The sequence below is a fragment of the Nocardia wallacei genome (assembly GCF_029868745.1).
Lineage (GTDB): Bacteria > Actinomycetota > Actinomycetes > Mycobacteriales > Mycobacteriaceae > Nocardia > Nocardia wallacei_B.
Genome location: NZ_JARWOP010000049.1, coordinates 1 through 51653, shown reverse-complemented (window position 1 = coordinate 51653; position 51653 = coordinate 1). Strand labels below are relative to the sequence as shown.

54 protein-coding genes are annotated in these 51653 nt (G+C 69.3%); 30 read left to right on the top strand and 24 right to left on the bottom strand.

What is annotated here, in order from left to right; genetic code table 11:
• The first annotated feature begins 104 nt into the window (after positions 1-104).
• From QH470_RS02740 to purH, 3 genes are all read left to right on the top strand, one after another.
• Complete coding sequence (locus tag QH470_RS02740; protein ID WP_280270640.1) at positions 105-1601, top strand: cell division protein PerM; 1497 nt, start codon at positions 105-107, stop codon at positions 1599-1601.
• Positions 1602-1692: 91 nt separating this feature from the next.
• Positions 1693-2325: a phosphoribosylglycinamide formyltransferase gene (gene purN, locus QH470_RS02735; RefSeq protein WP_280270639.1), complete on the top strand. Its 633-nt coding sequence runs from the start codon at positions 1693-1695 to the stop codon at positions 2323-2325.
• On the top strand, positions 2322-3884 hold the full coding sequence (purH, locus tag QH470_RS02730; protein WP_280270638.1) for a bifunctional phosphoribosylaminoimidazolecarboxamide formyltransferase/IMP cyclohydrolase: 1563 nt from the start codon (positions 2322-2324) through the stop codon (positions 3882-3884). The genes purN and purH overlap by 4 nt, the downstream gene beginning before the upstream one ends.
• 295 nt (positions 3885-4179) lie before the next feature.
• Here the strand turns inward: purH and QH470_RS02725 are convergent, their stop codons facing one another.
• The 5 genes from QH470_RS02725 to rpmB form a co-directional block, all read right to left on the bottom strand.
• Complete coding sequence (locus QH470_RS02725; protein WP_280270637.1) at positions 4180-4641, bottom strand: hypothetical protein; 462 nt, start codon at positions 4639-4641, stop codon at positions 4180-4182.
• Between the two features lie 84 nt (positions 4642-4725).
• On the bottom strand, positions 4726-4980 hold the full coding sequence (gene rpsR / locus QH470_RS02720; protein WP_040750662.1) for a 30S ribosomal protein S18: 255 nt from the start codon (positions 4978-4980) through the stop codon (positions 4726-4728).
• Positions 4981-5051: 71 nt separating this feature from the next.
• On the bottom strand, positions 5052-5357 hold the full coding sequence (rpsN, locus tag QH470_RS02715; protein WP_280270636.1) for a 30S ribosomal protein S14: 306 nt from the start codon (positions 5355-5357) through the stop codon (positions 5052-5054).
• A 164-nt stretch (positions 5358-5521) separates the two neighbouring features.
• Positions 5522-5686, bottom strand: coding sequence for a 50S ribosomal protein L33 (gene rpmG, locus QH470_RS02710; RefSeq protein ID WP_195100367.1), 165 nt, complete (start codon positions 5684-5686; stop codon positions 5522-5524).
• Positions 5686-5922 (bottom strand): 50S ribosomal protein L28, encoded by a 237-nt coding sequence (gene rpmB, locus QH470_RS02705; RefSeq protein WP_280270635.1) that lies wholly within the window; start codon positions 5920-5922, stop codon positions 5686-5688. Before rpmB ends, rpmG begins: the two co-directional genes overlap by 1 nt.
• A 145-nt stretch (positions 5923-6067) precedes the next feature.
• Between rpmB and mrf the strand changes: the two genes are divergently transcribed.
• Genes mrf through rpmF form a run of 3 tightly spaced genes read left to right on the top strand, consistent with a single transcriptional unit; the run spans position 6068 to position 7877 of the window.
• Complete coding sequence (mrf, locus tag QH470_RS02700; RefSeq protein WP_280270634.1) at positions 6068-7405, top strand: ribosome hibernation factor-recruiting GTPase MRF; 1338 nt, start codon at positions 6068-6070, stop codon at positions 7403-7405.
• 4 nt (positions 7406-7409) lie between these two features.
• Complete coding sequence (locus QH470_RS02695; RefSeq protein ID WP_280270633.1) at positions 7410-7700, top strand: type B 50S ribosomal protein L31; 291 nt, start codon at positions 7410-7412, stop codon at positions 7698-7700.
• 3 nt (positions 7701-7703) lie between these two features.
• Positions 7704-7877 carry a 50S ribosomal protein L32 gene (gene rpmF, locus QH470_RS02690; RefSeq protein ID WP_280270632.1) on the top strand — a complete coding sequence of 58 codons (174 nt, stop codon included), beginning with the start codon at positions 7704-7706 and terminating at the stop codon, positions 7875-7877.
• Between the two features lie 12 nt (positions 7878-7889).
• On the opposite strand, the gene QH470_RS02685 is transcribed toward rpmF, so the two are convergent.
• The gene (locus QH470_RS02685) at positions 7890-8114 is read right to left on the bottom strand and encodes a hypothetical protein (RefSeq protein ID WP_280270631.1); all 225 of its coding nucleotides are present in this window, start codon (positions 8112-8114) and stop codon (positions 7890-7892) included.
• A 386-nt stretch (positions 8115-8500) separates the two neighbouring features.
• The gene (locus tag QH470_RS02680; RefSeq protein WP_280270630.1) at positions 8501-9490 is read right to left on the bottom strand and encodes a DUF1906 domain-containing protein; all 990 of its coding nucleotides are present in this window, start codon (positions 9488-9490) and stop codon (positions 8501-8503) included.
• 344 nt (positions 9491-9834) lie between these two features.
• Here QH470_RS02680 and QH470_RS02675 point away from each other — a divergent pair, with 344 nt between their 5' ends.
• The gene (locus QH470_RS02675) at positions 9835-10488 is read left to right on the top strand and encodes a DUF8020 domain-containing protein (RefSeq protein WP_280270629.1); all 654 of its coding nucleotides are present in this window, start codon (positions 9835-9837) and stop codon (positions 10486-10488) included.
• A gap of 80 nt (positions 10489-10568) precedes the next feature.
• On the opposite strand, the gene QH470_RS02670 is transcribed toward QH470_RS02675, so the two are convergent.
• The 5 genes from QH470_RS02670 to QH470_RS02650 are packed head-to-tail and all read right to left on the bottom strand — an operon-like array spanning position 10569 to position 16190.
• Positions 10569-11372: an MHYT domain-containing protein gene (locus tag QH470_RS02670; RefSeq protein WP_280270628.1), complete on the bottom strand. Its 804-nt coding sequence runs from the start codon at positions 11370-11372 to the stop codon at positions 10569-10571.
• Positions 11373-11379: 7 nt separating this feature from the next.
• Positions 11380-11988 (bottom strand): GTP-binding protein, encoded by a 609-nt coding sequence (locus QH470_RS02665; RefSeq protein ID WP_400181231.1) that lies wholly within the window; start codon positions 11986-11988, stop codon positions 11380-11382.
• Positions 11969-12343 (bottom strand): DUF742 domain-containing protein, encoded by a 375-nt coding sequence (locus QH470_RS02660; protein WP_187685299.1) that lies wholly within the window; start codon positions 12341-12343, stop codon positions 11969-11971. Before QH470_RS02660 ends, QH470_RS02665 begins: the two co-directional genes overlap by 20 nt.
• 8 nt (positions 12344-12351) lie before the next feature.
• Positions 12352-12756 carry a roadblock/LC7 domain-containing protein gene (locus QH470_RS02655; RefSeq protein ID WP_280270627.1) on the bottom strand — a complete coding sequence of 135 codons (405 nt, stop codon included), beginning with the start codon at positions 12754-12756 and terminating at the stop codon, positions 12352-12354.
• Complete coding sequence (locus QH470_RS02650; protein WP_280270626.1) at positions 12753-16190, bottom strand: ATP-binding protein; 3438 nt, start codon at positions 16188-16190, stop codon at positions 12753-12755. Before QH470_RS02650 ends, QH470_RS02655 begins: the two co-directional genes overlap by 4 nt.
• A gap of 383 nt (positions 16191-16573) precedes the next feature.
• Here QH470_RS02650 and QH470_RS02645 point away from each other — a divergent pair, with 383 nt between their 5' ends.
• From QH470_RS02645 to QH470_RS02620, 6 genes are all read left to right on the top strand, one after another.
• Positions 16574-17263, top strand: coding sequence for a response regulator transcription factor (locus QH470_RS02645; protein ID WP_187685297.1), 690 nt, complete (start codon positions 16574-16576; stop codon positions 17261-17263).
• A 91-nt stretch (positions 17264-17354) separates the two neighbouring features.
• Positions 17355-18737: a sensor histidine kinase gene (locus QH470_RS02640; protein WP_280270644.1), complete on the top strand. Its 1383-nt coding sequence runs from the start codon at positions 17355-17357 to the stop codon at positions 18735-18737.
• Positions 18738-18880: 143 nt separating this feature from the next.
• The gene (locus QH470_RS02635; RefSeq protein WP_280270625.1) at positions 18881-20401 is read left to right on the top strand and encodes a S1C family serine protease; all 1521 of its coding nucleotides are present in this window, start codon (positions 18881-18883) and stop codon (positions 20399-20401) included.
• A 65-nt stretch (positions 20402-20466) separates the two neighbouring features.
• Positions 20467-20991 (top strand): MogA/MoaB family molybdenum cofactor biosynthesis protein, encoded by a 525-nt coding sequence (locus QH470_RS02630; RefSeq protein WP_400181234.1) that lies wholly within the window; start codon positions 20467-20469, stop codon positions 20989-20991.
• Between the two features lie 624 nt (positions 20992-21615).
• The gene (locus QH470_RS02625; RefSeq protein ID WP_280270624.1) at positions 21616-22293 is read left to right on the top strand and encodes an MspA family porin; all 678 of its coding nucleotides are present in this window, start codon (positions 21616-21618) and stop codon (positions 22291-22293) included.
• Between the two features lie 58 nt (positions 22294-22351).
• On the top strand, positions 22352-23032 hold the full coding sequence (locus QH470_RS02620; protein ID WP_280270623.1) for an MspA family porin: 681 nt from the start codon (positions 22352-22354) through the stop codon (positions 23030-23032).
• 61 nt (positions 23033-23093) lie between these two features.
• On the opposite strand, the gene mscL is transcribed toward QH470_RS02620, so the two are convergent.
• From mscL to QH470_RS02600, 4 genes are all read right to left on the bottom strand, one after another.
• Positions 23094-23501, bottom strand: a complete 408-nt coding sequence (gene mscL / locus QH470_RS02615; RefSeq protein ID WP_280270622.1) for a large conductance mechanosensitive channel protein MscL — start codon at positions 23499-23501, stop codon at positions 23094-23096.
• Positions 23502-23656: 155 nt separating this feature from the next.
• A complete protein-coding gene (locus QH470_RS02610; protein ID WP_280270621.1) occupies positions 23657-24343 on the bottom strand; it encodes an SAF domain-containing protein in 687 nt (228 codons plus the stop codon).
• A 110-nt stretch (positions 24344-24453) separates the two neighbouring features.
• Positions 24454-24792, bottom strand: coding sequence for an FmdB family zinc ribbon protein (locus QH470_RS02605; RefSeq protein ID WP_280270620.1), 339 nt, complete (start codon positions 24790-24792; stop codon positions 24454-24456).
• 66 nt (positions 24793-24858) lie between these two features.
• Complete coding sequence (locus tag QH470_RS02600; protein WP_280270619.1) at positions 24859-25467, bottom strand: 5-formyltetrahydrofolate cyclo-ligase; 609 nt, start codon at positions 25465-25467, stop codon at positions 24859-24861.
• A 283-nt stretch (positions 25468-25750) separates the two neighbouring features.
• On the opposite strand from QH470_RS02600, the gene QH470_RS02595 reads away from it, so the two are divergent.
• The 8 genes from QH470_RS02595 (at position 25751) to QH470_RS02560 (ending at position 32512) form a co-directional block, all read left to right on the top strand.
• Positions 25751-26698, top strand: coding sequence for a UTP--glucose-1-phosphate uridylyltransferase (locus QH470_RS02595; RefSeq protein WP_280270618.1), 948 nt, complete (start codon positions 25751-25753; stop codon positions 26696-26698).
• 64 nt (positions 26699-26762) lie between these two features.
• Positions 26763-28016, top strand: a complete 1254-nt coding sequence (glp, locus tag QH470_RS02590) for a molybdotransferase-like divisome protein Glp (RefSeq protein WP_280270617.1) — start codon at positions 26763-26765, stop codon at positions 28014-28016.
• 9 nt (positions 28017-28025) lie between these two features.
• Entirely contained in the window at positions 28026-28676 is a 651-nt protein-coding gene (locus tag QH470_RS02585; protein ID WP_280270616.1) for a GNAT family N-acetyltransferase, read from the top strand.
• Between the two features lie 235 nt (positions 28677-28911).
• Entirely contained in the window at positions 28912-30012 is a 1101-nt protein-coding gene (gene sepX, locus QH470_RS02580; RefSeq protein ID WP_280270615.1) for a divisome protein SepX/GlpR, read from the top strand.
• 215 nt (positions 30013-30227) lie between these two features.
• Complete coding sequence (locus QH470_RS02575; RefSeq protein WP_280270614.1) at positions 30228-30533, top strand: hypothetical protein; 306 nt, start codon at positions 30228-30230, stop codon at positions 30531-30533.
• Positions 30533-30958: a hypothetical protein gene (locus QH470_RS02570; protein ID WP_280270613.1), complete on the top strand. Its 426-nt coding sequence runs from the start codon at positions 30533-30535 to the stop codon at positions 30956-30958. Before QH470_RS02575 ends, QH470_RS02570 begins: the two co-directional genes overlap by 1 nt.
• A complete protein-coding gene (locus QH470_RS02565; RefSeq protein WP_280270612.1) occupies positions 30948-31541 on the top strand; it encodes a TetR/AcrR family transcriptional regulator in 594 nt (197 codons plus the stop codon). The genes QH470_RS02570 and QH470_RS02565 overlap by 11 nt, the downstream gene beginning before the upstream one ends.
• Positions 31542-31717: 176 nt before the next feature.
• Positions 31718-32512, top strand: a complete 795-nt coding sequence (locus QH470_RS02560) for an aldose epimerase family protein (protein WP_280270611.1) — start codon at positions 31718-31720, stop codon at positions 32510-32512.
• On the opposite strand, the gene QH470_RS02555 is transcribed toward QH470_RS02560, so the two are convergent.
• Entirely contained in the window at positions 32513-32698 is a 186-nt protein-coding gene (locus QH470_RS02555) for a hypothetical protein (protein WP_425302582.1), read from the bottom strand.
• A gap of 140 nt (positions 32699-32838) precedes the next feature.
• Between QH470_RS02555 and QH470_RS02550 the strand changes: the two genes are divergently transcribed.
• Entirely contained in the window at positions 32839-33876 is a 1038-nt protein-coding gene (locus QH470_RS02550; RefSeq protein ID WP_280270610.1) for an AraC family transcriptional regulator, read from the top strand.
• A 269-nt stretch (positions 33877-34145) separates the two neighbouring features.
• On the opposite strand, the gene QH470_RS02545 is transcribed toward QH470_RS02550, so the two are convergent.
• The 7 genes from QH470_RS02545 to QH470_RS02515 all read right to left on the bottom strand — a co-directional run bounded on the left by QH470_RS02545 (position 34146) and on the right by QH470_RS02515 (position 40761).
• Complete coding sequence (locus QH470_RS02545) at positions 34146-35312, bottom strand: glycosyltransferase family 4 protein (RefSeq protein ID WP_400182981.1); 1167 nt, start codon at positions 35310-35312, stop codon at positions 34146-34148.
• Between the two features lie 450 nt (positions 35313-35762).
• Complete coding sequence (locus QH470_RS02540) at positions 35763-35978, bottom strand: hypothetical protein (RefSeq protein ID WP_280270609.1); 216 nt, start codon at positions 35976-35978, stop codon at positions 35763-35765.
• A 116-nt stretch (positions 35979-36094) separates the two neighbouring features.
• Positions 36095-37057, bottom strand: a complete 963-nt coding sequence (locus QH470_RS02535; RefSeq protein ID WP_280270608.1) for a DNA polymerase domain-containing protein — start codon at positions 37055-37057, stop codon at positions 36095-36097.
• A 54-nt stretch (positions 37058-37111) separates the two neighbouring features.
• On the bottom strand, positions 37112-38587 hold the full coding sequence (locus QH470_RS02530; RefSeq protein ID WP_280270607.1) for a sodium:solute symporter family protein: 1476 nt from the start codon (positions 38585-38587) through the stop codon (positions 37112-37114).
• Positions 38584-38871 (bottom strand): DUF3311 domain-containing protein, encoded by a 288-nt coding sequence (locus QH470_RS02525; RefSeq protein ID WP_280270606.1) that lies wholly within the window; start codon positions 38869-38871, stop codon positions 38584-38586. Before QH470_RS02525 ends, QH470_RS02530 begins: the two co-directional genes overlap by 4 nt.
• A 123-nt stretch (positions 38872-38994) precedes the next feature.
• A complete protein-coding gene (locus QH470_RS02520; RefSeq protein WP_280270605.1) occupies positions 38995-39207 on the bottom strand; it encodes a hypothetical protein in 213 nt (70 codons plus the stop codon).
• A 108-nt stretch (positions 39208-39315) separates the two neighbouring features.
• Complete coding sequence (locus QH470_RS02515; RefSeq protein ID WP_400181248.1) at positions 39316-40761, bottom strand: neutral zinc metallopeptidase; 1446 nt, start codon at positions 40759-40761, stop codon at positions 39316-39318.
• A 113-nt stretch (positions 40762-40874) separates the two neighbouring features.
• On the opposite strand from QH470_RS02515, the gene QH470_RS02510 reads away from it, so the two are divergent.
• The 8 genes from QH470_RS02510 (at position 40875) to QH470_RS02475 (ending at position 51325) form a co-directional block, all read left to right on the top strand.
• Positions 40875-43499, top strand: coding sequence for an FHA domain-containing protein (locus QH470_RS02510; RefSeq protein WP_280270604.1), 2625 nt, complete (start codon positions 40875-40877; stop codon positions 43497-43499).
• Between the two features lie 79 nt (positions 43500-43578).
• A complete protein-coding gene (locus tag QH470_RS02505; protein WP_280270603.1) occupies positions 43579-45666 on the top strand; it encodes a hypothetical protein in 2088 nt (695 codons plus the stop codon).
• 371 nt (positions 45667-46037) lie between these two features.
• Complete coding sequence (gene rplM / locus QH470_RS02500; protein ID WP_280270602.1) at positions 46038-46481, top strand: 50S ribosomal protein L13; 444 nt, start codon at positions 46038-46040, stop codon at positions 46479-46481.
• Entirely contained in the window at positions 46478-46981 is a 504-nt protein-coding gene (gene rpsI / locus QH470_RS02495) for a 30S ribosomal protein S9 (protein ID WP_280270601.1), read from the top strand. Before rplM ends, rpsI begins: the two co-directional genes overlap by 4 nt.
• A 187-nt stretch (positions 46982-47168) precedes the next feature.
• Positions 47169-48536: a phosphoglucosamine mutase gene (gene glmM / locus QH470_RS02490; RefSeq protein WP_280270600.1), complete on the top strand. Its 1368-nt coding sequence runs from the start codon at positions 47169-47171 to the stop codon at positions 48534-48536.
• A gap of 164 nt (positions 48537-48700) precedes the next feature.
• Positions 48701-49024: a hypothetical protein gene (locus QH470_RS02485; protein ID WP_280270599.1), complete on the top strand. Its 324-nt coding sequence runs from the start codon at positions 48701-48703 to the stop codon at positions 49022-49024.
• Positions 49021-50358, top strand: a complete 1338-nt coding sequence (locus QH470_RS02480) for a hypothetical protein (protein WP_280270598.1) — start codon at positions 49021-49023, stop codon at positions 50356-50358. The genes QH470_RS02485 and QH470_RS02480 overlap by 4 nt, the downstream gene beginning before the upstream one ends.
• Positions 50345-51325 carry a DUF8176 domain-containing protein gene (locus QH470_RS02475; RefSeq protein ID WP_280270597.1) on the top strand — a complete coding sequence of 327 codons (981 nt, stop codon included), beginning with the start codon at positions 50345-50347 and terminating at the stop codon, positions 51323-51325. Before QH470_RS02480 ends, QH470_RS02475 begins: the two co-directional genes overlap by 14 nt.
• The last annotated feature ends 328 nt before the right edge of the window (positions 51326-51653 follow it).

The following is a 51653-nucleotide window of genomic DNA, read 5'->3' as shown; positions in this document are numbered from 1 at the left end:
GTGCCCGGCGCCCGTCGTGCGGGGTCGTGCGGGGGCTCCCGTGGTGGTGTGTCCGCCACGGGGGTTTAATGTTTTCGTTTCGGGCCCGGGGGGACGGTCACGGGGTGCGGGGGGGTGCGCTGCCCGGCCGGCGCGGCGGATCCGGCCGGACGCCACCGGGGGACAACGTCTTTCTCTCGCTGAGCCCGGAGCGGGCCAAGATCCTGCTGTTCATCGCCGCCCGCACGGCCAGCTTCACGATGGTCACCGTGGTGGCGCTGGTATTGATCACGCTGTGGGCGGCCGGTAGCGGCATGACCGGTGCGTCCGGCGCGATCGCCGCGGGCTGGCTCGGCGTGCATCAGGTTCCGCTGGTGATCGGCAAGACCTCGCTGGGACTGCTGCCGTTGCTGCCGACCGCGCTGATGCTGTGGTCGGTCGCGCGCGACTGCGCGCGGGCGGTGGAGCCCGACGCCTCGCGCGCCGATCTCGGCTGGATCGTCGGCGCGGCACTGGCCGGGCCGCTGCTGATCACGGCGGTCTGCCTGGCGGTCGCCGAGGACGCGTCGGCCGTCGTGGCGCTGCAGCCGCCGGCGACCCTCGCGGCGTTCGGCTGGGTGCTCGGCCTGCATCTGGTCGCCGCGGTGGCCGGTATCGCGAGCCGACCGAATCCCTTGCGCGAGTTGGCCGTTGCCTACCTGCCCGAGTGGGTCGCGCCGGGCGCGCGGGCGGCGCTGCGGGCGACCGGGCGGCTGCTGGTGGTGGCGACCGCGCTCACGCTGATCTCGTTCCTCGCGCATTGGTCGCGCATCGGCGACACCTATGACGCCGCGGGCAATGTGGTCGGTGTGCTGGGCCTGACGGTGCTGTCCCTGGCATATCTGCCGAATGTGGTGATCGGCTCGGCGGCCGTGCTGCTCGGCGCCGAGGTGCACATCGGTACCGGCGGGCTGAGCGTGTTCGAGGTCTCCGGTGCGCCGGTGCCGGGCCTGCCGATCCTGTCCGCGGTCCCGGCCGGGCCCGCCGCCGGATGGTGGCCGGTGCTGCTGCTCGTCCCGGCGGCGATCGGCGTACTGAATGGAATCGACTGTGCCCGAACCTCGTACGACGAGGTGCGCGCGCCGTGGGCGACGTTGGCGTCGGCCGGTTTCGCGGCCCTGCTGACCGTCGTTTTCGGCGGACCGGCCGGTGGCGCGGTGGGGTCGTTCGGCTATCTCGGCCCCGCCCTGCCACTCGCGACCGTGCTGGTTTTCGCGTGGCTGGCGATTCCCGGGTATGCCGCCCTGGTCTACGCGCGGCGGTTCCTGCCGAATCTCGCACCGTCGGCGGCGTTCGGATACGACGAGTACGCGGATGACGACGAGGACGACTACGCCGGGGATTACGCCGAAAGCTACGACTACGACGAGCGCGAGGCCGACTACGCCGACGACCGGTACGCCGACTACACCGACTACCGCCGCGATACCGAGGTGGTCGAGGGCGAACTGGTCGAGGAGCAGCGCGCGCTCGGCGGCCGGATCGGTCCCGGCGCCGGCTTTGCCGACGAAACGGCCGACATTCTCGACGCCGAGGTGGTAGAGGCGGACCTGCCCGAAAGTCGCCGAACCGACGGTCGTTAGGCTCTACCGCGGTGGTTCTTTCGTGGCCGCCCCCTCCGGTAGACCCCGACACGCTGGGAGTAGAGCGCTGACGACCCCGCCCGCCCGCCTGGTGCCTCCGACGGCGCCCGCGACCGTCGTCGTGCTCGCCTCGGGCACCGGATCGCTGCTGCGGTCGCTCGTCGAGGCCACCGGACAGCCGGACTACCCCGCGCGTGTGGCCGCCGTCGGCGTCGACCGTGCCTGTGCCGCAACAGAACACGCCGAAGCCGCCGGCATCCCGCATTTCCGGGTCGCCGTGGCCGACCATCCCGATCGCGCGGCCTGGGACGTCGCGCTGACCGCGGCGGTCGCGGAGCACGAACCCGACCTCGTGGTGTCGGCCGGTTTCATGAAGATCTTCGGCCCGGCGTTCCTGGAGCGATTCGGCGGCCGGACTCTCAACACCCATCCCGCGCTGCTGCCGTCCTTTCCCGGCGCGCACGGGGTGCGTGACGCGCTCGCCTACGGGGTGCGGGTGACGGGATCCACCGTGCATCTCGTCGATGCCGGTGTCGACACGGGACCGATCCTGGCGCAGGAGGCGGTGCCGGTGCTACCGGACGACGACGAGGCGACCCTGCACGAGCGGATCAAGGTGGTGGAGCGACGGTTGCTGGCCGAGGTGGTGGCCGCCGTCGCGACCCGAGGCATTGTCTCCGATGGACGAAAGGCAGTTATCCCAGATGAGCGAGTTCTCCGGTGAGTGAGCGCAAGCCGATCAACAGGGCGCTGGTCAGCGTCTACGACAAGACGGGACTGATCGAACTCGCCACCGGGTTGCACGCCGCCGGCGTGGAACTGGTGTCGACGGGGTCGACCGCGGCGCGCATCGCCGGCGCCGGTATCCCGGTGACCAAGGTGGAGGACCTGACCGGTTTTCCGGAAACCCTGGACGGCCGGGTGAAGACGCTGCATCCGCGGGTGCACGCCGGCATCCTGGCCGACCTGCGCAAGCAGGAGCACGCCGACCAGCTGGCCGAACTCGGCGTCGAGGCGTTCGAACTGGTGGTGGTGAACCTCTACCCGTTCACCGAGACGGTGGCCAGCGGCGCCACTCCCGACGAATGCGTCGAGCAGATCGATATCGGCGGCCCGTCCATGGTGCGCGCGGCGGCCAAGAACCATCCGTCGGTGGCCGTGGTCGTCGACACCGGTGACTACGACGACGTGCTGGCCGCGGTGAAGTCCGGCGGCTTCGATCTCGCCAAGCGAACTACGTTGGCGGCCAAGGCATTCCAGCATACCGCGAGCTACGACGTGGCCGTGGCGAGCTGGATGACGAGCGTGCTGACGGCCGATCCCGCTGCCGCGCAGCAGTTTCCGGGCTGGGTGGGCGGCACCTGGACCCGCGAGGCGGTGCTGCGCTACGGCGAGAACCCGCACCAGTCCGCCGCGCTGTACGCGAACAACGACGGGCGCACCGGTCTGGCCCAGGCGACGCAGTTGCACGGCAAGGAGATGTCGTACAACAACTACACCGACGCCGACGCCGCCTGGCGCGCCGCGTGGGACCACAGCGCCGCCGCGGTCGCGATCGTCAAGCACGCCAACCCCTGTGGCATCGCGGTCGGCGCCGACATCGCCGAGGCGCACCGCAAGGCGCACGCCTGCGATCCGGTGAGCGCGTTCGGCGGCGTCATCGCGGCCAACCGCGAGGTGACCGTGGCGATGGCCGAGCAGGTCGCGGAGATCTTCACCGAGGTGATCGTGGCCCCGGCCTACGCCGACGGCGCGGTAGAAGTGTTGCAGCGCAAGAAGAATGTGCGCATCCTGGTCGCGAGCGAACCGCGGCGCGGCGGCGTCGAGCTGCGCCCGATCAGCGGCGGTGCGCTGCTGCAGCAGTCCGACATCATCGACGCCGAGGGCGACGATCCGGCCAACTGGACCCTGGTCGCGGGTGAAGCCGCCGACGCGGCAACCCGCACCGACCTCGAATTCGCTTGGCGCGCATGCCGAGCCGTGAAGTCCAACGCGATCCTGCTGGCGCACGACGGCGCCTCGGTGGGTGTGGGCATGGGGCAGGTGAACCGGGTGGACGCGGTGCATCTGGCCGTGCTGCGCGCCGGCGAGCGTGCCAAGGGTTCGGTCGCGGCGTCGGACGCCTACTTCCCGTTCCCGGACGGACCGCAGCAGCTCATCGCCGCGGGCGTGAAAGCCATTGTGCAGCCGGGTGGTTCGGTGCGCGACCAGTTGACCATCGACGCCTGCCGCGAGGCCGGTGTGACGATGTACCTGACGGGCGCGCGGCACTTCGCCCACTGAGTAGTTCGGCACCCTCCTCGAAAGACGAAGCCCTGCACGGAATCAGCGTTCCGCGCAGGGCTTCGTCTCATCCAGCCACCGGGCCTTCCTCATCCCGGCACCCGGGTTTCGCTATCCCAGCCGGGGCGGGGAGCGAGTCGAGTGGCTTGTGCCAGGGAACGTATCACCGGCCACACCGCCATTGTGTCAGATCATTTCGCTATAAATGCAGCACGATTCGGCGAAGTGATGTACATCACAAAGAAACTTCCCCGTGAAACCTTCATTTGTTCTTGCATTTGTGCTTTCGCCGTTTTTACCTGGCGCTGAGCACCTTTCGCTCACCGAGCGGTTGCTTCAGCGGCACCTCGAGCGTTCCGAAGACCGCGATCATCGTGCACATCCGACCGGCGGCCTCCGGTAGCGTCCCCGCGCGCAGTTCGACGGTGACCGTGCTGTCGGTCTCGGTGGTCGTCGCGTCCACGCCGTAGCATTCGGGCGAACCGATCTGGAAGTCGACCGCGATCCGGTCGGGAGCGACCCGGCTCCAGGAGTCGAACGGGATCGGCCGGGCGCCCGTGATCGCCGGGTTCGCGGTGAACATCCGGCCGGGCTGGGGCGGGTTCTGCTCGGTGGGAGTGCTCGGGCCCGAGGAGGTGGTGGTGCTCGTATTCGCTTGCGCGCCATCGTTGTCCGCGCCGCCGCAAGCCGCGGCCGCCAGGGTCGACAGCACCGCGGCCGCAGCGGCGAGGCGACGCGGTCCCGAGATCGGTTTCATGGCTGTTCACCCTAGTGGGCAGCGCGAACCCCCCGGCGCGTCGACACCGGGGGGTTCGGGTGGAACTCTGTTTCTCGGCCGGGATCAGCGGCTGGTGAAGGGCAGCAGCGCCATTTCGCGGGCGTTCTTCACCGCGATGGCGACCTGCCGCTGCTGCTGCGGGGTCAGCCCGGTGACGCGCCGGCTGCGGATCTTGCCGCGGTCGGAGATGAACGTGCGCAGCAGGTTCACGTCCTTGTAGTCGACGATCTCGATCCCGGCGGCGATGAGCGGATTCTTCTTCGGGCGGCGCGCCTGCTCGGCACGGACCTTTTTCGACGGTGCTCGCTTCACGGCCATGTCAGTATCCTTCCTCGGCATGCGTTCCGGGCCCGGCCTGGGTACGCAAGCTGCACGAGATCTGCGGTGGTCTACCAGCTCGATTTGTGCACACCGGGCAGCTCCCCCCGGTGGGCCAGCTCGCGCACGCGTACGCGAGAGAGACCGAACTTCCGGAGATGACCACGTGGGCGTCCGTCCGTGGCGTCCCGATTGCGCAATCGTACCGGACTGGCATCGCGCGGCAGCCGCTGCAGGGCGGCCCGCGCGGCGGCGCGCTGTTCCTCGGGGGTCGTGGGCTTGCGGATCAGTTCCTTGAGTTCGGCGCGCCGCTCCGCGTACCGGGCCACGATGACGGCGCGCTGTTCGTTGCGCGCGATTTTGGACTTCTTGGCCATGTCAGCGCTCCTCGCTGTGTTGAATTGCGCCGCCTCCGGCGTCGCGGTTCGCGGCCCCCTGCGGGCCGGGTCTTCCCTCCTCCGCTCCTCCGCTTCGCTCCCCCGCTCCGTCAGTCCAGACCCGACCCGGGTCCGCGAACTCGATGGTTGGCGTATGGGCCATGTCAGCGTTCCTCTCGGAAGTCGACGTGCTTGCGGATAACGGGGTCGTATTTGCGCAGCACCATGCGGTCGGGGTCGTTGCGGCGGTTCTTGCGGGTGACGTAGGTGAAACCGGTGCCGGCGGTGGAGCGGAGCTTGATGATCGGCCGGATCTCGTTGCGTGCCATCAGATCTTCTCTCCTCGCGCGCGCAGCCGGGCGACGACCGCCTCGATGCCGTCGCGGTCGATGGTCTTGATGCCCTTGGCGGACACGGTCAGCGTGATCCGGCGGCCCTCGCTGGGCAGGAAGTAGGTCTTGCGCTGGATGTTGGGATCCCAGCGGCGATTGGTCCGCCGATGCGAGTGCGAGACGGACTTGCCGAATCCCGGCTTGCGACCGGTCACCTGGCAGTGAGCCGACATAGGAGCCTCCTGTTTCCGATGGCGGTGCTCCCGGGTCGCGAGGACCCGTCGCTCACACCGCAATGACAATCATTTTCGACAATGGTCGTCCGAGACTGTACCGTGGGCCTGCGTTAAATGAAAATCATTGTCGAAAGGGGTTCCGGTGCTGTCTCATCCCGACCGCCGCACGCCCGTCGTGATGCTGGCCGGCTTCGACGGTCTCACGACGACCGGCGTGGATCACCTGGCGCGGATGCTGCGGGACACGCCCGGCACCGTCGTGATCCGCCACGACCTGACCGAACTGCACGAGGGCATCGTTCGCCGCACCGTCTCCTACCTCCCGCTGGGGGAGGCGTCGGGCGAGGTCATCCGCCACCGCACCGTGCACGAGCTGGCGCACGGGTGCGTCTCCTGCACGCTGCGGGCGGATCTGCTGCCGCTGCTGTGTCGGCTGGCGGCGCGGGATTCGGTGCGGCGCATCGTGATCGCGCTGGATCCGGCGTTCGAAGCGGAGGCGGTGTGCCATGCGATCGCGAATGTTCCCGTCGCCGGGGTGGTGGGCCGGGTCGACGGCCCGGCCGGGCGGGACGTGCGGGTCGAGGCCGTGGTCACCTGCCTGGACGCGCGGAGCTGGCTGGCGGACGCCCTGAGCGAGGAGACCCTGGCCGACCGCGGGCAGGCCGACGCCGATGACGATCGGACGGTGGCGCAGCTCGCCGTGGGCCAGGTCGAATTCGCCGATGTCGCAGTGGTTCTCGGCGCGGACGGCACGCTCGAATCGGACCGGGCCCGGCTGGGCGCGGTGCTGGACCGGCTGCTGCCGCAGGCGCCGCGGGTATGGGCGAACGATCCGGAGGCGTTGGGCGCCGAGCGGATCGAGGCGTTGCTCGCGGAAATCCCGGCGGACTCGCGGCGCGGCCGCCTCTTCGACGCGCACGCCCCGCTGCTGCGCGGGCAGCCGCCGCTGGACACCGACCACGGCGTGACGCTGATCGAGTTCGCCACCGACCGCCCGTTCCATCCCGTCCGCCTGCACGAGGCGCTGGACGTGCTGTTCGACGGCGTGGTCACCGCCCGCGGCCGGATCTGGCTGGCCACCCAGCCCGACGAGGTGGTGTGGCTGGAGTCGGCCGGCGGCGGGCTGCGCGTCGGTTCGGCCGGGCCGTGGCTGGCGGCGATGTCACCGCGGGAGCTGGCCGCCGCCGACCCGGATCGGCGGGCGCTGGCGGCGCTGCGCTGGGACGAGCAGTTCGGCGACCGCGACATCTCGCTGGTGATCCTCACCTGTGACGGCGATGCCGACGAGATCCGCCGCGCGCTGCACTGGGCGCTGGTCGACGACGCCGAACTGCTGCTGGTGCACAGCGCCCCGGAACTGGTGGCGCAGTGGGAGGACCCGTTCGGCGAGTGGCATGCGGACCCGTGCGCGGACGGGTCCGAGTCCGACCCGGCATCCAGCGCCTCGCCGACCGGCGAGCAGCGCACGACAGAAAGGTAGGGCCATGAAGGCAGGAATCCATCCGGATTACCATCCGGTGATCTTCGAGGACGTGAGCACCGGCAAGCGCTTCCTCACCCGCTCGACCGCGACCGGAACCCGGACCGCCGAGTGGACCGACGGCAACAGCTATCCGCTGATCACCGTCGATGTCACCGCCGACTCGCACCCGTTCTGGACCGGCGCGAATCGCGTGCTGGACACCCAGGGCCGGGTGGAGAAGTTCGAACGCAAGTACGGCAGGCGGCAACGCGGCGGATCGTCGTCCACTCCGACCGAACGAGGGGAGGGCTAGGCGATGGCGGTTCCCAAGCGGCGGATGTCGCGGGCCAACACCCGCAGCCGGCGAGCGAACTGGAAGGCGACGCCGCCCGACCTGGTGCCGGTCAGCGTCGGGGGCGTCACCTATCGGGTACCGCGGCGCCTGGTGGCCGCCGTGCGCCGGGGCGTGATCGACCCGGAGCGGCTGTAGCGGCCGGGGCGGTCAGCCTTCCTTCGCGGCGAGGTCGGCCAGGGCGGCCGCGAGCCGGAAGTACTTGTTGCCGGCCAGGTCCGCGACCGTCTTGATGCCCAGCGCGTCGAGCAGTTTCGCGTCGTGGCTCTCGGTGAGTCCGGCCAGGGCCGACGGTGGTGCGGAGAGGACTTCCTTCAGTTCCTTGTTCTCGTATGCCCTGTCGAGGACTTTGTCGAGGGACACGGTGACGGCCATCGGAATCTCCTTGAGAGCGAGTCGGGTTCGGGCAAGCAGACGATAACTCGAAGTGTGCTCGTTGTGGGGAGTATTGGTGGATTCGAGTCGGGACCGTCCAGTCTGTACAGTGCTGTCCGACATGAATGATTTGCCCGAATCCCGCAACCGCGGTGGGAATCACGACGTTGCGACTAGCTGCAAGCTCGTACACATTGCGATTGCTTTGCGGTAACTGATCGGCGAATTACCTACTGGTAGTTCGTTTTTGAGCGACGAAAAAGTCGCGCCGAAGTGATGCTTTCGTGGCGTTGCCCCGGTACGCTCGTCCGGGAGGGCGGGTTCTCCCGAGAAATCGCGAGAACCCGCTCATCGCCACTCCGGCGCGCTTCCCGTCTTCTCTCGCGCTATTGCTTTGTGCCCGTTGCTCGTTGGGTTCCGTTCTGCGGGCCCTCCTCGCCGCGGCCGGGCAGCGGGAGATCGGCCAGCAGCGCCTCGAGCCTGGCCAGCTGATCGCCCACGAGTTCGGCCGGGCCCTGTAGCAACGACAGCGGCCACGGCCAGTGGTGCCCGGACAGCCGCTCGACCTCCTTCTCCAACTCCGCGACCGTCGCCTCCAAGTCACCGATCTCGGTGCGCAATTCGGCGATCTGCGCCAAGGCCGCCGCCACACCGTCCACCAGCGTGCGGTTACGGCCGTCCGCGTCGGTGCCCAACTGCGGCCAGCCCGCCAGTCCAGGACCGCGCTGCTGGATCTGGATATCGCGCAGAATCGCGTCCTGTTCCGGCGTCAACTCTCCTACCTCCTGATCGAAATCCCATTGCCCGAAGTCCACGGCCTCGGCCTCGTTCACATCGCAGACCACCCCGTTGACGACCACCTGCCGACGCGTCTGATGCAGCTGCCGGCGGGTTTCGACATTGCCGCCCGACCAGGCATCCGTCTGCCAGGCCCAGCGCGCGACGCCGGCGTCCAGAGCCCGGCTCACCGGCCAGTACCCGCCGTAGATTCCGATCCATTCGCGGCCCAGCACGGTGGCCGCGCCGTCGAGATAGGCGTTGATCGGAAGCTGCTGGGCGGGCGTGGCGTCGAAGTCGACGGAAAAGTAGACCGGCCGGTCGGTGCGGCCGTCGCAGCGCAGTATCTGCGCCACGGCGGCGCGGGCGTCGGTGACCCCCGCCGCGAAACCGTCGAGCATGCGGGTGGCGGTGGTCTCCCAGTTCGAGACGATCGATATCTCGTGGGCGCGCAGGTCCTCCGCCTCCTCGGGGGTCAGGAGTTTGCCGGGCAGCGTCGGGCCGCCGGGCGAGAGGTAGCGGACCACGAAGTCGAAACCCGCGGCGCGGATGGCCTGGCCCCCGGGCCTGCCGGCGGCGTAGTCCAAGCCGAAACGCATGGCTCCCACTGTAATTCGCGCAGGTTATCACCGCTGACACATCGGTGAACCAGGGTGTGTCCGGAGGAGACGGCCGGCGCCGTCGTCACCGCGGCGCGGGGTGCGGGGAGATGTCGCAGTAACACAACTCACAGCAGAAAGAGCTGAGCATTCACTGAGGGTCCCTAGCGGGGAGTTTGCTGGCGGCATTTGCGGTCTCTTAACACGCGCGGCTCGGCCTATCGATCCGTTGATACATTCTGTTACGAATCCGTAATAGTGTGGAGTGAACCTACTGACGGGTTCTCAGTGAGCCTGCGCGCCGGAGGTTGGTGGCGCACCTGCTGCAGAAAGTATTCGAGGGTATGAAGTTCAGGAAGTTCGCCGCAACGTCCGCACTGGTCATCGCGGCTCTGGGAGTCGGTGCCGGGACGTCCTACGCCCAGCCCGCCACCGTCGACAACCCCGATATCCACTACACCGCCGATGTGGTGGACAAGTCCGTGGTGGTGCGGACCGATGCCGGTTCGCTGACCACCGATAACAACCAGCTCCAGGTCCGGGACAACCGCGGAAACGTGGTTGCTGGATTTCCGCTGAGCTATTTGCGGGACGGCTTGGAATATCCGATCGCGGCGGCGGCCGACGGCGCCAACGAGGTCACCCTGACGCCGAGCGTCGACCCCGCGGCGGCGCACCCGGCGCCCATGCTGCACGACGTCGCCTCCCGGGAGGAGATGGACGACGCGATGTCCAATGCCGGCACCGAGTTCGCCCTCGCCACCGGCGTCGGCACCCTCGTCGGCACCGTCATCGGCCTGGCGGGCGGCTGCCTGCTGGGCGCGCTCGCCGGGACGCCGTTCCTGGTGATCCCGGGCTGGATCGGCGGCTGCCTCACGGGCGCCGCACTCGGTGCGCCGCTGGGCGCCGCGGCGGGTCTGGTGACCGTCGGCGGCGTCGCCGGGATCGCCGTGGCGGTCGAGTACTTCAGCCGGATCAACACGCCCCCCGCGGGCTGATCGCGGCTGTGCCGCAACGCAATCGGGCCGGACCGCCGTCGTGGCGCTCCGGCCCGATGCCGTATCCGTCGTGCCGCGTATCAGCCGACCGGGTCCGGGCTGCGGCGGCGCGGTACCGCCCGGACGGGCGCGTTGTCCTGCTGGGGCGGCACCGTCGGCCGGGGGGAGCGGCTGCGGTCGGGTGCGACCAGGATCGCGGTGATCGGGATCGCCAGCGACAGCGTCCCGACCGCGAAGATCGGGACGAACAGGCTGAAAAGATCCTCGCCCGCCGGTTGCAGCACGGCCGAGTCCACCCGGACCTGCACCCCGGCCAGTCCGACGTAGTGCACCGCGCTGACCGCCACCGCGAACAGTAGCGCCACCCCGGTCAGCACGGGCATCGACCGGAAGCGCGAGATGGTCCACAGCACGCCGAGGGAGATCACCACCGCCAGCACGATCGAACCGGCGGTCGACGCCATGTTCACCCGTACCGATCCCTGCACCCGGATGGCGTCCATGCCGAGGTAGTGCATGAGCCCCAGTCCGAGTCCCATGGCCACGCCGCCGCCCGCCAGCCGGAGCGGCTCGGCCGCCCGGCCCATCACGAGCAGGCCGGCCAGCACCGCCGCGACCGCGAGGATCGCCGCGAGCACCATGCGGGCCACGTCGTAGCGAATCGCGCCCACCGGTACCTCGACGCCGAGCATGGTGACGAAGACCGCCAGCCAGGTGCCCACGCCGCCGAGCGACGCGGCCGCCGCGGCCAGCCACACCAGGCGGAAGCGTGCCGTCACCGACAGCGTCGACTGCCGCACGCATGCCAGGCCCACCACGGCCCCCGCGAACGACAGGGCCACCGACAGGCCCAGCACCCAGTACCCCAGCGAGAAGTAGTGCACCGGTCCCTCAGCCCTGTCCGACGGTCTGCTGCTGTGCCGTGGTGAGGCGCTTGATGGCGTACTCGGTCACCGCCGCGAGGGCGTGCCGCACCTCGTTGGCGTTGCGGGCGTCCACATCGACCACCGGCACCTCCTCGCGGATGGTCAGCGCCTCGCGCAACTCGCTCGCGGGGAACTGCGGCGCGCCGGGAAATCGGTTGACCGCCACCAGGAATGGCAGTTCGCGCGCCTCGAAGAAATCGACCACGGCGAAGCTGTCCTCGAGGCGGCGGGTATCCACCAGCACCACCGAGCCGATGGCGCCGCGGATCAGGTCGTCCCACATGAACCAGAATCGGCGCTGCCCGGGCGTGCCGAACAGGTACAGGGTGAGGTCGCCCGGCAGCTTGATGCGGCCGAAATCCATGGCGACCGTGGTGGTTTCCTTGCCGGGGGTGGCCGACAGGTCGTCGATGCCGTCGGAAACGCCGGTCACCATTGCCTCGGTGCGCAGCGGCACGATCTCGGAGACCGCGCCGACAAAAGTGGTTTTCCCCGCGCCGAAGCCACCGGCCACCACGATCTTGGTGGATGCGGTACGGGGGTCGGGTAGTGCGTCAGAGGGCACGAAGTCCACGCAGGGTCCTCTCCATCAGGGATCGGCGCTCGTCGAAGCTCGCATTGTCGCTCAGCGTGGTATACACCCGCAGCATGCCGGCGACAACCAGATCGCCGATAACCACCCGGACCATGCCGAGCGGTCTGTTCAGGTGTGCGGCGATCTCGGCGACGGACAAGCGGGCGGCGCCGAGCCGCAGGATGTCGGTGCGCACATCACCGACGGGCCAATCGAATTGGTTAGCGTACGGCAGGGTTTCGACGACCGCCTCCATCGGCAGATCGACCGCCGGCTGGGTGCGCCCGGCGGTCAGTGCGTAAGGGCGGACGCGAGTTGTCGGCCGGCCGGGGCCGGCTCCGGAAAGATCGGACATCGCGCTCGCTAGACCGCTCTCGCCTTGGCCTGCACCACGGATCCGACCCGATCGACCAGTAGCGCCATCTCGTAGCCGATCCGGCCGATATCGTGCTGCTTGTTGGCCAGCACGGCGAGATGCGAGCCGTTGCCGACGCTCATCACCAGCAGGTAGCCGCGCTGCATGTCGACCACGGACTGCATCACCTTGCCGCCGTTGAACAACTGCGCCGCGCCCGACGACAGGCTGGCCAGCCCGGCCGTGACCGCCGACAGTTGCTCGGCCCGGTCCGACGGCAGGTTCGGGCTGGTGGCCTGCAGCAGCCCGTCGGCCGACACCAGCACCGCATGGGAGACGCCGGGGACCTCCCGGGTGAAGCGGGCGACCAGCCAGTTCAGATTTTCGTCGGTGGTCTGCTCGGTGTCGGTCATGATAGGCCTCCGTCATCGTTGTACTGGGCATCTGCTCGTCCGCTGCGGACACCACTCAGATGCCTCGACAAGTTGTTGCGGATCTCCTCGGGATCGGGAGCGCCCGGTTCCTCGGCCGGTGCCAATCCGCCCGGCACCAACTGCGCACCCGGACGCCGAATCGGCAGGCCACCGCTGGTCCGGTCGGTGGTGGCCGGTTGGCTGGCATCCGCGGCGGCGGCCCAGCCCTCGTCGGCCGGGGATGCCCACATCCCGGCCGGTGTGCTCGACGACGGTTCGACCAGCCACTCCGAGACCATGCGCTGGTAGATCGGAGTGGCGGGGCCGGACGCGCCCGATTCGGGAGCGGTCGATCCCGTGGTTTCCCGGCGAGCAGTCGCGGGCTCCGGTGTCGCCGGGCGGGTGACGTTCGGGGCCGTACCGGTCGCGCGAGTCGCTGATCGCGCGGTGGTGGGTGGGGGCGAAAACGCCTCGCCCCGTTGCGGATCCGGCTGCGAGCCGCCGTCGATCCGGGGCGACTTGTCGAACTGAGGAAAGGTCTCCTCGCGTGGGGCCGTGGCAAAGCCCGACCCCGACATGAACCCCGACCCCGAACCCGATTTCGACCCCGCGCCGAACCCAGAATCCGTGGTGGACTGCGGGTCCGCGCCGAACCTCGAGCCCGGGTCGGCCTGTGAGTCTGCGCTGAACCTGGAGCGCGTGTCGGCCTGTGGGTTCGCGTCGAACCTCGAGCCCGTGTCGGACTGCGAGTTCGCGTCGAACCCGGAGCCTGTGTCGGTCTGCGGGTCCGCGCCGAACCCAGAACCGTTGTCGGCCTGTGGGTTCGCGCCGAACCCCTGGCCTGCGCCGGACGGCGGGTCGGATGCAGCGTCCGTGTCGGCCTGCGCGTTCGCCGAATTCGGGGGCGGTTGGAAGGTTGAGCGCGGCTGGAATCTCGAGCGCGCTTGGAAGTTCGGGCGCGGTTCGGAATTCGAGTCCGCCTCGAACTCTGAGCCCTTCTGGAACTCCGCGTCCGCATCGAACGTCGTGTCCGGGTCGAACTCCGAGTCCGGGTCGAACTCGGTACCTGCCCCGAACTCCGAATTCGGCGCGAAGCCCGTGTCCGCCTCGAGGTTCGAGTGTGTGGCGAGCTCCGGAGCGTCGTCGAAGGCCGAGGTCGTCCCGGACGGTTCGGCGGCGGACTGCAGCGGGAGGAGGGCGGTCTGCTGTGTGGTCAGCCCAGGCTCGTCGGCATCGTCGTAGTCGCGCTCGCCCGGCTCGTCTTCGGGATCGGCCCACATGTTCAAGGCCGGGCGGGCGGGCGGCACCGCACGCCAGGAGCCTGTGGTCGGTGGGGTCCAACCGTTGTGCGAGTCGGCATCTCGGTCGCCGGGCGCGGGGTCGACGTCGGAATCGGTCGCCGCGAGGGCGGAGACGGACTCGGGGGTGCGGCGTTGCGGGAGACCGGCGCTGGTCGTGCCGTACAGCGACGGCTCCGCGGACGGCACGGCGGTCAGGAAACGCTGCGTGGCGTTCGCGGGCTCGTCCTCGACACCCGCGGGGGCGGTGAAGGTTCCGGTGACCGGTGCTCCGCCGTCCGCCGGCGACACCAGCGAACCCGGCAGGTGCACACCGGCCGTGATGCCCGACTGGTGCGACATCGAGGAGGTGCGCCGCAAGCTGACGGTGATGGTGTGCCGCTTGGCGAGCCTTCCGACGACGAAAAGCCCCATGCGCCGGGCGGTTTCGATGGTGACCTCGCCACCGGAGGCCAGTCGCTCGTTGATGGCGGTCAGGTCGTCGACGGACATGCCGAGGCCGCGGTCGGTGATCTCGATTAGGTAGCCGCCGTCCACCGCCCGGTTCACCGACACCGCCACCGGGGTGCTGGGCGGCGAGTAGCGCAGCGAGTTGTCGATCAGCTCGGCAAGCAGGTGCTCGATGTCGACGGCCGGTTCACCCGCGACGATGCCGTCGGGCACGGAACCGATCTCGACGCGCTGGTAATCCTCCACCTGCGAGACCGCGCTCCACAGCATGTCCGACAGCGGCACCGGCGGCAGATGCCCGCGGCGCAACGCGGTACCGGCCAGCACCAGCAGGTTGTCGCCGTTGCGGCGCATGCGGGTGGCGAGGTGGTCCAGCCGGAACAGGCTTTGCAACCGTCCGGAGTCGTCCTCGTCGCGCTCGAGATCCTCGATCAGGGTCAGCTGCTGTTCGACCAGCGATTGGCTACGCCGCGACAGGGTCTCGAACATGCTGCTGATCTGCAGTCGCAGGCGAGCCTGATCGGCCGCCAGATGCAGCGCCTGGCGGTGCATGTCGTCGACGGCCCGGGCCAGCTGACCGATCTCCTCGGTGGTCTGCACGTCGACCGGGACGATCTCCGGCGTGGCGCCGCCCTGGCGCACGACCGCGAGTTCGGCGGGCAGGTCGTCGTGCGCGACCTGCAGGGCGTCGCGCCGCAGCCGCCGCACCGGGACGACCAGCGAGCGGGCCACCGCCAGGGCCAGCGCCAGCCCCGCCAACAGCGTCACCACCACGATCGCCACGTCCCGCAGCACCTGCCCGCGGGCCTCGGTGAGGCTGTCGCGCAGGCTGGTGTCGATCAGGTCGACCAAGCGGTTGGTGGAGTCGGTGTAGATCCCCGAACTGGTCCGCAGCGAGTCCGCGACACCGGGTAGCTCGATGGGCTCCACCGAGTTCTGGTTCAGGGCGTCGACGCGGGTCTGCAGGGCGGCGAGCAGCACGTCGGGCCGGTCGGCCGTCTCCGGATAGACCGCGGCGTACTGGTGGATCGTGGCCGATTCACCACCGGCGGACAGCAGCGCCTGCGACACCAGCGCGGGATTGTCGCCGAGTTCGCCGCTGATGATCCACAGCTGCTCCTGGGTGAACATCTGCCGGGCGATGGCGATGACGCCCATCTGCACGTAGTACCGCTCGATCGCGGTCTCTTTGGGGGTGGGCAGCGCGGTGATCGCGGTGTCGATGTGGGTGGCGACCTCGTCGGCCTGCTTGCCGATCTGCATCGGTGAGGTGCCGGTGCGGTTCTCACGCAGCGCGCGTCCCGCGGCGAGCGCGTTGTTGATCGCGGTGGTGACGCGCTTGTCCGCCTTCGATACCTGTAGTGCGGCTTGCAGATTGGCCAGCGACTGGTCGAAGTGGGCGGCGTCCTGGTCGAGCGTGGGCTTCGCGGCGCGATCGCCGGGACCGTCACCGGCCGCGGTGATTGCCAGCTGGTTCGCGGCCGAACTGTATTCCAGCATCGGCCGGATGATTCGAGCCTGCTCGCCGGCCGTGTTCAGTTGCGAGATGGTAGCCAGCTCGCCCTTGATGCGCAGCACAGCGAAGACCGAGGCGAGGATGACGGGCAGCAGCAGAACGATGCCGACCTTGCTCGTCACGGACAGGTTGGACAGATTGCTCTGCCATGGCCGCGGTGCTGTGCCCATACCCGCTCGTGTCGCCTCCGCTTGCTTATGGCCCTCCGGTCCGGGCGCGGCGCCGACCGCAATGCCCGCCGAAGCTCGGAAAGCTCCCACCCGAGACCTGATTCGTTGCCCGGGTGTAGCGGCCTTCGGGGTGTATCCCGCGCACAACCAACTGGAGGTCTTCTTTTACGGCTCGCAACATACCGCGTGGAGTGGGCTACGGCAATTCGGAACTCCCCTGCGCGAGGGGTCGATTATTGCTGACCACAATATGTTTCGCAGCTTATGTGATGGCTCACCCATGGCCCGCCGGACGGGTGAGTGGGCATCGCCGCAGGAAGGCCCGGCGTGTCGCATGTTTGCTTCTCAGTCGGCTCTCAGTCGGTACGGTCAGACTGATGGTTATGCGCATTCTGGTAGTCGATGACGATCGGGCGGTGCGCGAATCGCTGCGTCGATCGCTCACCTTCAACGGCTACTCCGTCGATCTGGCCGTCGATGGGGTCGACGCCCTGGACCGGGTCGGGGTGCAGCGTCCCGACGCCCTGGTGCTCGATGTGATGATGCCGCGGCTGGACGGTCTCGAGGTGTGCCGCAGGCTCCGCAGCACCGGCGACGATCTGCCGATTCTGGTTCTCACCGCCCGCGATTCGGTCTCCGAGCGGGTCGCCGGGCTGGACGCCGGCGCCGACGACTATCTGCCCAAGCCGTTCGCGCTGGAGGAGTTGCTGGCCCGGCTGCGCGCCCTGCTGCGCCGCACCGCCGCCGACTCGGGCGTCGAGTCCTCCGAGGCGATGCGGTTCGCCGATCTGTCGCTGGATCCGGTGACCCGCGAGGTCGCCCGCGGCGAGCGCTCGATCAGCCTGACCCGCACCGAGTTCTCGCTGCTCGAGATGCTGATGGCCAATCCGCGCCGGGTGCTGACCCGCAGCCGCATCCTCGAGGAGGTGTGGGGTTACGACTTCCCGACCTCGGGCAACGCGCTCGAGGTCTACATCGGTTACCTGCGCCGCAAGACCGAGGCCGAGAACGAGCCCCGGTTGATCCATACCGTGCGCGGCGTCGGTTACGTGCTGCGCGAGACCCCGCCGTAGGAGTGCCGTAGTGGTGGGTAGAACAGTTCCGCGCCGACCGGTGGTCGCCGGGCTGCGGCCCCGGTCCGACGCGCACGAACTGCGCCCGCCGATGCCGCTGACGCGCTCGGTCTCCCTGCGCTGGCGTGTGACGCTGCTGGCCGCGTCCGTGGTGGCGGTGGCCGTGGCGGTGACCTCGATTGCCGCGTACGCCATGGTGGCGCGCGCGTTGTACGCCGATGTCGACAATCAGCTGCGGGCCCGCGCCGAAGCCATGATCGACAACAATTTCGATGCCTACGGTGTCGTACCGGTGTTGCAATTCGCGGGCCTCTACTCCAAGGAGGTCGGCGTCGCGCTCATCTATCCGGACCCGGAACAGGCGTACGTCCCGCCGCAGCAGACCCTGCCGCCGATCGGGGAGCCCGAATTGGCGGTCGCGCACGGCAAATCCGCGTCCTCGCTGCGTACCTACGGCAACCAGCGGGTGCTCGCCGAGCGGATGAAAAGTGGTGCGACACTGATCATTTCGCAAGGATTGCAGCCGACCAGGCGCGTGCTCGACCGGCTGGCGTGGCTGTTGTTCGTGATCGGGGGGTGCGGTGTGGTGGTCGCCGCCGCGGCGGGGACGGCGGTGGGGCGCACCGGTCTGCGTCCGGTCGCGCGGCTGACCGCCGCCACCGAGCGAGTGGCCCGCACCGACGACCTGACGCCCATCCCGGTGACCGGCGACGACGAATTGGCGCGGCTCACCGAGAGTTTCAACACGATGCTGCGCGCGCTCGCGGAATCGCGCGATCGGCAGCGTCGCCTGGTCGCCGACGCCGGGCACGAATTACGCACCCCGCTCACGTCATTGCGCACCAATATGGAATTGCTGATCGCCTCGCAGCGCCCGGGTGCGCCGCCCATTTCCGAACAGGACATGGCCGAATTGCGGGCCGATGTGATCGCCCAGATCGAGGAATTGTCCAATCTCGTCGGTGATCTGGTCGATCTCGCGCGCGAAGACGCCCCCGAAAACGTTTACGAACGAGTCGATCTGGGCGAGGTGGCCGAGCGTGCGCTGGAACGCGCCCGGCGTCGTCGAACGGGCCTGGAATTCGTCGCGGAGTTGCGACCCTGGTTCGTCTACGGCTACGAGGCCGGTCTCGAACGGGCCATTCTCAATGTGCTGGACAACGCGGCGAAGTGGAATCCGGTGGGTGCGCCCGTACTGGTCAGGATGCGCGAAACCGGGCTTGGGCTACTCGAACTCACCGTCGACGACGCCGGGCCCGGGATACCGCCCGCCGAACGGGAACTCGTTTTCGAACGCTTCTACCGAACGACCGCCTCGCGCTCGATGCCCGGCTCCGGATTGGGTCTCGCCATCGTCAAACAGGTGGTGACCAAGCACGGAGGGACGATTGTCATCGAAACGTCCGAGCGTGGCGGCACCCTGGTCCGCATCGTGCTTCCCGGTGCGGGCGAGCCTCCGCCCGAGGACGCGTAAATCCGGTTCGGAGCGCGAGCCGGGGCAACCCTAGGATGACGAGAGGCAGGCACGGATGTCTCGGACAACTGATAGTGCGATCTCAGTCCGCTCTCAGTCGGCGTCACCACACTAGGCGGCAGACTCGAGGAGAAACGAGAGAAATGACCGAGGACTCGAAGGACACGCGGGACGAGTCGGCCGCGCCGAGCGGCCCGGCCTCGCACCCCGACGCCCCGCGCCCCGCCCAGCCGCAATCCGACCCGCGGCCCGCATCGAGCGCCCCCACCCCCCAGCAGCCGTATCCAGGTCAGCCCCAACAGGACCCATACGTCCCGCAAAGCCCATGGGCCCCAACCCCGCCCCCGAACTCACCGCAGGGTCCGGGTGTCGTGCAGGATTCGGGCGTTTCCTATGGCCCGAATCAGGCATACGGTCCGCAGGGGCCGAATGCCGAGCATGCCGTGTACGGGATGGGGGATCAGCAGACAGCTCCGCTGCCGCCGTATCCGCCCGGCCAGGGTGTCGGGTATCCCGCGGCGTCGGCCGGGTATCCGGGGACGCCGGGACGTCGCGGGCGGGCGGGCCTGATCGCCGGTGCCGTGGCGCTGGCTCTGGTCAGTGGTGGCGTCGGAGGTGCGGTCGGCGCGCTCGTCAGCGGTTCGGACGACGGTGGATCGTCCACGTCGATCAATGCGTTGAATGCCCCGTCGCCCAAGTCCGGGCAGCCCGCCGCCAACGCACCCGCGGGCACCGTCCCCGCGGTGGCGCAGAAGGTGGTGCCCAGCGTCGTCATGATCCAGGTGGTCGGGGCCCGCGCGCAGGGTGAGGGCTCGGGCGTGGTGCTCTCCTCGGACGGAATGATCCTCACCAACAACCACGTCGCCAGCGGCGCCGGGCCGAACGCGAAGATCGAGGTGCAGTTCAGCGACGGCAGCGTCGCCGGCGCGACCGTCGTCGGCCTCGATCCGGTGTCGGACCTGGCCGTCATCAAGGCCGACAAGACCGGCCTGACACCCATCGAACTGGGCTCCTCGCAGAACCTCCAGGTCGGCCAGTCGGTGGTCGCGGTCGGCTCCCCACTCGGCCTGGCCGGAACGGTGACCACCGGCATCGTGTCCGCCCTGAATCGCCCGGTCTCCGCCAGCGGCGAAGGCGGCGCCGAACCGGCTTCGGTCATCTCCGCGATCCAGACCGACGCGCCGATCAACCCCGGCAACTCCGGTGGCGCGCTGGTCGATATGAACGGCAATCTCATCGGGATCAATACCGCGATCGCGACGCTCGGCTCCTCGGAACTCACCGGACAGCAGAGCGGTTCGATCGGGCTCGGTTTCGCCATTCCGGTCGACCAGGCGCGCCGGGTCGCCGATCAGCTGATCAAGACCGGTCGCGCGACGTATGCCCAGGTCGGCATTACCGTGTCGCGCGCCGACGACATGAACGGCGCTCGGGTGCAGGACGTCACCCCGGACGGCCCGGCGGCCAAGGCCGGCATCCCGCCCGGCACGGTGGTGACCAGGGTCGACAGTCAGGTCATCGACTCGGGCAACGCCCTGGTCGCCGCCATCCGCTCACATCAGCCGGGGGACAAGGTGAAGATCACCTATACCGACGACAAGGGACAGAACCCGAAGACCGCCGAGGTGACCCTCGCCGCGGCGCCCGCGGAGGGAGGCCGATGAACCGCCGCCCGCGCCCGGTCACGGTGCTGGACGACCGCCGTCCACGCCCCGGGGACACTGCGCCGATGTCACAGCTGGACGCTACGGTGAGCAACATGGAAATGGATGCCGCTGTGGCCGGCCGTGCACTTGTGGTGGTAGTCGACGACCGTACCGCGCACGGCGCGGTGGATTCGCTGGGGCCGCTGGTCACCGAGCTGCTCACCGAGGCCGGATTCCTGGTCGACGCCACGGTGCTGGTCGCCAACGACGAGGTCGAGATCCGCAACGCGCTCAACACCGCCGTCATCGGCGGCGTCGATCTGGTGATCTCGGTCGGCGGTACCGGCATGTCCCCGCGCGACGTGACACCGGAGGTCACCTCCGAGGTGCTCGATCGCGAGCTGCCAGGCATCAGTGAGGCGCTGCGCTCCTCCGGGCTGGCCGCCGGTTCCCTCGACGCTGGCCTCTCGCGCGGGCTGGCCGGTGTCTCCGGCAGCACGCTGGTGGTCAACCTGCCCGGCACCCGGGCCGCCGTGCGCGACGGCATGGCCACACTGAGCCCGCTGGCCGCCCGGGTCATCGACGAGCTGTCCGGATTGGACGAGTGAGCCACACCGAGCAAGACGACCCGACCCCGCGCCCGAGCCGTTCCGACGACTCGACGCGGGGTCGCGTTCGTCCGGAGTCCGATGCGGCGCGACTGGCCCGCATCTTCGGAGATACCCTTCCGCAAACAACCAGTGACGAACGGTCGCCCGACGGCGAACGGGCGGGCTCGCCGGACGACTGGTTGCGTTCACAAGTACCCCCTCATCACGGCTGACCCGTCGCATCACGGCGCTATCACAACGTCTCGTATGTGTCATCGCTCCGATCACCCCTCGATTGGGAGCGCTCACAGCATTTATGCGTAAAACGTGATATGTCGCGCATTGTTGCGTGATCCAGATCACACCTCGTTTGCAGGGCCTTGCGTTGTCAGGTAGATGCCGGTGCGTTTAATGTCCCACTTTGGGCTGCTACACCTGCGGATCCCAACGGCTCGAGCAAGGCGTGCCGGCGCCGACCTCAGCGGAACAGTGCCCAGTTCCGACCGTTGGTTGTCGTTGCCGGAAATTTGGCGTCGGTTACACGGCGGCAACAAGCCAGCGACAAACTGAGCTGGGCCTGAAGGGACCCGCTTTTCAACCTCGAAAGCCGAGGTTGACAGTTAGAACCTGATGAGGGGAAGTATGAGCGAGAACCGCACCATCGGTCTGCGGCGTGGTGCCCGCTTCGCGGGTATCGGCGCAGCTGCGGCCGTTGCCATCGGCCTTTTCTCCACCGGTGCTGCCAACGCCGACACCTTCGTACCGTTGCCGGACGGTCACAAGGTAGGTCCCAATGGCGTTGTCATCACGCGCACCGGAGAGCACGCAACCATTTCACCGTCTCTGGCAGCCAACGGTGCGGGCCGCACCGTGTGGGTGTCGGGTAACGCCATCGCCGACGTGCCGAACGCTCCCGAAGCGGAGGTCGGCCCGAACAACGGTCCACTCAACGCGCCGGGAACGAACAATTCGTCCACGCACGGCGCGTCCCAGGTGAACTCCGGCTACATAGTCGGTTGCCAGGTCAACATCGGTTCCGATGCCATCTCCGCCGGTATCTCCGGCGGCGTCAGCATGACCGATGCGAGCATCGGCGGTTCCATCGGCCTGGAACTCGGCCCCGGCGACGTGAAGTTCGTCCAGATCGACTACAAGGACATCACGAAGCCCGGCCGCTACTCGGTCGAGTACCAGGATGCGGAGATCGAGATCCAGAATTGCGCGGGTTATGCCCAGGCGCGGTCGTACACGGTCGTCGAGGTCGTCGGTGACCACTACTCGAAGACCACTCTCTACGGGCAGCCGTTCTCCATCGGCTGACGTTGGTCGATTCCGCCAAAACCATTACCGCGTAAAGCGATTCATTGAGGGACTCGTTATGAACATCCGTAAGACCGTGGCCCGTGCGGCCGGTATCGGCGCTGTCGCGACCGCCGCTCTAGGCCTTTTCTCCACCGGTGCAGCCAACGCCGACACATTCATCCCGCTGCCGGGCGCGGAACTCACCAAGACCCTGTCCGACGGCACCGTCGTGCACATCTGGGTCGACGGCGAATCGGCGAACATCAATCCGTCCATGGGTTCGACTCCGGTGCACCGCAATGCGTGGGTCACCGGCAGCGCCCATGTGGACATCGGCGGTGACACCAGTGCCACCGGCGGCAGCATCTACCCCGGTTACGTCGTCGGCTGCCAGGTCAACATCGATGGCGGCGGCGTCAACGGTGGCCCGGAGGCGGGCGCGTCGTGGGACACCGAAGGCAATGTCACCCCGTCGGTCAAGGGCAGCGGCGGCGGTGACCTGACCCTCGGACCCGGTCAGGCGCAGTCGTTCTACGTGCTCGATCTGGAGCAGGCCGACGACTACGGCAACGAGGCGCACAAGAAGCGCAACAAGTTCAAGGGCAACAGCGGCTCGGTGTCCTGGGCCGACGAGACCATCGGCCTCAACGGCTGCGGCGGCTACGCGCAGGCGCGGTCGTTCGTGAGCGTCGAGGTCGAGACCGACAACGTCATCTCCTGGGTGACGGTGTGGGGTCAGCCCTTCAGCATCGGCTGATCACCGGTACGAACCGATAACCGAGGGGCCCGGCGCCATCCCGGCGCCGGGTCCGTCGTGTTCAGGTTTCGTGCCGACCGCCCGCGCTCTTGCCGCCCTCGGCGAGCAGATCGCGAATCTCGCGCAGCAGTTCCAGTTCGGTCGCCTCGTCCTTGGTGGCCGCGCCCCACCGTTTCTTGGCCCTGGCCGCCGGCATCACCAGCACGAAGTACAGGATCGCCGCGATCATCAGGAAATTGATCGCGGCGGTGACGATCGGCCCGACGGCGATGAAGGTGGCCGGTTTATCGGCGTCGAGCTGGATGCCCCAACCCAGTTCGTTCTGTTCGCCGAGCAGCGCGAGCAACGGATTGATGATCCCGTTGGTGAAGGCCGTGACGATCGCGACGAAGGCGGTGCCCAGGACCACCGCGACGGCCAAGTCGATCACATTCCCGCGAAGCAGGAACTCCTTGAAACCCTTCAGCATTGCGGCTCCTGTCTCCTCACCGCGCCCTGGCATCGGGCAGAAGTGCTGGTAGTGGTGTATAGCGCGGTGGATGGCTGCGTTTCGGATCGGGTAGACCGGATGCTACTCGAGTTGAAGGCAAATATTCGGCGAACTTTGTGAAGGTCGCGTGCCGGTCAATGGAAGACGACGGTCAGCGCGCTGGTGAGTGAGGCCGCCGCCACGATGGTGGCGGGCGCGGGATCCAGCGCGACGAGCACGACTCGCTCGTCGGAACCACGGGCCTTGGCGGCACCCGCGATGAGCACCACCACGGCATCGGTGGCGAGCGTGTGCGGCGGCGCGGGACCGTGCGCGCCCTCGGCGGCGTGCTCCGCGCCCGCGATCACATCGACCCGGTCTCCGGTGCGGAGGATGTCGGCAACAGCGTTGTCCGCCAAGCGAATCGGCACGATGCGGGCCTCTCTCGCGCCGGTGGCGGCCGTGGCCAGCCGCGGGCCGAGTACGCGGAGGTCGGTGAGTATCTCGCCCGCCCGCACCGGCCCGGTCACCGTGGCGCCCAGTACGGGTGCGACGTCGCGGAGAGCGCCCTCCGGCAACATGCCGGCAGGGCGGGGGACGCGGTGCAGATCGGCGGTCTCCAGCACGTGGCCGGGCGACAGATCGCGTGCGGCGACAACGATGTCGACCGGGTGCGTGTCGGGGTCGCCGCGCAAGTACAGGGCTCCGGCCAGTACGACGAGCGCGGCCGCGAGCACACGGCGGGCCAGCGCGGCATCCGCCCACGCGGGGCGGTATCGGATCAGCCTGTCCCAGTGCGGTTCCCGGCCCAGGTCGGCATCGCGGCGCGGTCGTCGTCTCATGCCCGGGACGCTACGTCGGGCGTCGCCGATCAGCGCCGGAAATCAGCTGGTCGACACCGAGCTGTGGATAACGAGAATGCTGTGGAAAACTCGCCGGAGGCGAGCGTCGCTCAAGCGACCGCCGAACCGGTGGTGGCCGTGCTGGAGCCGTTGGCGGAGGTGCTGGTCGACGGCTTGGAGTCGGACGACGACGAACTCGACGAGTCCGCGCCGTTGGACGAACCGGACGACGAGCTGTCGGCCTTGGCGGGATCGCTCGCGGTCGAGGAACCGTTGCGGCTGTCGGTGCGGTAGAAGCCGCTGCCCTTGAAAACGATGCCGACCGAGTTGAACAGCTTGCGCAGCTTACCGTTGCACTTCTCGCAGGTGGTGAGTGTGTCGTCGGAGAACGACTGCACGATGTCGAATTTGTCACCACACTGCGTGCACTGATACGAGTAAGTAGGCACAGGAACCTCCACAGTCTCCGTCGTTGGCACTCTACAGCCGACAGTGCCAACAGTGCCAATCCGGCCTTAATTCCCGGTCACGCGCCTGCCCAGCCGCCGCAATCCGCCGCCGGGAGTGAGCGCCCAGCCCATCCGCCGATCGTGTGGTTCCTCCGGCAACCGGGACACCAGTTCGTCGTCGCGCACGACCGCGACCAGCCGGGCATCGGCGCGCGCCGCGGGCAGGGTGCGGTCGTAGTATCCCGCACCGCGACCCAGCCGCACTCCCTCGAGGTCCACGGCCAGCGCCGGGACGAGGATCACGTGCGCCGATTCGATTGCGGCCGTGGACAATCGGGGACCGTCGGGTTCCAGTAGCCCGTACCGCCCGCGGCGCAACGAACCGGCGCCGGTGTACTCGGCCCAGTCCAGCGGGCCGGGCGGCCCGGTCACCGGCAGCAGTACGCGGGCGCCGCCCGCACGCAGCGCGTCGAGCATCGCGGTCGAGCCCGGTTCGCCGCCCACCGGCACGTACGCGGCCACCCACGCACCGTCCGCCCACTCGGTGGCCAGTCGCCCCACGGCCGCGGTCAGCGCGTCCGCCTCGGTCTTCCGGACCTGCGCGCCGACGGCGGCCCGGCGCGCCGACAACTCCGCGCGCCACTGCTGTTTGTCGCGCTGACCAGCCGTATTCACCCGACCACGATAGGACCCGTGCCGAGTGTGATCTTGCCTGCGGGTGCGTTTCTCCGTCCGATCCACGGGTAATCCTGTGCCACCACAGGCCGGGCGTCGGCCGAGTTCTCCGTGGCCGCCCCGCGTGCGTGTGCCGAACCGGATTCGTCGAGTGAACCGCTCGACCGGCCGTTTCCGGACCGCCACCGGTAAGCGCCGCACCCGGCCGACGCTTAGGCTCTCCGGATGCCGGGCCCGGTCGAAGCGGGTCCGGCCGACGAATCTGATGGATAGGGTGTGCGACATGACAGCTGACGCCGGAACGGACGCGCCGCAGGCCTGTTTCCGCACCGCGGTGGTGCCCGCGGCCGGGCTCGGAACGCGGTTCCTGCCCGCGACCAAGACCGTGCCGAAGGAACTGCTGCCGGTGGTGGACACTCCCGGCATCGAACTGGTCGCGGCGGAGGCCGCCGAGTCCGGTGCGTCCCGCCTGGTGATCGTCACCTCGCCGGGCAAGGACGGCGTGGTCGCGCACTTCGTCGAGGACCTGATGCTCGAGAGCACGCTCGCCGAGCGGGGCAAGTTCCAGCTGCTGGAGAAGGTCCGCAAGGCGCCGGGCCTGCTCGACGTGACCTCGGTCGTGCAGGAGGAGCCGCTGGGCCTCGGCCATGCCGTCGCGCAGGCCGAGCAGGTGCTCGACACCGACGAGGACGCCATCGCGGTACTGCTGCCCGACGACCTGGTGCTGCCCAGCGGTGTGCTGGAGGTGATGGACCGGGTGCGCCGCAAGCGCGGCGGCACCGTGCTCTGCGCGATCGACGTGCCCAAGGACCAGGTCAGCGCGTACGGCGTCTTCGACGTGGCCACCGTGCCCGACGCGGTGAACCCGAACGTCCTGCGTGTCAAGGGCATGGTCGAGAAGCCCGAGCTGGCCGAGGCGCCGTCCACCTACGCCGCCGCCGGCCGCTATCTGCTCGATCGCGCGATCTTCGACGCCCTGCGGCGCATCGAGCCCGGCGCGGGTGGCGAACTGCAGCTCACCGACGCCATCTCGCTGCTGATCGCGGAGGGTCATCCGGTTCATGTGGTGGTGCACCGTGGGTCGCGCCACGACCTGGGCAACCCGGGCGGTTATCTTCGTGCTGCGGTCGATTTCGCTTTGGAGCGAGAGGAATACGGCCCGGCGCTGCGCGAGTGGCTGGAGCGCCGGCTCGCTCCCGACTGGAATCCGCAGCTGACCTCGTCCGAGTGACGGGTGCGGCTCGGTTCTCGTCGTGCGGGGTCGCCAGGACGCCGGACTATGAGGGAAGGGCTGCATGCGCTCGGTTGAGGACCAGCAGATCAAGGTGACCGCGGCGGCCGTCGCCCCGCGGCCCGTCCGGGTCGCGATCTCCGAGGCCCAGGGTCTGCTGTGCGCCGAGGACGTCGTCACCGAGCGGCCGCTCCCGGGTTTCGACCAGGCGGCCATCGACGGCTACGCGGTACGCAGCGTCGATGTGCAAGGCGCGGGCGCCGATATCCGGGACGAGGACGGCCAGCCGATCGATCTGTCGCTGCCGGTCGTCGGTGAGGTCGCCGCGGGCTCGCGGCAGCCGATCCGGTTGCAGCCGCGCCAGACCGTGCGAGTCGACACCGGTGCGCCGCTGCCGACTTTGGCCGACGCGGTGCTGCCACTGGATTTCACCGACGGCGGGCGCGCCCGGTTGAAGGTGTACGAGCCGGTGCGTTCCGGCGACTACGTGCGCCGCATCGGCGACGATGTGCAGCCCGGTGACATCGCGGTGCGGGCCGGGACGATCATCGGCGCCGCGCAGGTGGGGCTGCTGGCCGCGGTGGGCCGCGACAAGGTGCTGGTGCATCCGCGGCCGCGGTTGTCGGTGATCTCGATCGGCGGCGAGCTGGTCGACATCGATCGCACGCCCGGTCCCGGCCAGGTCTACGACGTGAACTCCTATGCCCTGGCGGCGGCCGCGCGCGACGCGGGCGCGGACGTCAACCGGGTCGGCATCGTCAGCGCCGATCCGGGCCGGTTGCGTGATGTGGTGGAGGGCCAGCTGGTTCGTTCGGAGGTGGTGGTGATCGCCGGTGCGGTCGGCGGCTGGGCCTCCGAGCAGATCCGCGAGGCGCTGGCCGGGCTGGGGGAGCTGGAGGTCGCCCGGGTCGCCATGCATCCCGGCTCGGTGCAGGGCTTCGGCAGGCTGGGCCGCGACGAGGTGCCGACCTTCTTGCTGCCGTCGAATCCCGTTGGGGCACTGGTGGTCTTCGAGGTGATGGTGCGGCCGTTGATCCGGATCGCGCTGGGTCGCCGGCATCCGATGCGGCGGGTCGTGCGGGCGCGCACCATCATGCCGATCGCCTCGATGCAGGGTCGCCGCGGCTATCTGCGGGCGCAGCTCATGCGCGACGAGCAGACCAGCGAGTACCTGGTGCAGCCGCTCGGCGGCAACGGATCCTCACATCTGCTGTCCACGCTCGCCGAGGCGAACAGCCTGATCGTGCTCGACCCCGATGTCACCGAGGTGCGCACGGGGGACGAGGTTCAGGTCGCCTTCCTCGCCCAGCGCGGGTGAGATGTGGACATGAACGTGTTCCGGGCGGCGCAGCATCCGGGCTGGCCCGCACATCTCGGCCCCGTACGGGTCGCCGCCGGCCGGGTCACCCTGCGCCCGATCCGCCTGCGTGACGCCGCCGCCTGGGCCCGCATCCGGGTCCGCGACCGCGAACATCTGGAGCCCTGGGAGCCGACCGGCCGCGGCTCCTGGGAGGCCCGCAACCACCCCTCCAACTGGCCGTCCCTGTGGTCGAGCCTGAAAGCCGAGGCCCGCCGCGGCGCGATGATCCCCCTGGTGATCGAGGTCGACGGCGCCTTCGCGGGCCAGCTCACCGTGGGTAACATCGTGCGCGGCGCGCTGCGTTCGGCCTGGATCGGCTACTGGGTAGCGAAAGATGTCGGAGGCCAAGGAGTAGCAACCGCGGCCCTGGCCCTAGGCCTGGACCACTGCTTCGGACCCGTTGGCCTGCACCGAGTAGAAGCGACCGTCCGTCCCGAGAACCTCCCCAGCCAAGCAGTCCTCCGCAATGTGGGCTTCCGAGAAGAAGGCCTACTCCGCCGCTACCTGGACGTAGACGGCTCCTGGCGAGACCACCTCCTGGTAGCGATGACCGCCGAAGAAGTCACCGGCACGGTAGTAGACCGGCTGATAAAAACAGGCCGAGCCACCCTCCCGTAACCCCCGCCCCCTGTTACCCCTGTGACAGGTGTGGACGGCGCGCCTGCGGGATATTCCTGTGGCACGGCACTAGCCTACGGACGTCGGTGGTGCGTCCCGCACTACCGGAAGGGAGCCGGCGGAGTGACCCGACCAGGCGGCGGTGTAACCGGCGCGCCGACGGGGCGCTGCGCCGGTCACGAGGTGAAAACCGTCGAAGGGACAACGGCCGGGCGGGGACGGAGGTGCGAGCGCGATGCCGAATTCGATCTTGTGGGTCGGCCTTGTCGTGCTCTGGGTCTTCGTGCTGTTCCCGATGCTCGCCGACCGGCACCCGCGCATCCGGCGTACCACGGATGCCGCGCTGGCCACCCGGGTGCTGCACCGCGGCGACACCAAGCGACGTATGAAGAAGGGCCCGGCCGCCGGGCACGAATCCGACCCGGACTGGGTGCCGACCCGCGTGCACAGAAAGCTTTCCCACGGCGATGATGCGGAGGATCGGATGACGACATCGACCGATGAGACCGTCACCGAGCACGACGACGAGACCGCCCGCGACCGCGATCCGGCCGAACCGACAGCCGAGACCGACAGCGAAATTCTCGAGGCCGAGATCGACGACGACGTGACCGATGATTCGGCCACCGACGACGACGGGCCGCATGCCGGCGCCGATCTCGAGGGCCCGGAGGCCGACGCCTTCGACGACGCGGCGACCGACGCGGACTTCGAGGAGTACGACAAGGAATCTGCCGCCGAGCCCGCTCCGGCGATGGCGCGCATCCCCCCGGCTCCCGCGGCGGCCGACCCGGCAGCGCTGCCGGAGGAGGACGAATTCGATTCGGACGACCCGGATTTCGTGCCGACCCGGCGTGGCCGCGGTGGCTACGACCCGGAGTCCGACGCGATGGCTCGCCGGATGCGCTACCGCTTCCGTCAGCGCACCGCGCTCGGTCTGGCCTTGAGCGCCTTGATGTTCGGCGGTTTCGCGTTCGCCGTCGCGCCGATGCTGTGGTGGGGCTGCGCGCTGGCCGTCCTGACGCTCGGCACCTACCTCGCCTACCTCCGCCGCCAGGTGCGCATGGAGGAGGAGATCCGCCGCCGCCGTGCCGCCCGCCTGTCCCGCGGCCGTCAATTACCGGACCGCCCCGCCACCGACGGCCGCCCCGCCCGCGACGACAGCGCCGCCCTCGACCGCGACGCCGCCCGAGTCCTGCGCCGCCGCGCGGTGGTTCTCGACGTGGACGACGAGGACGCCGCCTTCGACCACCTCGAGCCCTTCGACGCCGCGACCGCCCGAGCCACCCGCAACCGCGCCGCCGGCGGCGAAATCCGGCGCGCCGCAGGCGAATAGGCCAGTTCGCTACGTACCCGATTCGCGGGTCGGCGTTTCCCCCGGCTCAACGTGACTGTCCTCGGTGCGGCGGAGGTCCACCACGAGTGGGTACCTCCGTCGAGCCAGACGCGGTGCAGTTCAGGGCATGGTTTACCAGGTATTTCATACGAATGTATTGACTCACGCGTTGGCGAGCTCCTATCGTGCAATACGAACGTATGAAAGGAGCTTCTATGCTGCGGGTAGTTGAGTTGGTGGGGTTGTGCGCACCGCTCGTCGGGGCTGCGCTGGTGCTGTATTACCGGCGGCGGATGGGTGGGGCGTTCGGATTCGCGCTTGCGGGTGCTGCGGTGGCGGGCAGCGGTTCTGTGGTCGGCGTGGTGACCGGGCGGGCGATGTGGTTCGGCGGCGGTGGGGCCGAGGGCATCACCGAGCGGATGGAATTCGGGGGCGGTGTGCGCAATTTGCTGCTGGCGGGGGCCTGGGTGTTGCTGTTGGTCGCGATTGCGCGGCGGCCGCGCCGGGTCGAGGTGCGGTGATGGCGGGATCGGTGGTGTTCGGGGCGGGGGAGGTCGCCGTCGTGGCGCTGGCCGTCGGGTCGCTGGTGTTCGGGCTGCGGCTGGCGCGGCGATACCGGATCGCGGGGCTGTCGCTGGCGGCCGGGTCCCTGGTGTGGCTGCTCGCGGAGGCGCTGCGCGGGCTGCAACTCGGTGTGGTGGGCCCGGCGTTGGCCGGCGACGAGCACGAGTCCGCGCGCATGATCGTGAACCTGCTGGGCGACACGGTCTACTTCGGTGTCGGCGGGATCGGCGTGCTGCTGCTGTTCTTCGCGGCGGTGGTCGAGCGGCCCGACGTGGACGGACGTCGCGAGCCGGTCGCGGCGGCGCGGCAACTCGGCGCGGCGGCCTGGCGCTACTATCGAGACCGCAATCGGCGGGAGAGGAGTCGGCCCGATGGGCGCTAGGCAGGCGGCGGCGACCGCCGAGGCCACCGACCGTCGCCGCGCGTTGCTCGACCGGCTGGCCGAGGTGATCGCCGAGGACGGGATCGAGGGCGTCAGCATCCGCACCCTGGCCGCCCGCGCCAACGTGTCGATCGGCACCGTGCAGTACTACTTCTCGACGAAGAACGATCTGCTGCTGCGGGTTTGGGAGCACGTGCGAGACGAGGCGGCCCGCCGCTTCCTGAACTCCGGCGTCGCCGACCTGCCACCGGAGGAACGCCTGCACCGCCTGACCGACCTGCTCATCGCCCCCGAAAGCGACGACACGCTGGCCCGCGTCTGGCTCGCCCTGGCCGCCCGCGCCGCCCACGACCCGGAAATCGCCGCCCTGCACCGCGGCCAGTGGCAGCAGACCGAGGACATCATCGCCCGCGCCCTGACCGCCGTGAACCCCGCCCGCGCGAGCGAAGCCACCGACGCCGCGGCCGAACTACTGGGCCTGCTGGACGGTCTCACCATCGCGGTCCTCACCGAACCGAACCGCATGCCCCCGGGCCGCGCCACCCGCATCGCGCGCCGCTGGACCGCTGCCTGGTCGAGCTAGTCCGGCGTCCGCCACGGCACAGCAGGCACCCGTGCGCGGCGTGTCGCAGGGCTGCGTGACCGGTTTGCGGTGATCTTGTGGCGGGACCGTCGGTGCCCTGTGACATGCTGTGGATGCCGATCGGAAACCGTTCGGCCGGGACACGATCGGAGTCTGTCGAGGCGAGGAGGCGTGGCATGGCCGACGCGGAACTGGAGTTGACCGCCGGCGACGCGCGGATGGTGGTGAACACCGCCACCGGCCGGATCGCGAGCCTCGATATCGGCGGCCTCGGCATTCTGCGGACCGGTGCCCGGTTCGGCAGCTTCCCCATGGCACCGTGGTGCGGGCGCATGCGCGACGGCGTGCTGACGTGGCACGGGCGCACCTACCACCTGCCCCGCAACGCCGAACCACACGCCATCCACGGCACGGTCCGCGATCGGCCCTGGCGGGTGCTCGACAGCGATGGCACCGAAGCCGTTCTCGCGCAGGAACTTACCGAGCCGTGGCCGTTCGCCGGGCGAGTGACGCAGTCCTTCCGGCTCGCCGCCGACTCCGCGACCTTCCGCATGAGCGTCGAATCGGCCGCGGATTCCTTTCCGGCACAGGTCGGCTGGCATCCCTGGTTCCGGCGGACGCTGGACACCGACGGCAAGGCGGTCGAACTCCGATTCACCCCGGCGTGGCAGGAGCGGCGCGGCGCCGACTATCTGCCCGACGGCCACCGCATCGCCCCGCTGCCGGGCCCGTGGGACGACTGCTTCGCCATGCCCGAGGGCGTGACCGCGACCCTCACCTGGCCGGAAACCCTCGAGCTGACGATCACCAGCCCGCTGTCGTGGGTGGTGGTCTACGACCTTCCGGCCGAGACCGTCTGTGTCGAACCGCAATCCGGCCCGCCGAACGGCCTGAACACCGAGCCCCGGACGGTCACGCCGGAGCGGCCGCTGGTGGCCGAGATGTCCTGGCGGTGGCGCGCTCTCGACTGATCAGCCGCGCCTCACCGCGCGCGAGGAATCGGGAACCAGGCGTCCGGCCTCGACGAGGGTCCGCACCGCCGCCCGTCGCCGGGGGCACTCCTCGGTGCGGCAGTTGAGATGCATCTGCATGATGGCGTGGGCCTTCTGCGGCGTCAGCTGGAGGGGCTCGATCCAGCAGGTACTGAACATGTCCACGTCGGATGCCTCTTTCTCGATCCCGGAAACCCATCGGCGCGCCGTGCCCGGGGGACCGCAACGCCGGTGTCGTCGAGACTATTCAGCGATTCCGTTCGAAAGAATGTGCCGACGGGACGGATTGTTGGTAATTTCGGACAGTGGTTTCGTTTGGTGTACCGCCCGGCGTGCTACCTCACAGCAGCGTCAGCGTGCGGATGATGGTCAGTGTCGGACAGGCGCACGGTCTGGACGAAACATTGTTATTGGCGGGTACCGGAATAGGCGTCGCCGACCTCGACGACGAGAATGCGCAAATCTGGCCGGATCAGGAATTCGATGTTGCCCGGAATCTGCTCGGGCACCTCGGCGACGCGCCCGGTCTGGGCGTGCAGACCGCTCGGCACGCCACCATCGGCAAGGGCGGCATGGTCGGCCTGGCGGCGCTGGTCAGCCCGACGATCGGCGACGTCCTCTCGATCACGGTTCGCTACCAGGACCTCGTCTCCGTCGCGGCGCGCTATTCGCTGGAGGACCGCGGTGACGAGGTCGCGATCGTGGTCGACGGCGCTACGGTCCCCGCGGATGTGCGGGACTTCTTCATCGAGCGCGAAGTGGCGTTCATCTTCATGGCCGGCGAGTTGCTGGATGTCGATATCCCGGTCCTGGGCGTCGAGATGCAGATGTCGGCCGAGCGCGGTGACGAGCTGGCCGGGCTCACGCCGTTCGACCGTCACCCGATCGTCTTCGAGCGTCCCCGCAATCTCGTGAGACTGCCCCGCTCCTTCCTGGACCACCCTATGCCACAAGCGGATTCGCGCACCGCCTCGGCCATCGAGCGGCAGTGCCGCGAAGCGCTGCGGCACTTGCTCGGGTCGAGCTGGCGCCTCACGGCGAAGGTGCGCGAACGACTGCTGAGCGACCCGGACGGAATGCCGTCGATGGTCGAGATTGCCGCGGAGTTGCACGTCACCGTGCGCACCCTCCGGCGCCGACTGGCCGAGGAAGGCGCCACCTTCCGCGGCCTGCTCAACAACGTCCGCGAGATCAAGGCGGCCGAGCTGCTGCGCACCTCCGCGACGGTGGAGGATGTGGCTCGCCGCCTGGGCTACGCCGAGACCGCGAACTTCACCCACGCCTTCACCCGCTGGCGCGGCATGTCGCCGCGGGCGTACCGGCAATCGGTATTACGTAAGTAGATTTCGCCGGGATTTTTCCAGGACCGCGGCCGGGGGAAATCCGAGCAATACCAGTCGACTGATAGTTGAAGAAAAAATATCTTCACCACAATAGTCCGCAGGCAATTCTTGTGAGCGAACACAGGTGTCTGAGCCACTGTGTTCGGACAGCTGTCGAAAGAGCTGTCTCGCGCCCTGAATGTCCGTTTATCGAGCCGTACGCGATGGCGCGCCCGGGTCGAATCCGACCCGGGCGCATGGTGCTGTGGAGTGTCGTAGCACTCGACCGGTCAGCTGTTGCTGGCGACCGACAGCGTGCGGCCGGACCGCCGCCCGGCCGCGAGGGCCGGGATCCGCGGCAGCTCCGCCGATTCGAGGGCGGCGTAGTAGACCGCCTCGTAGCCGGCGCCGAGGTGCTCGCTGGCGAAGCGCTCCATCACGCGACGCCGGCACGCCGCCGGGTCGAGTTCGGCCGACGCGGCGATCGCGGCAGGCAACTCGGCAGGGTCGTCACAGATGATGCCGGTGACGCCGTGCTCGACCACCTCCTCGACCGCTCCGCCGCGGAGCGCCACCACGGGAGTGCCGCAAACCATCGCCTCGATCATGACGATTCCGAAGGGTTCTTCCCAGCGAATCGGGAACAGCAAGCAGCGTGCCTGAGAAAGCAGCAGCTTCTTGGCAACCGAGTCTGCCTCGCCGAATACCAGATCGCGAGCCGTCAACAACGGACGCACCGATCGCTCGAAATAGGCCTTTTCCGGGGGCTCGTTCATCTTCGCCGCCAAGACCAGTGGAACTCCGGCGGCATGAGCCGCCTCCAACGCCAGATCCGGGCCCTTGTAAGGCGCGTAGCGACCCAGGAACAATGCGAAGTCCTGCTTTTTCGCCTGGAATGGGAACTCGCTCGGCCGGATCGAGTTGTACACCCGCCCGAGCCAATTCAGCTCGGTGGCCAGGCCGCGCTGCCGATCGCTGATGGCGACCAGATGGGCCGTGTCACCGAGTGCCCGATAATATTCGCCCGGGTCGCCGTCGACCGGGCCGTGCACGGTCACCACGGTCGGAATGCCGAGTTCCTTGTACATCGGTGCGTTCAACGGCCCCGCAAAGGTGTGGTCGTGCACGATGTCCACTCGCTCCTTTTGCGCGATCTCGGTGACGATGCGTCGCACCTTGAGGGCGTTGAGGACCTCCGGGAAAGGTTCGCCGAGCCGGTCGGAAAGAATGTCGTCCCATACGGGCACGAAATCCGCCTTGGTCCCGGGGCGCCCTGCTCCGAGCAGAGTGACTCGATGCCCGCAGTCGACGAGCGCGTCGGCGAGCTGTGCGACCACAGCCTCGACGCCGCCGTAGCCGGCCGGTGGGACCTCGAAGTACGGCGGCGCGACCATCACGACATGCAGTGGTGAGCCGGATCCGCGCAGCTGATCGAGAATCGAATCGGTGCCGGACAGGGTACTGCTCATGGTGCTTCCTCCTCGATGGTGTGGAGTGATGACCGAGTCTCGTCCGGATGGCGTGGTCGGCTCGGTCGGCGCCTCGACCGCCTGGCTCAGATAAGCCGCGGCGGCGAGGTACAACTGACATCCGGGACCATGGCCGGCGTGCACCGTTCGCACGAATCTAGCTTTTTCCGGCGTCAGTCCCACGGGTTCACAGCCGCAATCGCGATATTGCGCCAGCCAGAGGTCGGCTTCGGCGCGGTGTGCGGGCTGTTCTGATTCGTTCACGAGCTGTGCTGCAGGCTTCGAGGTACCTCAGCATTCACCGCACTGCCCTCCGGTCGTCGTGAATCAATAAGTTTCAGACAATCGAGAACTACCGACCGCGGAAAACGGTCGGCATTTTAGAATATAGGCTTTCATTCCGATAAATTCGGTGGACATCACATCGGATCGGCGGCGCTAAGTGCGAAACTTCTCGGCCGTGTCGGATGTGGTAACAGCCGGTTCTGCGTAGAATTCTTCGGCAATGCGCAATTGGTCGGGATCGCCGTCGCGGGACGGGCGGATGATGCGTTGCGTGTCCTGATCGAGCAGGGCTCGACGGTGAGCAATATCGAACATGCCGCGCTCCTCGTGGTTGCGCTCCGCCGGTTCCGGCGGGCGATGCTCGCGCATGCTTGGCAATTACCCAGTAAATTGTCAGACAAACCGTAACGCAGGTTTTTATTTGCGGTCGATACAAACTGGTCGCCGGACCGGTTCCGGCTTCGTGCCGTCGTGGCGAAGGGTGTTCAGGAGTCGGTGGCGGCGCGGCGGGCGCGGGCCCGGCGCTTGCCCTCGTGCATGGCCTGCACGCGGGCGATCGGGATGGTGTGACCCTCCTCGATCAGGTCGGCCGGCAGTGTCTGAGGCGGCGGCATCTCGTCGCGCCACGGGTCACGATCGCCGAGGGCGGCCGCCGCCGTGCGGATCGTGAAGTCGCCGGGGCTGATTCCGTCGAGTTCGGACCACGAGAGCGGGAAGGAGACGGGGGCGCCCGGCCGCACCCGCGGGCTGTACGCGGCTACCACGGTCGTGCCGCCGGATCGGGTCGAGTCCAGGAACACCTTGCCGCCCCGGTCTTCCCGGATGAACGCGGTGGTCGCGAGGTCGGCGTCGAGACGTTCGGCACGGGCGGCGACGGCCCGCGTGGCCGCGGCGGCGTCCTCGATGCCGGTGCCCGCCGCGATCGGGACGAAGACGTGCAGGCCCTTGGCGCCGCTGGTCTTCACCGCTCCGGCCAGGCCGTCGGCGTGCAAGGCCGCGCGGATCAGTTCGGCGGCACGCACGGCCTGGCGAAAATGCTCGCCGGGCGGCGGATCCAGGTCCAGGACCAGATGGGTCGGGCCGGTGCTGTGATCGGCGAGCAGCAGGGTGGGGTGGTATTCGATGGCGCGCTGATTGCCGAACCACAGCAGCGTGCGGACGTCGTCGCAGAGTGCGTAGGTAACCTCGCGGCGCGAACTCTCCGCCCAGATGGTCACCCGGGCCATCCACTCCGGGGTGTACTTGGGCAGGTTCTTCTGCATGAACGGTTCCTGCCCGGGGCGGATGCGCACCACCGACAGGGGCCGCTCGCGCAACCCGCGGACCATGCGGTCGCCGACGAACTCGAGGTAGTCGACGAGGTCGCGTTTGGTGGCGTCGGCGCCGTCGAACAGCGGCTTGTCGAGATTGGTCAGCGTCACGCCCTGGCGTGTCTCCTCGCCGCTCATCGCCCAACCATGCCCCGCGGCGCGGGCCCGGTCAACTGTCCGGCAGGCCTCGGCTCAGCGCGTGGTCGGCACGGCGTCACCGGTCACGCGCGTGGAGCCGGTCGCCGTCGAGACCGCGGCGGCGACGGCGAGATTGGCGGCCAGGGCGATGAGACCGCCGTTGATCCCGGCCAGTGGGTCGCGGCCGAGGGCGTGCAGGACCAGCACGATCGCGGTACCGGTCAGCAGTCCCGTGGTCGCGCCCGCGGTGGTGAGCCGCCGCCAGTACAGCCCGAGCAGCACGGCGGGCACCAGCTGCGCGATGCCCTCGTAGGACAGCACCGACAGGTTCACCAGGGCCTTCGGATAGATCAGCGCGCCGGCCAGCGCGAGCAGGCCCACGACGAAACAGATCAGCTGGGAGCGCCCGCGCTGCCCGCGATCGGTGACGCCGTCGGCGCGGCGGGTCCCGTGCAGGCCGCCGCCGAGAATGGTGCGGCCCCACAGCGTCCCGAGGGAAATGAGGAAGACGCTCATCGGCACGATGGCCGACAGCGCGCCCGCGATGCCGATGACCGCCACCACCGCCGATGGCAGCGCGTCGGTGACCAGTTCGAACAGTGCCAGGTCCGGGTTCGTCAGTCCGGGCGCCACGAACAGCGCGGCCGCGCCGATCAGCATCGGAATGACCAGTAGCAGTTGGTACCACGGCAGCAGGATGGAATTGCGGCGCAGCGGCGTCGGGCCGGCGGCCGACAGATAGCCCGCGACTGTGGTCGGGAAGATGCAGATGGTCGCCACGTTGAGCAGGATCGTGGAGACGAACCAGCCCGCGCCGAAGGTGCCGCCGCCCGCGCCGGGGAACGTCAGCCACTGCGGTTTCTCCGCGACCAGGCGATCGAGTAACTCGGCCGGACCGTCGAAGTAGTGCCAGGGCACATAGATCGCCAGGAACAGCACCGACAGCACCGCCAGCCCGTCCTTGAGGACGCTCACCCAGGCCGACCCGCGCAACCCCGACGCGAGAATGAACGCCTCGGCCACGACGAACGACACGACGGCGGCCACCTTCAGATCCACCGCGCCGTAGGACATGGCGTTCACCACCACGCCCATGCCCTGAATCTGCAACTGCACGTAGGGAATCAGGAAGACGGTGCAGACGACGGCCACCACGATGCCGAGCCGACGAGAGCCGAACCGGTGCTCGGCGATGTCGGCGATCGAGACCAGCCGATGGCGGGCGCAGTAGGTCCACAGCAGCGGCGCGACGAAGTAGGCGACCACCAATCCGCTGCTCAGATAGGCGATCAAATAGAAGATCGGGACGCCGTACCGGTACGACCAACCGGCGGCCCCGAGGAACGAGAAGCTCGTGTACGACTCGCCCGCCATGAGCAGCAGCACGAACAACGTGCCGAGCGCGCGCCCGGACACCGACCACTCGGCCATCGACCGTTCGCGCCCGCGCCCTGACAGCACCCCGATCGCGACCGTCGCCACCATCGCCACACCGAACAGCGTGACCGCCACAGCCGCATCCGACGTCATGCCGGGTCCCGCGAATCATCGTCGGCCGGAACGAATTCCGCGGCCCCCTCGCGATAGGCGGGATCGAACCGGGCCACCAGCCCGACGATCGGACCGGTCGACACCGTCACTACCAGCAGGTAGCAGATCAGGAACGGAATCCCGAATACCCGCGGCTCGATCCGGTTCGCCACGAACGGCGCCAGGCAGTACAGCGATACGGGCAGCGCCAGCAACCACAGCACTCGCCCACGCCGCCGCAGCGGATACGAGCGGTCGGGGACGTCCGAGGTGGGTTCGGGCATGGTTCGTGCCGCCTCTCACGGGTCCGGGTATCGTCCGAGCACCTTCGTTCACAGGCTGTTCCGAACCGTACTGCGCCGCCGGTGCCATCCCCTCCATCGGGCACCGACGACCGCAGCCTCAGGTCAGTTGCGCCAGCCCGGCGCGGGCCGTGTTCCCGGCGGGCAGACCTTGTCCAGCGGGTGGTACATGGGCACGGTCTTGCTCTGGTCGTCGTGGAAACAGAAGACGCCCTTGGTCGGCGGCGCGGGCTCGGCCGACGCGATCGCGGCGCCGGACATCGCTGTGGCGAGGGCGAATCCGGTCACGGCGAGGGCCATGGTGGTAGTGCGTTTCATCGTTCGATCTCCTTCATCACGCGAAGGGGACGAATGCCCCCCGTATGCATTGGATGCATGAGAGGCCGGTTCGGTTCCTTCTGCCTCCGAATACGGTCGGAGACCGGCTCAGGAGTATCGGGACTGACAGGTCTGGCGGTTGCCGAGGACACCGGCGCGGAAGGCGTCGACCCGGGCGAAACCGCTGCGGACGGTATTGCCCTCCACATCGCTGGCGGCGAGTCCGTCGCTGAGCAGGCCGGAGACGGCCTTGTCGAGATCGCCTGGGGACAGGGTGATGTCGCCGTCGGCGGGATCGCGGTTCTGGTCGCCGAGCTTCGCCGTGATGACCCCGGCCAGGCAGGCCGCGCGCAGACCGGTCTTCGCGCCGGTCAGTGCCTGGTGCGCGTTGTTCTGCACCGCCAGCGCGTAGCGGGACACGAACACCACGTAGGCGTTGTAGTCACCGCCGACGCGGGCCGGGAAGCCGTCGTGCTGTGCGGTATTCGCGAGGCCGCGCTCGGCGAGGGCGGGCACGTCGGTGCCGATCGTATTCGTCGCCGGGCAGTAGGTGACCGGTGCGGTGTCGGCGCCGTTGCGGCAGTTCAGCGTCGCGCCGTGGTAGTCGTAGGCGGGCTCGGAGGGGACGGGCATGATGGCCGCCATCGCCTTGCTCAGCTCGATCAGGCTGGCCTTGGTGATCTTCATCTCGCCGTGGTTGGGGTCGCTCTCGAACGACTGGGGCAGGTTCTTGCGGCGCTGGTTGATGTCCTTCATGTCGATCGCCTTGCAGCCCTTGGGGCCGTCGGTGAAGCCGATCTGGACGGCGGTCACCCGCTCGAACGCGGAGCCGTGCACGGCCTCCGGGTCTTCCGGGTTGGCGTCGCGGATCGCGACCGTCGCGGCGAGAACGTTGTTCAGTCCCTCGGAGGTGTTGATGGTGAAGTGGGTCGCGTTGCCTTCGGCCACATGCCGCATGAACGCTCCGGCGAAACAGTCGGCCTGCTGCTCCTTGACGATCACCGGATCCTTGGCGCCGACGATGCGCGACATGGTCTGGATGGCGTGCCCGTACTCGTGCGCCAGCACCATGACCACCGCCATCTTCCCGAAGCTCTCCTGCATCATCGGCAGCAGCACGCCGCGGTCCCAGCCGACGGAGTTGTCCAGCCGGCAGTAGGCCGCGTTCACCAAGTGGTAGGTGCTCTCCTTACAGAACTGGGTCTCCTGCGACTTCGGGTCCTTGGCGTTCCACGAGTAGAACTTGCCGACCGGCGCGAAGTCACCCTGGAATTCCTTGTGATACTCACCCTGCCAATAGGTTTGGATGTCGTCGATGGCGTTGAGCGCCAGCTTGTCGATCTCGCCACGGTCGCCGCCGACCGCGGACATCGGGGTGTCGGGCACACCCTCGCGGGGGCCGCTGGGGCCGTCGGTGGTGGGGAGTCCGGCGACCTTGAACGGGTCGTCGTAGATCGACACCGCCCGGCCGTCGACGGTCATCGTGCAGCCCGTGAGCACCATGGCTGCCAGGGCCGATACGGCAAGCGCCGTGATGGCTAGGCGTCTTGCCACCCTTCACTCCCTCCCCGGGGCAGGTCACGTCTCGGTCGCGGTCGCCGGTACAGAGTAATCGAGGGCAGCTTCGGGCCTCACCGATGTCCGGGTCATCGCATAGGATCCGGCACATGTCATCACCGGGGGCGCAAAAGATCACCGTGCGCCATGAGGGAACCGATCGGGTCTTCGACTCCACTCAGCACGTCACCGTGGGCCGCGCGCCGGAGGTACTGCTGTTCGTCGACAGCCCGCTGGTTTCCCGTGTGCACGCGACACTGACTTGGCAGGGTAGTACCTGGATACTCAGCGATAACGGAAGTACCAACGGCGTGTTCGTGGACGCGCAGCGGTTGGACGGGCCGGTGCCGATCGAGCGGCCGACGCTCGTGCGGCTGGGGGACGCGGTCACCGGTCCACTGCTGCATCTGGTGCCCGATGCCGCGCGGCAGGCGCCGCCGCAGCGTCCCGCGCCGTCCCGGGGGCAGGCCGCGGCGGACGGGCATCCGCGCGGGCAGACTCCGCCCGGCGGACATCGTCAGCAGCCGCCGCCGGGCCAGCGGCCTCCCGCGCCGCAGCGCCCGCAACAGCCGCCGCAGCGTCCCCAGGGTGGTCCGCCGCAGCGCCCGCAATCGCCGCCGCACGGGCGCGATCGCACGCCGCCGCAGCGCCCGAATTCCCAACCCCGGCAGTCGGTCCCGTTGGGTCCGAGCGCCAACATGCCCAACGTCAACATGACGACCAAGGCCGATACCTCCGCGCTGCCGCCGGTGCGCGCCCGCGCGTCCACCGCGCCGATCGCCCGCGCCGACCGAATCCCCGCCGGCGGCTTGACCATCGGCCGCACCAGCGACAACCAGATCGTCGTCAACGATCCGCTGGCCTCGCGCCGGCACGCCCGCCTGGTCAAGGGCGCCGAGGGCCTGGTCCTCGAGGACGTCGGCTCGGCCAACGGCACCTTCGTCAACGGCCGTCGCGAACAGCGGGTGGCGCTGCGCGAGCGCGACATCGTCACCATCGGCAACGTCGACTTCGTGGTGCAGGAGGGGGCCCTCAAGCACCGCAAGAAGCCCGTCACCGAGCAGGGCCTGCACGTGCACGGCGTCGGATTCACCGTCGAGGGCAACAAGCAACTGCTGATCGACGTGAACATGCAGGCCGGGCGCGGCACTCTGACCGCGCTCATCGGGCCCTCCGGCGCGGGCAAGTCCACGCTGTCGAAACTCATTGCGGGATCGACACATCCGTCCGCGGGTGTGGTCACCTTCGAGGGCCGCAACCTGCACGCCGAGTACGAGGCCATGCGCAGCCGAATCGGCATGGTGCCGCAGGACGACGTGCTGCACCGCCAGCTCACCGTCCGTCAGGCCCTCGGTTTCGCCGCCGAACTGCGCCTGCCGCCCGACTCCAGCAAGGCCGACCGCCAGCAGGTCATCGACGGTGTGCTGAAGGAGCTTTCGCTCACCGAGCACGCCGACACCCGCGTCGACAAGCTGTCCGGCGGTCAGCGCAAGCGTGCCTCGGTCGCTCTCGAACTGCTGACCGGTCCGGCGCTGCTGCTGCTCGACGAGCCCACCTCCGGCCTGGACCCGGCGCTGGACCGTCAGGTGATGACCATGCTGCGCGAGCTGGCCGACGCCGGACGCACGGTCATCGTCGTCACGCACTCGGTCGCGTGTCTCGACATGTGCGATCAGGTGCTGCTGCTGGCGCCCGGCGGTAAGACGGCGTTCTGCGGGCATCCCGCGACCGTCGGCGACTTCCTGGGCACCAGCGACTGGGCGGATATCTTCGCGCGGGTCGCCGCCGACCCGGACCGGGCCTTCGCGCACTACCGGTCCCGGCAGGCCGCCGCGACTCCGCCGCCACCCCCGGTCGCACCGCGCGGCGGCGGTGGGCAGCCTCCGAAATCCAGTGGCTGGAAACAGTTCTCGACACTGTCGCGGCGGCAGGTGCGGCTGATTCTGGCCGATCGCGGCTATCTGGCGTTCCTGGTGGTGCTGCCGTTCGTGCTGGGCATCCTGTCGCTGGTGGTCCCGGGCGAGAACGGCTTTGCGCCCGGCGTGCCGGTGCCGCTGCCGGACGGCACGTTCGTCCTCGACGGCGGCGGTGAGACCCAGCAGTTGCTGGTGGTGCTCATTCTCGGCGCCTGCTTCATGGGCTCGACGCTGACCGTGCGCGACCTGGTCGGCGAGCGTCCCATCTTCTTCCGCGAGCGCGCGGTGGGGCTGCTGCCGTCGGCGTATCTACTGGCGAAGGTCGCCATCTTCGGTATCGCCGCGCTGTTGCAGTCGGCGGTGCTGGTGGGGATCGTGCTGGCGGGCAAGAACCCGCCCGGCAAGGGCGCGCTCATCCCGTCGGGCAGCGTGGAGTTGTATTTCGATCTGGCGTTCACGGCGGTGGCGTGCGTCGTCATCGGGCTGCTGCTGTCCACGGTCGCGAAGTCCAACGAACAGGTGATGCCGCTGCTGGTCGTGATGATCATGTGCCAGCTGGTGATGGCCGGCGGCATGATCCCGGTGACCGACCGCATCGTGCTGGAGCAGCTCTCCTATATCTTCCCGTCGCGCTGGGGTTTCGCCTCGGGAGCCGCGACGGTCGATCTCCGCTATCTGTTCGCGAACGCCCAGCCGGACGCGATCTGGCAGCACAAGGCCGGCTTCTGGCTGCTCGACATCGGCATGCTGCTGGTGATCACGGCCGTGCTGTCGGTGCTGACGTGGTGGCGGCTGCGCCTGCGGAAGACCTCGGCATGATTCAGCGAACCCGCAGCTCAGTGTGGGAATCCTGCCCTGCCCCGAGCGTGTCGGCAGCGCAGCAGGCACACTTATGCATGTGACGGCTCGAGTTGGGGCAATGCATCTCGGCTGGGATGTGGTGTCCGTGGCCGCAGGCGGCGGTGGCACACCGATCCGCCCGGTCCAGGTGGAAGGCACATACACGCCGCCCGCGTATCTGCTGGCGGACGCGTCGGGCCGACTGCACACGGCAGGCGCCGAGCGGCAGCGTCCCGACCTGGGCATCGCCATCTCCGATGTGCGCGACGTGCTCGGCCATCGGCAGATCCGGATCGCGGGTGCGACCTGGCCGGTGGAGCTGGTGTTCCGCGCCCGCCTCTACAACCCGCTGGCCGCGATCGGTAAGCACGTGCGCGGCAAGCCGCAGGTCGTGGCGCTGCCCTACCCGGACGACTGGCCCGACGAGAAGATCGACGAGTACTGCCGGGTCGTCGAAATGCTGGATGTGGCAATCGAACCGCTACCGGAATCGGTGGCGCTGTCGGGATACGTGCGGGCACTCGGCCTGGTCCGTCCGCCCGAGGCCGGTCGCGGCGGTAACGGGGCCACCGGCGTGTACTCCGACGGCCGGATCTGCCTGGTGGTCGCGGTGCACGGCGACGACGAGCAGCCCACCGAGTCGGTCGGCGTGCCGATCGCCCCCGACGCCATGCGCGACGCCCAGTCCGCCGACAACGTGGTGATCGAGGTGATGGCCGCGGCCCGCTCCATCGGCGCCGACACCTCGACCGTGCTCCTCACCGGAAACGTGTGTTTCAACGACGCGCTGCGGCTGGCGTTCCAGAACCACCTGGGTCACCGGCTGCGCGTCGCGGATCATCCGATGCACGCGCTGGCGCTGGGCGCGGCTCACCTGCTCGTCACCGACAGCGAATATGCCGACGAGGAACCGGACCACCCACATCCCGCCTCGGGACCCGTTGCGCGCCCGGCAAACCCGGCCTCGGGTCCCGCCACCCCGGGCTCGCAGCCCGGAGGCCCGTCGACCGGCTCGGCCTCGTCGGGGCCGTCGCCCGGAGACCCAGGTCCCGCCACATCGGCATCTCCACGTGGGGGCCCGTCGTCGGGGCCGGGTGCCTCTGGCTCGGGTCCCGCAACGCCCGGATCGCGGCTCGGAGGTTCGTCGTCTGGGTCGCCGCTCGGAGAACCGTCGTTCGGGTCGGGTCCCGCATCGGGATCGCCGCTCGGGGGGGCGTCGTCCGGGTCGGGGGCCACGGCGCCCGGCGCGCGTGGTGCGGGGCAGGACATCGGACAGCCGGGGGCCGGGCGTCCGGCGTCGGGGGAATCCGGGGTGGACCCGGGGAACTCCGGGCCGGGCTCGGCTGGACAGGCGACGCCCGGCATGCCCAGCGGGGGACCGGGGGCGGGGCCGACCCAGCATTTCGGTTCTGCGGGGGCACAATCCGGGCTCACGTCGGCCGCGCCCATGATGGCGGCTCCGGTCGAGGGGGGCGGGCGGCACAGCCTGCGCACCCCGACCGATCAGGTGCGCCACGCGGGTGGCCGCCCGGTCGACCAGGGTATTCGGCATGTCGGTCCCGTCGTGGCATCGTCCCGTCGCGGGTCGGACACGATTGCGCGGGAAGCGGATTCGCCGCCGCGGCACGGCCGCCACGCCGCCCGCGAACCCGACCACGAGCAGACCACCCGCATCACGCGCGACCAGACCGCGCTCAACGAGACCGGCAGCCGCTTCACCCGGCCGCCGGAGATCCCGCCCGACGACCAGCTGACCACGGTCCTCGGCCGTCGTCCGGCCGACGACCAGGCCGAAGCCGAACGCCCGAGCGGAACCCAGCCCGCTCCGGACGCCGAACCCGGCGACGAGCCGGAGCACGGCAAGCGCTCGCGCAAGGTCAAGGACAACCCGTTCGGCGCCCCGACGATCGTCGGCGTGGTGGCATTGGCCGCATTCCTCCTGCACCCCGGCGGCGCGGCCGACCACTCCGCCCGCCCGGTCCTCGACTCCGCGCCCCTCTGCGCATTCACGCCGCAGGACCGGTCACACGGCACGAACCAGGCCCGCAACTCCGACGACTGCCCACGCCTCGGCGTGCACAACCTCCGCTACACGATCCCCACACCCCGCGGCACCATCGACCCGGGCCCGCCCATGCACATCTGAGCGGCGGGCACGCCGGGCACAGCTGTGGGCACGCCGGGAACACTCCGGCCGGAAGGACAGCTGCGGCGCGGGCAGGGAGGAGCGGCGCTGCTACCGATCCAGTGCCTCATGTCCGGAACGCCGAATATTCGGCCACCGGGGCGAGGGCACATTCGGGCTGTGGCAGTCGCCGCCCGGTACGTCCGTGCCGGTCGAACGGCCTTCGCGACCGATTTCAGGGGCCGATGGGCCTGCTGGTATCGTTGCCCGTTGGCGTGCGGTACGTCGCGGAATTCTCGCGTCGTCCGACGGGCCCCGGGTCTCCACTGGCCGCCGGGATCACCCGACCGCTCGCCTGGCCGGCAGAACACGACGACAGACAGGGAAGCACTGTGCCTACGTACAGCCCGAAGGCGGGTGACGTGACCCGGCAGTGGTACGTCATCGACGCCACTGACGTAGTGCTCGGCCGCCTTGCCGTGCAGGCAGCGAATCTGCTGCGGGGCAAGACCAAGCCGACCTACGCGCCGAACGTCGATGGTGGCGATTTCGTCATCATCATCAACGCCGACAAGATTGCGATCGCCGGCAACAAGGCCGACCGCAAGTTCATCCACACCCACTCCGGGTTCCCGGGCGGTCTGAAGACCCGGTCTGTCCGTCAGCTGATGGAGACCCGTCCCGAGCGTGTCGTGGAGCGTGCCATCAAGGGCATGATCCCGAAGAACAAGCTGGGCAACCAGATCGCCCGCAAGCTGAAGGTCTACGCCGGCTCGTCGCACCCGCACGCGGCCCAGCAGCCCGTTCCGTTCGAGATCAAGCAGGTGGCCCAGTGACCGCTCCTGAGGAATTCAACGAAGAGTACGTCGAGGAGGCCCCGGCCGAGGTCGTCGAGGACGGCGCCGGCTACGAGGAGCCCTTCGAGGCCACCGTCGCCCCGGCCCTGATCGACCGCCCGGTGCAGACCGTCGGCCGCCGCAAGGAGGCCGTGGTCCGCGTCCGCCTGGTGCCCGGCTCCGGCAACTTCGTGCTGAACGGCCGCACCATCGAGGACTATTTCCCGAACAAGGTGCATCAGCAGCTGGTGAAGTCCCCGCTGGTCACCGTCGAGCGCACCGAGAACTTCGACGTGTTCGCCCGCCTGGTCGGCGGCGGCCCGTCGGGTCAGGCCGGCGCCCTGCGGCTGGCGATTGCCCGCGCCCTGATCGAGGTCACCCCGGACGACCGTCCGGCCCTGAAGCGGGCGGGCTTCCTGACCCGTGACCCGCGTGCCACCGAGCGCAAGAAGTACGGCCTGAAGAAGGCCCGCAAGGCTCCGCAGTACTCGAAGCGCTGATCTTGCGGCGTGCGGCCTTCGTACGAGAGCAGGCGCCCCGTCCGGGCGCCTGCTCTCGTGCTGTATCCAGCCGCGGCACTTCGTAATCGGCCACGCGGACGGGCAGCCTGCGTGACTATGGAGGTTCCCGCGGACGCGCAACCAAGACCGCGGCCGGGCACCGCGATCAGACACAAGGGGCGAGGGAATGGGACGTTTGTTCGGCACCGACGGAGTCCGCGGGCTTGCCAACGAGTCGTTGAGTCCGGAACTGGCGCTACATGTTTCGGCCGCGGCGGCACAGGTTCTCGGGCGCGGTAAGCGCCGCGCGGTGGCGGTGGTCGGCCGCGACCCGCGCGCCAGCGGCGAGATGCTCGAGGCCGCGGTCACCGCGGGCCTGACCGCCGCCGGGGTGGACGTGCTCTCGGTCGGGGTGCTGCCGACACCGGCCGTCGCCTACCTCACCGCCACGTACGACGCGTGCCTGGGCGTGATGATCTCCGCTTCGCACAATCCGATGCCCGACAACGGCATCAAGATCTTCGCCGCGGGCGGTCGCAAGCTCGACGACGCCGTGGAGGACCGCATCGAGGAACTGGTGCGCGAACGCGCCTTCGTGCGCCCGACGGGTGCGGGGCTGGGCCGGATACTGAGCCAGTCCGGCATCGACGGCCACGTGGACGACCACTACAGCCTGCACGGCACCCACGAACGCTATGTCGAGCATTTGGTGGAGGCGACCGGCCGCGACCTCAGCGGGCTGACGGTCGTGGTGGACTGCGCGCACGGCGCGGCCTCGGACGTGGGACCGGCGGCCTACCGCGAGGCGGGCGCGCGGGTCGTCGCGATCAACGCCGAACCGAACGGCCTCAACATCAACGACCGCTGCGGCTCCACCCATCTGGACCAGGTCCAGCGCGCGGTCCGCGAGCACGGCGCCGACCTGGGCCTGGCGCACGACGGCGACGCCGACCGCTGCCTGGCCGTCGACGCCGCGGGCGCGGTGGTCGACGGCGACGCCATCATGGCGATCCTCGCGGTGGCGATGCACGAGGCCGGCGAACTCGCCCACGACACCCTGGTCGCGACCGTGATGAGCAACCTCGGCCTGCACCTCGCGCTGCGCGAGGCCAGAATCACGGTGCGTACCACCGCCGTCGGCGACCGGTATGTGCTGGAGGAACTGCGCCGCGGCGGCTACACCCTCGGCGGCGAGCAGTCCGGGCACGTGGTCTTCCCGAAGTTCGGCACCACCGGCGACGGCGTGCTGACGGGCCTGAAGCTGATGGCCCGCATGGCCGAGACCGGTCGCGGCCTCGACGACCTCGCGAGCCTGGTGCGGACGGTGCCGCAGGTGCTGATCAACGTGCCCGTGTCGGACCGCGCCGCCGTCGCCGCGGCCCCCGAGATCCGCGACGCCGTCACCGAGGCCGAACGCATCCTCGGCGAGTCCGGGCGAGTCCTGCTGCGGCCCAGCGGAACCGAGCAGCTGGTTCGCGTGATGGTCGAGGCCACCGATCCCGACCGTGCCCGCGAACTCGCCGACGATCTTGCCAAGCGCGTGGCCGCCATCTGAGGGAAGTCGGCGAAAGAGTGCGTGAGCTGCGGTGAGGCGTTAATCTCGACTGAACGTCCGGTAGCCGTCGGAGGGATCGGGAAGCAAGGCCCGGTGCCGCCACGTATGGTGGACGTCGAATCCTGATGCGGCAGCGAAAGCTTGGGTTTCCGTGAGGGGGAACAGTGAACACGCTGAAGCTCGATCCGGCGGCAATGGCCGCCTACACCACCATCGCGGATACGGTGTCGCAACAACTGGCGTCGGCGGCGGCCGTCGCGGAGGGCGCCGTGAACCAGGAGAAGCTGTCGGCCGACCTGGGCATGCTGGGCGCTGATTTCGCGGCCCGGTTCACCGCGGCGGTCTCCGAGCACGCGCAAGCATTGTCGACGGCGGGCCAGCTGGTCTCCGCCTACGGCCAGGTGCTGCGCGGATTCGACACCTCGGTCCAGGGCGGCGACGCCGAGGCGGCCGCGGCCATCACCCGGACCGGGGAGTCCCTGCCATGAGGCGCCTGCGGAACCGGCCGACCGAACCCGCCGCCACCCCCGCGTCCACCGCCACCCCCGCCGGCGACCCGCCGATCATCGCGAGGCTGGTGGAACCGATGCTGGCGCTGCGGGCTTCGCTCGGCACCGGCGTCCCCGTCCCCGACGCGACGATCGCCGCCGCGCTGTCCAACGCCTCGGCCCAGGCCGCCGAGACCGAAACCCCGCACCGCGACGGCCTGCACGCCATCGAGTCCAGCATGGTCGGCCAGACCTCCGATGCCGCGGTCCCGGCGCTGCGCACCACGCAGACCGAGATAGGCGACATCTCCGATCGCGGCCCGGCCTATCTGGCCGTGCTGTCGGACGCGCAGTCCACGAGTTCCCGGGCGGCGAAGCGGGTCGACGTGATCATCGACGACTTCCGCCGCGACGCCCGCGTCATCCTGGACAACGCCAACTCGGCCCCCGACACCGATGCCGTGATCACCCGTGCCACCCAGGCGCTGCGCGACGCCATCGGCACGGTCACCGCGGCGCGCACCGAGATGAACGATCACAGCCGCCGCCTGGACGAGATGGGTCCGCTGACGGTGAGCGCGCCGTCCGGCATGGCGCAGAACTACGGCACCCAGACGCAGGGCTGGTCGGCGCCCGGCCAGTCCTCGACGATGCCCCCGCAGTACTCGGCCGTGCCCGGCCAGCCGCCGGGGCAGCCGATGGATCCGGCGCTGGCCGCGCAGATGCAGTTGCAGCAGCAGCTCATCTCCGCGGGCGTGCAGATCGGCACCACGGCGATCAACGCCGGTGTCGATATCGGCACGCATCTGATCGACAAGATCGCCGAGGTCGGCACGCACGCCATGGACACCGTCGCGGCCTCGGCCGACAAGGCGATCACCGAGGCCATCAACCCCGACGCGGCCGACAGCACCACCTCGAGCGGCAGCAACGGGTCGAGCAAGCTGTTCGACTTCGGCGGCGGCTCCGGGCATTCGGGACAACAGTCCACGCCGTCGGGCGCCGCGCCGGGCGGCGCCGTCATCCCGCCGTCGCAGAACACTCCGGCCGCGCCCGCCGCGCCGGAGAAGTCGGAGCCCAAGCCCGCCCCGATGCCCTCCCCGGTCATCCCGCCGAGCGACCCGGTCCCGCAGGCGTCGGCCCCCGCGCCGAAACCCGCCGCGCCCGAGCATGTTCCCGGCGCGACCGGCGGGCTCGCGTTGCCGCCGCCCGCGTCCGGCGATCAGGACCACAAGCCGCGCGGCGAGGGCCAGCTGGGGGTGACCGTTCCGGCGCGGGTCGAGGAGACGGTCCCGGCGGCCGTCATCGGCGACTTCGGCGATGACACGATCTGATCCCGGCGCACCGCACCCGGACGACGGCAACCCGTTCGAGCTGGGGCTGCCGATGGTGCGAATGCCGGCCCGCCGGCCGAAGCGACGCCGTCCCGGGCGTCGTGGCGCGCGGCGTCGCCGACCGCCGCCACCCGACGTCCCCGAGGCGCTACCCATGACCGACGGTCCTTCCTATCAGTCGGGTGAATGGGAGCAGTGGCTGGATTCCGCGCCGCCGCAACGGGAGCCGAGTGTTGTGGTGACGCCGTCCGAGCCGTCCGAATCGTGGGGTGAGGAGCCTCTCGCCGAGGATCGGCCCCCCTTGGTTCCGGCGCTCGTCGATCGGTCGGGCGGCAATCCCGGTCCGCGGCTGCGGCATCCGCGAAGGCGGCAGCAGGCGGACAATCGCCGCCGCGACAAGGTGGTTGCCGCGCTGATCATGCTGGGGCTCGGCGTGGTCGTGGTGGCGATCGTGCTGACGGTCATCCACACCGCCCGGGATCGGACGCCGACCACCGCCGCCCGCACCACGGCCGCCGCGCAGGGTGTGCCGACCCGTTCGGCCGCCGCACCGGCCGCGCCCGTGCCCTCCACCGGCCAGCCCGCGACCTTCGCCGCGGACGGCTGTGAGCAGCGGCGTACCGCAGACGTGGTGTCCGGCACCGACCCGGGCGGCACCGGCAACGGACCCGACGCCATCCTCGCCTTCGAACGCGCCTATTACGTGCAGCGTTCCGGTTTCGCGGCCCGCGCCGTCGTCGCCGACGACGCGACTGTGCCCGCGGCGGAACAGATTCAGCGCGGCATCAACCAGATCCCCGTCGGCACCCGCTACTGCGTGCAGATCACCCGGTCCGGGGAGGAGGGCCAGTGGGAGGTCCGGCTGACCCAGCAGACGCCCGACGAGGCGCCGAAGTCGTTCACCCAGACGGTCATCACCGAGACCGTCGCCAACCGCACCTTGATCAGCGCCATTCACGCGGGGTGAGCCGCGGCGTGTGGTCGTGACGGGCTGACTCGCCGAGAGTCACGGCTGGCATTCTGGGGCGCGTGACCGCATTCGCCTGGAGCCACAACGCCTTCTATCACCGGCTGCTCATTCGGCAGCTGCCACGACCGTGTCGTCACGTCCTGGATGTCGGTTGCGGCGCGGGGGGGGTTTCGGGCCCCAAACCCCCCATTAAACCCCCGCTTCTTCAGCGGCCCCCCCCCCCGCGCTTGGCCACAGGTCGGGTTGGGGGTGGGGGGCGGGGGCGTGTCCGCGGCCAACCGCCCCCGGCGCGCCGAGCGGGTCGACGCCCTGGACCGTTCCCCGG

Excerpts from the sequence above, each read along its gene's own strand:
- QH470_RS02640 (WP_280270644.1), top strand. The coding sequence starts at position 17,355 with ATGCCGCTGACGCGCTCGGTCTCCCTGCGCTGGCGTGTGACGCTGCTG.
- rpmG (WP_195100367.1), bottom strand. The coding sequence starts at position 5,686 with ATGGCACGCAACGAGATCCGGCCGATCATCAAGCTCCGCTCCACCGCC.
- QH470_RS02660 (WP_187685299.1), bottom strand. The coding sequence starts at position 12,343 with ATGTCCGATCTTTCCGGAGCCGGCCCCGGCCGGCCGACAACTCGCGTC.
- QH470_RS02695 (WP_280270633.1), top strand. The coding sequence starts at position 7,410 with ATGAAGGCAGGAATCCATCCGGATTACCATCCGGTGATCTTCGAGGAC.
- QH470_RS02510 (WP_280270604.1), top strand. The coding sequence starts at position 40,875 with ATGTCATCACCGGGGGCGCAAAAGATCACCGTGCGCCATGAGGGAACC.
- mscL (WP_280270622.1), bottom strand. The coding sequence starts at position 23,501 with ATGCTGAAGGGTTTCAAGGAGTTCCTGCTTCGCGGGAATGTGATCGAC.
- rpmB (WP_280270635.1), bottom strand. The coding sequence starts at position 5,922 with ATGTCGGCTCACTGCCAGGTGACCGGTCGCAAGCCGGGATTCGGCAAG.
- QH470_RS02610 (WP_280270621.1), bottom strand. The coding sequence starts at position 24,343 with ATGAGACGACGACCGCGCCGCGATGCCGACCTGGGCCGGGAACCGCAC.
- QH470_RS02655 (WP_280270627.1), bottom strand. The coding sequence starts at position 12,756 with ATGACCGACACCGAGCAGACCACCGACGAAAATCTGAACTGGCTGGTC.
- QH470_RS02620 (WP_280270623.1), top strand. The coding sequence starts at position 22,352 with ATGAACATCCGTAAGACCGTGGCCCGTGCGGCCGGTATCGGCGCTGTC.
- QH470_RS02650 (WP_280270626.1), bottom strand. The coding sequence starts at position 16,190 with ATGGGCACAGCACCGCGGCCATGGCAGAGCAATCTGTCCAACCTGTCC.
- QH470_RS02475 (WP_280270597.1), top strand. The coding sequence starts at position 50,345 with ATGACACGATCTGATCCCGGCGCACCGCACCCGGACGACGGCAACCCG.
- glp (WP_280270617.1), top strand. The coding sequence starts at position 26,763 with ATGCGCTCGGTTGAGGACCAGCAGATCAAGGTGACCGCGGCGGCCGTC.
- QH470_RS02725 (WP_280270637.1), bottom strand. The coding sequence starts at position 4,641 with ATGAAACCGATCTCGGGACCGCGTCGCCTCGCCGCTGCGGCCGCGGTG.
- rpsN (WP_280270636.1), bottom strand. The coding sequence starts at position 5,357 with ATGGCCAAGAAGTCCAAAATCGCGCGCAACGAACAGCGCGCCGTCATC.
- QH470_RS02570 (WP_280270613.1), top strand. The coding sequence starts at position 30,533 with ATGGCGGGATCGGTGGTGTTCGGGGCGGGGGAGGTCGCCGTCGTGGCG.
- QH470_RS02685 (WP_280270631.1), bottom strand. The coding sequence starts at position 8,114 with ATGGCCGTCACCGTGTCCCTCGACAAAGTCCTCGACAGGGCATACGAG.
- QH470_RS02595 (WP_280270618.1), top strand. The coding sequence starts at position 25,751 with ATGACAGCTGACGCCGGAACGGACGCGCCGCAGGCCTGTTTCCGCACC.
- QH470_RS02535 (WP_280270608.1), bottom strand. The coding sequence starts at position 37,057 with ATGAGCGGCGAGGAGACACGCCAGGGCGTGACGCTGACCAATCTCGAC.
- rpsR (WP_040750662.1), bottom strand. The coding sequence starts at position 4,980 with ATGGCCGTGAAGCGAGCACCGTCGAAAAAGGTCCGTGCCGAGCAGGCG.
- QH470_RS02530 (WP_280270607.1), bottom strand. The coding sequence starts at position 38,587 with ATGACGTCGGATGCGGCTGTGGCGGTCACGCTGTTCGGTGTGGCGATG.
- QH470_RS02680 (WP_280270630.1), bottom strand. The coding sequence starts at position 9,490 with ATGCGTTTCGGCTTGGACTACGCCGCCGGCAGGCCCGGGGGCCAGGCC.
- QH470_RS02630 (WP_400181234.1), top strand. The coding sequence starts at position 20,467 with ATGTCACAGCTGGACGCTACGGTGAGCAACATGGAAATGGATGCCGCT.
- QH470_RS02520 (WP_280270605.1), bottom strand. The coding sequence starts at position 39,207 with ATGAAACGCACTACCACCATGGCCCTCGCCGTGACCGGATTCGCCCTC.
- QH470_RS02560 (WP_280270611.1), top strand. The coding sequence starts at position 31,718 with ATGGCCGACGCGGAACTGGAGTTGACCGCCGGCGACGCGCGGATGGTG.
- QH470_RS02480 (WP_280270598.1), top strand. The coding sequence starts at position 49,021 with ATGAGGCGCCTGCGGAACCGGCCGACCGAACCCGCCGCCACCCCCGCG.
- QH470_RS02585 (WP_280270616.1), top strand. The coding sequence starts at position 28,026 with ATGAACGTGTTCCGGGCGGCGCAGCATCCGGGCTGGCCCGCACATCTC.
- QH470_RS02645 (WP_187685297.1), top strand. The coding sequence starts at position 16,574 with ATGCGCATTCTGGTAGTCGATGACGATCGGGCGGTGCGCGAATCGCTG.
- glmM (WP_280270600.1), top strand. The coding sequence starts at position 47,169 with ATGGGACGTTTGTTCGGCACCGACGGAGTCCGCGGGCTTGCCAACGAG.
- QH470_RS02540 (WP_280270609.1), bottom strand. The coding sequence starts at position 35,978 with ATGCGCGAGCATCGCCCGCCGGAACCGGCGGAGCGCAACCACGAGGAG.
- rpmF (WP_280270632.1), top strand. The coding sequence starts at position 7,704 with ATGGCGGTTCCCAAGCGGCGGATGTCGCGGGCCAACACCCGCAGCCGG.
- QH470_RS02575 (WP_280270614.1), top strand. The coding sequence starts at position 30,228 with ATGCTGCGGGTAGTTGAGTTGGTGGGGTTGTGCGCACCGCTCGTCGGG.
- QH470_RS02565 (WP_280270612.1), top strand. The coding sequence starts at position 30,948 with ATGGGCGCTAGGCAGGCGGCGGCGACCGCCGAGGCCACCGACCGTCGC.
- QH470_RS02525 (WP_280270606.1), bottom strand. The coding sequence starts at position 38,871 with ATGCCCGAACCCACCTCGGACGTCCCCGACCGCTCGTATCCGCTGCGG.
- QH470_RS02635 (WP_280270625.1), top strand. The coding sequence starts at position 18,881 with ATGACCGAGGACTCGAAGGACACGCGGGACGAGTCGGCCGCGCCGAGC.
- QH470_RS02675 (WP_280270629.1), top strand. The coding sequence starts at position 9,835 with ATGAAGTTCAGGAAGTTCGCCGCAACGTCCGCACTGGTCATCGCGGCT.
- QH470_RS02625 (WP_280270624.1), top strand. The coding sequence starts at position 21,616 with ATGAGCGAGAACCGCACCATCGGTCTGCGGCGTGGTGCCCGCTTCGCG.
- sepX (WP_280270615.1), top strand. The coding sequence starts at position 28,912 with ATGCCGAATTCGATCTTGTGGGTCGGCCTTGTCGTGCTCTGGGTCTTC.